Raw genomic sequence first — 57,671 nt, forward strand, 5'->3', positions numbered from 1 at the left:
CGCACCCGCCGAGGCCGACCATGATGATCGGAAACAGCGCTTTGGACGACAGCACCTGAACAGTGGCGCGCCAGGAAATGCGCGCAACGGCGGGCACAGGCGAGGGCGCTTTTTTCAACTGAGCATCGAGCCGCCAGAACAGCAACACGCCGATCAGACTGGCCAACGCCGCAAGGTAAAACGCTGCAGTTATCGGATAGCCCAGCGCAGCAGCCGCGCGGCCCAACAACGGACCGCTGCCGATCCCGGTCATCATGCTGCCCGACAGCAGCGCGAAGTACTTTGCGCGTTGGGCGGGCGTTACCAGGCTCGCGACGATAATCGGGCCCAAGGTGTAAAACACGCCCCAGCCCAGTCCCAGCAACAGTCCGAAAAACAGCAACAGATTGCCGAATCCAGGCGTCATCGCGAAGCCCAGACTGGCTGCCACCAACAGCATGCCAAATAGCGCAATCGAACGCGCCGCGCCGAGCAGATCCGACAGGTGACCGGAGACAATCACCGCCGCAAACGTACTGAGCATCGCCGCCGAAATCACACTGCCGGCATCGTGTTCGTTGCCGCCCCGTGAACCGATCAACAGAGACAACAAAAACGTCGAGCCGTAGGACAACGACAGCAAATAACTGGCGAGACAAAACAGGCTGAACAGCCTGCTTGAGACGTGGGACGTAGCGGTAGACATGAGGCAGTTCCTTGACCCGGTAACGGTGCTATTCCTCTGTCTATCACGCGCATCGACATTGTTAGTTGCGAGGTTATCGATGCCAGGGTAAGCGCGGGGCGGAGTAATGCGCTCAGGGGAGGCCGATTTCTTCTTTGAACAGCTCCATGAAACCCTTCAAACGCTCATGTCGGATGCGCGCGAGGCGCTGGCCGGTGGTCGTCTGGAAACCGTCCGCCAGGTGCAGCAACTTGGTCTGGAAGTGATCGAGGCAAAAACGTTTGTCATCGTAATCACGCGCTTTTGCTTCTGGGTCCTGCGGGTCGTACAACGCGCTGCCCATGCGTCCGGCGATGTAAAAGGTGCGGGCCACGCCGAGCATGCCGAGGGAGTCGAGGCGGTCGGCGTCCTGCATGATCTTCGCTTCCAGGGTGAGGGGGGCGATGTCGGCGGAAAAGCTGTGTGCGTGAATGGCGTGGGCGACAGCGCTGATTTTCATGCTAGGCCACGCCAGGGTGACCAACACGGCAGACGCTTTCTCGGCGGCCAAACGTGACGCCTGTGAACGCAACGGCGAGTTCTTCTCCACCGCTACGCAATCATGCAAAAGCACCGCCGCCAGCAACACGTCAAGGTCGCCACCTTCTTCAGCATGAAGCGTGCGCACGTTGTGCCACACCCGTTGCAGATGAGACAGATCGTGCGCGCCGTCTTCGGAAGGTTCCAGCGCATGGGGCAGCAGTTGTACCGCCAGCAGCTGCAACGGTGCAAAGGCATCAATGGTCATAGACATCCTGTTCAGTGAAAACATTTTTTGGCAGCGACTCTACCTTGTAGCAGCTGGCGCAGCCTGCGTTCGGCTGCGCAGCAGTCGTGAAAAACCTGCGTACACGGTTCACCTGTAACACCGCAACGCCTGATTTCACGACTGCTGCACAGCCGAACGCAGGCTTCGCCAGCTGCTACAGATACTCCACCAGCTGCTACACATGCTCCTTGGGCCCGGCTGTGAATTTCCAGTGTGACGAGTGGCGTGTGCCGACTTAGTATGGCGTTTTCAACTTATCGAACAAGGCATGTCCATGACCATCGAAATCCGCCCGGCGACTCCCAGCGATGCGCCGCAGATCCTCGGGTTCATTACCGAACTGGCCGACTACGAACGTGCCCGTCACGAAGTCATCGCCAGCGTCGCCGACATCGAGCGCAGCCTCTTCAGCGAAGGCGCCACCGCCCACGGTCTGATCTGCCTGCGCGACGGCCAGCCCATCGGCTTCGCCGTATTCTTCTTCAGTTATTCCACCTGGCTCGGCAGCAATTGCCTGTACCTCGAAGACCTCTACATCACCCCCGAACAACGCGGAGGCGGTGCAGGCAAGACCCTGTTGCGCCACCTAGCAAAAATCGCCTGCGCCAACGACTGCGGCCGTTTCGAATGGAGCGTGCTGGACTGGAACAAACCGGCGATCGACTTCTACGAATCCATCGGCGCACGCCCGCAGGAAGAGTGGGTGCGGTATCGGATGGATGGCAAGGTTTTGCGCGAGTTCGCCCAGGGCCAATGATGAATTATGGCAAGCAAATGTTTATTTGATTGTCGGCAAGGCGCTGGCTCGGCACTATAGGCGCGCACTTTTCGCGCGCTCATGGATGACACCTGCAATGCCTCTGGCAAAAATTCTCCATGCCCGTGGAGCCTTCGCCCCGTTACCGATTGATCGGCGATGAGCGGATTACGGGCGACAATGCGTCTCTACGGGCTGGTAAAAAACCTAGGCTCGAGCGACAACCCGCACCGCCAGGCGGTAGACATTCTCTGCATCACAAACCGCATGGGCGGCAAAGCCATTCGCGCTTTTGTTTCGCGGCTGGACGCCGAGTTGATGGCGCGCGGCGCGGGGTTTGAGGCCTACCGCGTAATACCCCTGTGCACCTTCGATCCGAATCCGTTTCTGGCAGCGCATCAAGGCTGGCTGGCGTTGCACGTGTGCTGCGGCTTTGTCGCCCCGGCCGGTCAATCGTTAATGCACAAAGGTACGCTGTCGCCGATGGGCTGGTACGTCTACTCCCAGATTGGCCATTGGACGTCTGAGCATCATCTGGATCTCGGCCCGCAGATGGCCGACCTGTTGCAAACCGCCTACGAGCGTCATCAGTTGATCAGCTACAACACTTGGCTCAACCAACTCGACGATGTCTCGCCCGCGGAATTGGCCTGGCATGCCGACCAAGCCTGGGGACAACTGCAATCCACCCCGCAAGGAAAAAGTCGCGAGCATCGCCATGCGCTGTTCGACCCCGTCGACAACCGCTGGCGCTTCTGCGCGACCGACATCGACATCTGCCTACCGCCCCCGGAACCTCTGAAGCAAGGAGCTTTAAATTGAGTGGAAAACCCGCTGCCCGCGTCACTGACCCGACAGCATGCCCATTGCCAGGCCATGGCACTAACCCGATTGTCTCTGGCTCGCCCGACGTCTTCTTCGACGGCCTCGCCGCCGCCCGCATGACCGATACATCGGCCTGCGGCAGCCCTATCACGGGCGCCGTCTCCGGCACCGTATTTATCAACGGCCTGAATGCCGCGATGCTTGATAGCACCGGAGGGCACGGCAATGTCGTGGTCGGTGGGTCGGGGACGGTTATTATTGGGCAGAGTGGTGGAGGGGCAACGTTTAGTGGGCTGTTGCCGATGCCGGTGCATTTTACCGACAGATTGCAAGTGACGAATGAGGCGACTGGAGACCCTGTACCCTATCACGCCTACACCATTATACGAGGTGATGGCAGTGAGGAACACGGTGTAACCGATGCGTTTGGATTTACGCATACGGTCAGTTCGCACCTGGCTGAAACCATCAAATTGTTTGTGGAGTGATGGAATTGACCGAAGTCAGTGCGCCGACTGAAACTCCTCATACCAAGAGAGAAGCGAGGACCCACACACTCACGTGCAAGACGGATCAGTCTAATAAACAAGTGGCAATTGCTCTTCGAGATTTTGTAGTCTTTTTTATTGGTGGTGCGGGGGATCAGCAAAGCTATTACTTTAGTGGTCCTAATAATAATGTCGATGATATTCGTCAGATTTTCATGGACGATGCGAGAGTTTTGAAGTTTCCAGTGGGTAAGTTTGAGTCGTGGCCCCTCAGCTATAATGACTTTGTCAGCGAAAAAGACTTGAACGAAAAAGTGCTAAGGAAGATACCAGGCTGTTCAACAGCGGTATACATTATCGGACATAGCCTTGGGGCTTGGAATGGCGCTCATCTCTCGGCTGTTTTAACGGATAAAGGTTATACCGTACGAATGCTGTTGACCATTGATCCCGTTGGCGAAGGTGCGATCGTTTGGGGGATTTCAAATATATACAGATTGCAACCTAAGCCGAAGGCAAAGTACTGGGTAAATATCCGCGCCGCGCCACTAAAACCCAATGCATCGGATGGTGTTGCGGAATTTGGTGAGCAGTGGGAAATTACCACGGGGCCCGATGTGATGGGGCGAGTAGATGTGAATCATGCGGATGCTAATATCATGTATCTTCGACCTTTAAATAATGGAAAAACAGCTCGCCAGATTTTGAATGAATCTATATTGAATTTGTTTAGGGGTAATGCTTGATGTTACGATTTTCTTTATTTGGGTTAATCGTGCTGTGTACTTCCTGTTCTTTGAACCATGGCAAACCAATTGCAACATTGACGTATTCTGATATTGCGGAGTTGGAGGGTACAGGCATATATCAAGTTCGTTTTACTTCGGATGTAGAAATTCTGGAGTTATTCAAGTCGCACATCGGGCAGGGGTTGATCTGCTCTGTAGGAAAAGATCTCGACTTTTCGGTAGCCCACCAAATAAAGCGCTCTGGGTATGGTTTCGTCGAGCGCATTGAAGATGCTTCTGAAAAAAAATATCAGGCTCGTGTCATTTTCAGGGAATCAACTGGAGAAAAAGGGGCGGAGATTTTTCCTGAAGGCGAGGCGCTGAAGCATTGGATCGCAAGTGATAAGTATATTTCCTGCATCTTTCGGTCTCACTCCACTACCTACAAGACCTATTTTTCGAACGTTATGCGTGTTCCCACTGGCGATTTAGTTCGCGCAATCGAAAGATAACCACGCGTTCACACTCGGGGTTCGGATATCGGTTTTGTGCAGTGCCCGTTCCCATAGCGGCCTGGTTCAGGGCTGGAGCAAACGCCCGCTCCGGGCGGCGTACACCATCATCAGAGGTCATGGACTCCTGAGCCCGGTTAGCGGATCAAGACAGTAATAGCTATGGGGTAGGAGCCCGCCCGAATGGAGGACTGCGCGTCATCTTCATTAAAGACTTGCAACCCGGATAAGCACTAGGTAGGCATGCATTGAATCTATCCCATATTATGAGACGCCAAATTACATATTGAGATTTTGTACCTCCCAGGTTTATAGTCCAGCTCACTCACTGTCCAAAAAACAAAACAGGTGAACGATGCTGGCGCAATTGATCGCGCTCGATTGGGGGACGACCTCATTACGTGCTTACAAACTCGCCGAGGGTGGCCAGGTGCTCGAACAGCGTTCGCTGTCTTCGGGGATCATGCAGCTACCAGAGACGGCGCGAGTCATCAACGGTCAGCTGTGCGCTGACGGTTTTGAACTGGCGTTCGATGAAGCGTGCGGTGACTGGCTCGACGCGCAGCCGGAGCTGCCGGTGATTGCCTGCGGCATGGTCGGCAGCGCTCAAGGCTGGCGCGAAGCCGCCTACTGCGACACGCCGGCGAACGTCGCCAATCTCGGAAACTCCCTACAAACAGTTCGCAGTCTGCGCGGTGTCGATGTGCACATCGTGCCGGGTGTGATTCAGCGTTCGACGCTGCCGAATGTGATGCGCGGCGAAGAGACTCAGGTGCTCGGAGTTCTGCAGAATTTGCCGGCCGAGGCGGGCGCCGATCTGTTGATCGGCCTGCCAGGCAGTCATTCGAAATGGGTCGAAGTGATTGATGGCCGCATCGTGCATTTCGATACCTTCATGACCGGCGAAATCTTCGCCGTCCTCAGCGAACACAGCATCCTCGGGCGCACCCAGCAGCGCGGTGCCTCTTTCGACGGCGACGCATTCGATCGCGGTGTGCAAACAGCCTTGTCGGCGGACGGTGAAATCGGTCCGCTATCGACGGTGTTCAGCGCTCGCAGCCTTGGTTTGACCGGTGAACTCAGTGCTGGTGCGCAACCGGATTACCTGTCCGGCCTGCTGATCGGTCATGAGCTGGCGGCGTTGGCCAACGTTCAGCGTCGGCGCCGCAAAACCGTGCACCTGCCTTCGATCATTCTGATCGGCAACGCCCAATTGTGCAGTCGTTACAGCCGGGCGCTCGACGCCTGCGGTTTCGCTCGCGTGACGCTGGCCGAGCAAGCCACCGAACGCGGGTTGTGGCAGTTGGCGCTGGCCGCCGGACTGGTCGCAGCACATCCATCCCGTTAAACCTGAATGGAGGTCTGACATGCTTAAACAAGCACTGGCGCAAAACGGTCTGATCGCGATCCTGCGCGGCCTGCGGCCACAAGAAGCCGCGGCTATCGGAGAAGTCCTGTATGCCGCCGGATTTCGCGTCATCGAGGTGCCGCTCAATTCCCCTGAGCCGTACGAAAGTATCCGCATCCTGCGCAGTACGTTGCCTGCCGATTGCCTGATCGGCGCGGGCACGGTCCTGACCCCGGAACACGTCGAGCAAGTGAAAGCAGCGGGGGGCCAGGTGATCGTCATGCCCCACAGCGATGCCAAGGTTTTACGCGCAGCGAAAGCGGCAGGGCTCTACCTGTCGCCAGGTGTCGCGACGCCGACCGAAGCCTTCGCCGCGTTGGCCGAAGGCGCGGACATCCTGAAGCTGTTTCCTGCCGAGCAGATGAGCCCGGCCGTCGTCAAAGCCTGGCTCGCGGTACTGCCGGCCGGAACGATTCTGGCGCCGGTCGGCGGCATCACCCCGGACAACATGCAGGTGTTCATCGACGCGGGCGTCAAAGGCTTTGGCCTTGGATCCGGCCTGTTCAAACCCGGCATGACGCCTGAGCAAGTGGCGACCAATGCCGAAGCCTACGTGGCGGCCTGGAAAGCGCTTCGTTAAGAATCTTCAAGCGCTGCTAGCGCTGTATCTAACAAGAACTGCATTTATAAGAGGCACGAGATGAAAATCACCAAACTGACCACCTTCATCGTTCCACCGCGCTGGTGCTTCCTCAAGGTCGAAACCGACGAGGGCGTGACCGGTTGGGGCGAGCCCGTGGTTGAAGGCCGCGCGCACACTGTCGCCGCAGCCGTTGAGGAATTGTCCGACTACCTGATCGGCAAAGACCCACGCAACATCGAAGACATCTGGACCGTGCTTTACCGCGGCGGCTTCTACCGAGGCGGCGCGATTCACATGAGCGCGCTGGCCGGTATCGACCAAGCGTTGTGGGACATCAAGGGCAAGGCCTTGGGTGTGTCGGTCAGTGATCTGCTAGGTGGCCAGGTGCGTGACAAGATTCGCGTGTATTCGTGGATCGGCGGCGACCGCCCGGCGGACACCGCACGCGCCGCGAAAGAGGCCGTCGAACGCGGTTTCACCGCGGTAAAGATGAACGGCACCGAAGAGCTGCAGTTCCTTGATTCTTTCGAAAAAGTCGACCTTGCACTGGCCAACGTTGCTGCCGTTCGTGATGCGGTCGGGCCGAATGTCGGTATCGGTGTGGACTTCCATGGTCGCGTGCACAAGCCGATGGCTAAGGTGCTGATGAAGGAACTCGACCCGTACAAACTGATGTTTATCGAAGAACCGGTGCTCAGCGAAAACTACGAAGCGTTGAAAGAACTTGCACCGTTGACCAGCACACCGATTGCCCTCGGCGAACGCTTGTTCTCGCGCTGGGATTTCAAGCGCGTGCTCAGCGAAGGTTACGTCGACATCATTCAGCCGGATGCCTCCCACGCTGGCGGTATTACCGAGACGCGCAAGATTGCCAACATGGCCGAAGCCTACGACGTGGCGCTGGCGCTGCACTGCCCGCTGGGCCCGATTGCGTTGGCTGCGTGCCTGCAACTGGATGCGGTTTGCTACAACGCGTTTATTCAGGAACAGAGCCTGGGCATTCACTACAACGAGAGCAACGACCTGCTGGATTACGTCAAGGATCCGCGGGTGTTCGATTACGACAAAGGCTTCGTGAAGATTCCGAACGGCCCAGGGCTGGGAATCGAGATCAACGAGGAATATGTGATCGAACGCGCGGCCGTCGGCCACCGCTGGCGCAACCCGATCTGGCGCCATGCCGATGGCAGTTTTGCCGAGTGGTGAGTCCTTTCTGACTCCACACAAACCCCTGTGGGAGCCAGCCTGCTGGCGATTTCGTCGACACATCCAGCGCTTACGGTGACTGACACACCGCCATCGCCAGCAGGCTGGCTCCCACAGTTTGATCTTCATGGACAAGGAGATCGGCAGCATTCCATTTTTAATCCGACCTCAATAAACATAAAAAGAGGCACACCCCATGCAACCGCAAACCCTCACCGGGCAGGCGTCGTTGGTGGCGCCCAGCCGCAAGCGATTTTTCATCATGGTGCTGTTGTTCATCACCGTGGTCATCAACTACCTGGACCGCAGCAACCTGTCGATTGCCGCCCCGGCGCTGACCAGCGAACTGGGAATCGACCCGATCCACGTCGGCCTGATCTTCTCCGCGTTCGGCTGGACCTACGCCGCCATGCAGATCCCCGGCGGCTGGCTGGTGGACCGCGTGCCGCCACGTATTCTCTACAGCGTCGCGCTGCTGCTGTGGTCGATCGCCACGGTGATGCTCGGCTTCGCCGCCAGTTTCATCGCGTTGTTCGTGCTGCGCATGGCCGTTGGTGCGCTCGAAGCGCCGGCGTACCCGATCAACAGCCGCGTGGTCACCACCTGGTTTCCGGAGCGCGAACGCGCCACGGCGATCGGTTTCTACACCTCGGGACAATTTGTCGGTCTGGCATTTCTGACGCCGGTGCTGGCCTGGCTGCAGCATCAGTATGGCTGGCACATGGTGTTCGTCAGCACCGGTGCGGTGGGCATTCTCTGGGCGGTGATCTGGTACGCGGTGTATCGCGAGCCACGGGATTTCAAGGGTGTCAATGACGCCGAAATCGAGCTGATCCGCGAAGGTGGCGGGTTAGTGGACATCCAGGCCGAACAGGCCAAGGTCAAAGCCAAGTTCAGCTGGACCGATCTCGGCATTGTGCTGACCAAACGCAAACTCTGGGGCATCTACCTCGGCCAGTTCTGCCTCAATTCGACCTTGTGGTTTTTCCTGACGTGGTTCCCGACCTACCTGGTGAAATACCGTGGCATGGATTTCATCAAGTCCGGCCTGCTGGCGTCGCTGCCGTTTCTCGCGGCCTTCGTCGGTGTGCTGTGCTCGGGTTTCTTTTCCGATTTTTTGATCCGGCGCGGCTACACCGTGGGTTTCGCGCGCAAACTGCCGATCATCGGCGGCCTGCTGATTTCGACCTCGATCATCGGCGCCAACTTTGTTGACTCGACGCCGCTGGTGATTGCATTCCTGGCGTTGGCATTTTTCGGCAACGGCCTGGCATCGATCACCTGGTCGCTGGTGTCCACCTTGGCACCGGCGCGGTTGCTGGGGCTGACCGGTGGCGTGTTCAACTTCATCGGTAACCTGTCAGCGATCACCACGCCAATCGTCATCGGTTTTCTCGCCACCGGAGACTCGTTCGCGCCGGCGATCACCTACATCTCGGTTCTCGCATTGATCGGTGCACTTTCCTACGTGTTACTGGTGGGCAAGGTCGAGCGGATCAAGTTGTAGTCGCAGCCGTCGGGCGACCATAATGCCGCCCGTTCACTTGCTCAACGGTAAAGGCTGGATATGCAGGAAGACGCCCCAAAAATCGCCAAGGACGCCGCTCCGACTGGCACCCAGACATTGCTTCGCGGTCTCGGTGTGGTTCAGGCCGTGGCCAGTGGCGCCCGCGATCTCAAGGAAATCGCCCGGCTGATCGGCACCACGCGCAGCACTACCCATCGTCTGGCCAGTTGCCTGGTGGACGAACGCTATTTACGCGTGGTGCCGCAGGTCGGCTATCTGCTGGGGCCGAAGCTGATCGAGTTGGGTTTTCAGGCGCGTGAAGAATTGCCGCTGGTTACCCTCGCTGCTCCGTATCTGGATGAGCTGTCGGCGTTGACCGGCGACACCATTCACTTGGCGATTCGTGAAGGCGACGAGGTGCTTTACCTGCACAAAAATCCGGGGCGCAATGGCCCGGAAATGCGCTCGCGGGTCGGCCATCGCATGCCGCTGGCGCGCACCGGGATCGGCAAAGCGTTAATGCTGGATGACACCCGGCAAGAGTGGCAGCGACTGTACGAAGTCAGCCTGCCGGCGGGTGGGAAAAATCAGTTCTGGCCGCTGCACCCTGAACAATCCTGGGAGCAGTTTCAGCAGCGCATGGTCGAGTATGTCGCGGGTGGTTACGCCTTTGACCTGGAAGACAACGAGCCGTCGATCCGCTGTGTGGCGGCGCCGATTCGCGATGCCAGCAAACGCATCGTCGCCGGCATCAGCATCGCCAGCACCGTACCGTACATGCCGCTGGAAAAAATGGCCGAGCTGATTCCCCTGATCAAAGGGGTCACAGCCCGGCTCTCGGCGGAGCTGGGGCTGAAGATAGCTTGAAGGATCAGGCTTTCAGGGTCGCCATGTCGATCACGAAGCGGTACTTCACGTCACCGGCAATCATGCGGGTGTAGGCTTCGTTGATCTGACGGATGTCGAGCATTTCGATGTCGCAGGTGATGTCGTGCTCGGCGCAGAAATCCAGCACTTCCTGGGTTTCCGCGATTCCGCCGATCAGCGAGCCGGCCAATACGCGACGGCTCATCACCAGCTTGCCGGCATGTACCGGTGGCTCAACCGGTTCAATCAGGCCGACCAGGATGTGCACGCCGTCGAAACGCAGCGTATCCAGGTAGGGATTGAGGTCGTGTTGCACCGGAATGGTGTCGAGCAGGAAATCGAAATGTCCGGCGGCGGCTTTCATCTGTTCAGCATCGGTGGACACGATGACGTGATCCGCACCTTGGCGACGGCCTTCCTCAGCCTTGCTTGCCGAGCGAGTGAACAACGTCACTTCCGCGCCCATGGCTTTGGCGAACTTGATGCCCATGTGGCCGAGGCCGCCCATGCCGAGGATGCCGACCTTGTCACCGGCCTTGACGCCGTAATGCTTGAGCGGCGAATAGGTGGTGATACCGGCGCAGAGAATCGGCGCGGCGCTGGCCAGGTCAAGCTTCTCCGGGATGCGTACGACAAAATGCTCGCTGACCACGATGCTGTCGGAATACCCGCCCATGGTGTTGCTGCCGTCCACGCGGTCCGGGGTGGCGTAGGTCATGGTCGGACCTTCGAGGCAGTATTGCTCGAGGTTTGACTGGCAGGCTTCGCAGCTGCGGCACGAGTCGACCATGCAGCCCACACCGACCAGGTCGCCGATTTTGTGTTGGGTGACGTTCGCACCGACTGCGGTAACTTTGCCTACGATCTCGTGACCCGGCATCAGCGGATAAACAGCAATGCCCCACTCGTTGCGGGCCTGGTGGATGTCGGAATGGCAAACGCCACAGTAAAGAATGTCGATCGCCACGTCGTCGGCGCGCGGGCTGCGACGTTCGAATTTCATCGGGGCGAGGGGAGTGGTTGCTGACTGGGCGGCGTAGCCGATGGCGGTGTACATAGTGAACCTCGCAAATGCAGTGACAAGTGAGGCTGTGAAGTCTGGGCGCCCAGCCCCGGTGTCGGCCATGACGATTCCTACGGCAGTCATGCCTAATCCTCCGGGATGTGCCTTCGATTGGTCGCATTGAGCGTCAGACCTGCGATGATGCTTTCATGCCTTTTTCCTTGATTTTTTCCGTGCAGGGTTTTCCATGTTGTTGACCCGTCATCTCGACGCCAACGCCACGTTGGTGTCATTGGTCCAGCCGCTGACCACGCGCGACGGCTTCGCACCGACCGCGTTGCCAGGCGTGCAGGTACTGCGTGCCAGTTGCGATGTTGCGCGGGGGCCGCAGATCTACGAGCCAAGCCTGGTGATCATCGCCCAAGGCAGCAAACTGGCGTATCTGGGCCCGCGGACGCTGGAATACGGTGCCGGGCATTATCTGATTCAGGCGCTGCCGGTGCCTTTCGAGTGCGAAACGTTTGCCGCGCCAGATGGCCCTATGTTGGGCGTTTCCATCGCGATCGATCGCGTGCTGCTCGGTGAGCTGGTATTGGCCATGGGCCTGGCGCCGGGTAGAAATATCCAGGCGCAAACCCCCGAGTCGATGACCTCGGCCGTGCTCGATGATGCGATGCGCGGTTGCGTCGAGAGGCTCTTGCGCTGTCTGCACGATCCACTGGAATGCCAGATCATGGGGCAGGCTCGTTTGCGCGAATTGCTGTTCGTGGCGTTACGCGGGCCGCAAGCCGATGTGTTACGGGCGCTGGTGGAGCAGCAAGGGCAGTTCGCGCGAATCGCTGCGTCACTGAATCATCTGCACGCGCATTACACCGAACCGTTGAACGTCGAAACCCTGGCCAGTTGCGCCAACATGAGTGCCTCGACCTTTCATGAGCATTTCAAGCGCAGTACGTTGTTGTCACCGGTGCAGTATTTGAAACGATTGCGCTTGCTCAAGGCGCAGACCTTGCTGGTCGCGGAGGGGCTGGGTGTGGCGCAGGTTGCTCATCGGGTCGGGTATCAAAGTACGTCGCAGTTCAGCCGCGAGTACAAGCGTTACTTCGAGCGCAGCCCGGGGGGTGAGCGCGCGGCCTGATTCACGGTAATTACTTGTAGGAGCCGGCTTGCTGGCGATTGCGTTAGGTCAGTCGACATCTGATTATCTGGGCGGACGCTATCGCCAGCAAGCCGGCTCCTACAAAGAGTGTGTCGTCTGAATCCCGGGCAACAAAAAGGCCCCCGTTTCGGGAGCCTTGATGTTCAGGCGTTCAAGTTACATGTTCGGGTAAGTCGGGCCGCCAGCACCTTCCGGTGCCACCCAGGTGATGTTCTGTGCAGGGTCCTTGATGTCGCAGGTCTTGCAGTGAACGCAGTTCTGGGCGTTGATCTGGAAGCGCTTCTCGCCGTCCTCCTTGGTGATCACTTCGTACACGCCGGCCGGGCAATAGCGCTGCGCAGGCTCATCGTAGAGTGGCAGGTTTTTGCCGATCGGGATGCTCGGGTCGGTCAGCTTCAGGTGGCAGGGTTGTTCTTCTTCATGGTTGGTACCGGAGATGAACACCGAGCTGAGTTTGTCGAAGCTGATCTTGCCATCCGGTTTCGGGTAGTCGATCTTCTTGCAGTCCGCCGCGAGTTTCAGGCACGCATAATCCGGCTTGTTGTCGTGCAAGGTGAACGGCAGCTTGCCGCCGAAGATGTTCTGGTCGAGCCAGTTGAAACCGCCGCCGACAATGGCGCCATATTTGTGGATCGCCGGCCCGAAGTTGCGGCTGGCGAACAATTCGTCGTAGAGCCAGCTCTTCTTGAACGCGTCGACGTAAGTGGTCAGTTCTTCGGTGCCGTCTTTCTCGGCGAACAGTGCCTCGGCCACGGATTCAGCGGCGAGCATGCCGGACTTCATCGCCGTGTGGCTGCCTTTGATCTTGGCGAAGTTCAGGGTACCGAGGTCGCAGCCGATCAACGCGCCGCCCTTGAAGACCATTTTCGGCAGCGAATTCAGGCCACCTTTGCAGATCGCGCGGGCGCCGTAGCTGACGCGTTTGCCGCCTTCCAGGTACTGCTTGAGCACCGGGTGATGCTTGAGGCGCTGGAATTCGTCGAACGGCGACAGGAAGGTGTTGCTGTAGGAAAGATCGATGATCAGGCCAACCACGACCTGATTGTTTTCCAGGTGATAGAGGAACGAGCCGCCGGTGTTTTCGCTGCCCATGATGTCCATCGGCCAACCGGCGGTGTGCACAACCAGGCCTGGCTGATGCTTGGCCGGGTCGATGTCCCAGATCTCTTTCAGGCCGATGCCGTAGTGCTGGGCGTCGGCGTCGCTGTCGAGGTTGAAGCGCTTGATCAATTGCTTGCCGATGTGTCCGCGGCAGCCCTCGGCGAACAGCGTGTACTTGCCGCGCAATTCCATGCCTGGCGTGTACAGGCCTTCTTTCGGATGACCTTCGCGGTCAACCCCGAGATCGCCGGTGATGATCCCGCGGACCACGCCGTTCTCGTCGAACAGCGCTTCCTGAGCGGCGAAGCCCGGGTAGATTTCAACGCCGAGGTTTTCCGCCTGTTGTGCCAGCCAGCGGCACAGGTTGCCCAGCGAAATGATGTAGTTGCCTTCGTTGTGCATGGTCTTGGGCACAAAGAAGTCAGGAATTTTTTGCGCGCTCTCGGCGTTTTTCAACACGAAGATATCGTCGCGGGTGACGGGCGTATGCAACGGCGCGCCGAGTTCTTTCCAATCCGGGAACAGTTCGTTCAGGGCGCGGGGTTCGAATACCGCACCGGAAAGAATGTGAGCACCGACTTCGGAGCCTTTTTCGACCACGCAGACGCTGATTTCCTTACCGGCTTCGGCGGCCTTCTGCTTCAAGCGGCAGGCGGCTGACAAACCAGCGGGGCCGGCACCGACGATGACCACGTCGAATTCCATGTATTCGCGTTCCACAGGCTATCTCCTACTCAAGGCTCAACAGTTTTTTTTCTAATTGGAGGTTTGGTGTCGCATCCATGAATTCCCGCGCAGGGCGCAGAACAGGACAATCGATAGACCACCTTTCTCTCTGGGTGGCGCATTATATCTACACCACTTGCAGCGTCCAATACAAACGTTTGTTTGAATCGGCTCCAGGCCAGAGAAATCAAAGTCACCGTGGCTTATGAACGGCTATTTTGCCGTATTGACCGGAATAGGCGTTCCGGTCAAGATACGGTCGGTTTTGCGCTCGCCGTAGGCTGACTGCAGGTTTCAGGAGCACCTCTAAAGGCAGGGCGATGGCGGTACAGGTGATGCGCAGCGCAGGTTCGGCTCGCAGTTTACACGCCACGATCGGTAATGACTTGTCGGTCACCACTGACGGACGGTCATTAACCGCGTGAGCTGCATTCACCTGCTCAGTTGCCAGCGTTTTTAGAGGTGCCCTTGCGCCGATGAGTATCAACCGCCAGGTTCGCCTAGGCGGCTTTCTTTTCACCGGAGAGTAACGAGGAATCCATGAAGGTTCTTGTAGCTGTCAAACGCGTTGTTGATTACAACGTCAAGGTTCGCGTCAAGGCGGACAATTCCGGCGTCGACCTCGCCAACGTCAAGATGTCGATGAACCCGTTCTGCGAAATCGCAGTGGAAGAAGCCGTACGCCTGAAAGAAAAAGGTGTTGCGACTGAAATCGTCGTCGTCTCCATCGGCCCGACCACCGCTCAGGAGCAACTGCGCACCGCGCTGGCTCTGGGTGCCGATCGCGCCATCCTCGTCGAATCCGCTGAAGACCTGACTTCGCTGGCCGTTGCCAAGCTGCTCAAGGCTGTAGTCGATAAGGAACAGCCTCAGCTGGTGATCCTTGGCAAACAGGCCATCGATAGCGACAACAACCAGACTGGCCAGATGCTCGCTGCATTGAGCGGTTATGGTCAGGGCACTTTCGCTTCGAAAGTCGAAGTGTCCGGCGACAGCGTTGCCGTGACCCGCGAAATCGACGGTGGCGCGCAGACAGTTTCCCTGAAACTGCCGGCCATCGTCACCACCGACCTGCGTTTGAACGAGCCGCGTTACGCGTCCTTGCCAAACATCATGAAAGCCAAGAAGAAGCCTCTCGAAGTGCTGACTCCGGACGCTTTGGGCGTTTCCACCGCCTCCACCAACAAGACCGTAAAAGTCGAAGCGCCGGCTGCACGCAGCGCAGGCATCAAGGTCAAGTCCGTGGCTGAACTGGTTGAAAAACTCAAGAACGAAGCGAAGGTAATCTAAATGACTATCTTGGTTATTGCTGAACACGACAACAAAGTGCTGGCCCCGGCCACGCTGAACACCGTGGCTGCTGCTGCCAAAATCGGCGGCGACATCCACGTTCTGGTTGCAGGTCAGGGCGCTGGCGCCGTGGCTGAAGCCGCTGCGAAAATCGCTGGCGTGGCAAAAGTGCTGGTGGCTGACAACGCCGCTTACGAGCATCAATTGCCGGAAAACGTTGCTCCACTCGTGGCCGAGCTGGGCGCTGGCTACAGCCACATCCTGGCCGCCGCGACCTCCAACGGCAAAAACATTCTGCCGCGCGTTGCCGCTCAGCTGGACGTTGACCAGATCTCCGAGATCATCTCGGTTGAAAGCGCCGATACCTTCAAGCGCCCGATCTACGCCGGTAACGCGATCGCCACCGTTCAGTCGAACGCGGCGATCAAAGTGATCACCGTGCGTGCCACCGGTTTCGATCCGGTTGCTGCGGAAGGTGGTTCGGCTGCCGTTGAAGCCGTGGCTGCTGCGCACAACGCTGGCACTTCGAGCTTTGTTGGCGAAGAGCTGGCAAAGTCCGATCGTCCGGAACTGACCGCTGCCAAGATCGTCGTTTCCGGCGGCCGCGGCATGCAGAACGGCGACAACTTCAAGCACCTGTACGCCCTGGCCGACAAGCTGGGCGCTGCCGTAGGTGCTTCCCGCGCCGCGGTCGACGCAGGTTTCGTACCCAACGACATGCAGGTCGGTCAGACCGGCAAGATCGTTGCGCCACAGCTGTACATCGCGGTCGGTATCTCCGGCGCGATTCAGCATTTGGCCGGCATGAAAGACTCCAAGGTGATCGTTGCGATCAACAAGGACGAAGAAGCGCCGATCTTCCAGGTGGCCGATTACGGCCTGGTCGCGGACTTGTTCGAAGCCATCCCCGAGTTGGAGAAGCTGGTCTAATCCAGCCGCTTCACTTATAAAGAGCCCGGCCTTTTGGTCGGGTTTTTTTTGCCTTCTGAAACAGAGTTGGATAGGAGAGCGTCGTGCGGCAAGTATTTGGTTGGTCAACGCTGCTGGGGTTGGCGCTATTGCCAGGGCTGTCGTTGGCCGCAGGCAAGTGCGAACGCTTGGTCGTCACCGGCAGCCCGGACGCGCCGCCGTACCTCTGGCAAGATCCGGAAAATCCAAAAAAACTGATCGGCGCCAGTGCCGATCTGTTGCAGCACGTGGCGGGGCAGATGGGGATCAAGGTCGACCTGCTCTACGCCGGCAAGCGGTCGCAGGCACTCGACGAAGTTCGCAGCGGGCGCATGGACATGCTCGCCGATGCGCCGTTGACTGTGACTGAGCTCGAGTCCCTCGATTACATCCACCCGCCGTTACTGGAAAATGATTATCTGGTCTGGACCAGAAAAGACTCCGCTCTGGTGTATAACCAGGCCGCCGACCTGCACGGCCATTCCGGTGCCGTGTCGGAAAAGTCTCGAATGACCTCGGAATTTGCATCGTTCGCCGAGCAGCAATTGACCCTCGTGCGCACGCCAAACCTGACGCAGGCCTTGCAGAAACTGCTCTTGGGCGAAGTGGAGTTTGTTCTTGCTGGGCGCTATTCCGGTCTGGCAGCGGCGCAGTCGTTGAGCATGGCCAATGACCTGATCGCACGCGATCAACCCATAGACAAACCGGGCCTGTTCCTCGCGGTTTCGCATAACTCGGCCTGCAACGATCCGTGGTTGCGCGGACAGCTGACGAAAAAGATGACAGAATTGCCCGCGTCCGGACTGGCAGAGGCTGCCTTGCAGCGCAATATCGAGCGCTGGAAGTCGCAGCAGCAACAACCTGTCAGTACCCCAAAACAGTAGGGATTTTTAGTGAGTATTCGACCTCTTTTCGCTGCCCTGGCCGTTGTGGCTCTGGCGGGTTGTGCAGCCGATCCGGCGCCGAATGAACAAATCCGCCTGACGGAACAGGCACTCATACAGGCCAAGGCCGTGGGTGCCACCGCCGACGATGTGCCCGAAATGAAGCTGGCGGAACAAAAGTTCAACCGCGCCCAGGGCGACATGACCGACGAATCCTACAAGCATGCCCGCATGCGCGCCGAACAGGCCGAACTGGATGCACGTCTGGCCGAGGCAAAGGTCCTGACTCTGAAAAGCCAGGAAAAGCTGAACGTGCTCGACACTCGCATCGCTCGCCTGCGCAAGCAGCTGGGAGATGCCCAATGAACCTTAAGTCAAAAGCCCTCGGCGGTTTGCTTCTGGCTGGGTGTGTCAGTCTCTATGGCTGCGCCGGTCAGCACAGCGAAGATGCGTTGCAGGAGGCTGGTGCCGACTTTCAGAAGGTCAAGGAAGATTCCAACGTGCTGCGTATCGCGCCGAAAGACGTGATTCGCGCTGGTGAGTCACTGGCACGTGCCGATCGTCTGTCCACCTATTGGGGCAGTGGCTCCGACGTGCAGCATTACGCTTACCTGAGCCGGCGCTACAGCGAAATCGCCCGGGAACACACCAATCAGGCGCTCAATGACGAGCGCGCGGCGAAGCTCGAACTGGAGCGTCAGCGCCTGCAACTGGCCCTGCGCGAATCCAAGCTGCTGAGCGTGCAGCAGCAGGGCAAGTGGCTCGAGGAACAGATCCTCGCGATGACCACTACCCAGACCGATCGCGGCCTGGTGATGACACTGGGCGATATGTTGTTCGACACCGGCGAAGCAGAACTGAAAAACTCGGCCAACCGCGTGGTGCTGAAGATTGTGCAGTTCCTGCAGCTCAACCCCAAGCGCGTCGTGCGCATCGAGGGTTATGCAGACAGTACCGGCGGCAAGCAGGAAAACCTCAAGCTGTCCCGTGATCGGGCGCAATCGGTTGCCGACGTACTGATTGACCTGGGCGTCGACGACAAACGCATCCAGGTCGAGGGTTACGGCGACGAGTACCCGGTGGACGCAAACGCTTCCGAACGCGGCCGGGCGCAGAATCGTCGCGTGGAAATCGTGTTCTCCGACGAAAAAGGCCAGCTCGGCGCCACCCGCTAGGCGCCGCCGAACCCGCTGGATCCGCAGGACCGTAGGAGCTGTCGAGTGCAACGAGGCTGCGATCTTTTGATCTTCCGCCTTGGACCGAGGTGCAGCTGAAAGATCGCAGCCTCGCTGCACTCGACAGCTCCTACAGATTTGCATCAGACGCAGCAAATGCAGCAGACGTACCCGGTGCAGCCAATGCAACAGATCTCACATCAACCCGGCGCCTGCCAAACAGCACCGGGTTTTTTCGTGCCTGCGAATTGCTCCACAAAGCAGTACAGTTTTTGCTGACACTGCACTGTACGGTCGACTATTGTGGCAACTGTCCCAGTACACTTCTAAACTGTTCCGGTATTGTTTCACACAAGAATAAAATGCCCGTGAAATCGAGTGCTGCGTCATGACCAATCTTTTGCTCTACCAACGTATTGCTCAGCAACTGGCTGAAGACATCCGTCGTGGCGTCTATCAACCGGGCGAGCGCGTGCCCTCGGTGCGCAAGATGAGTTCGCAGCTCAATGTCAGCCATGCGACCGTGTTGCAGGCGTATGCCAACCTCGAGGATCAGGGCCTGATCCGCGCGCGACCGCAGTCTGGCTATTACGTGCACCAGACGCCGGCCCTGACCGCGCCGACGCCGGACATTGCCCGTGTCGAGCGTCCCGGTCTGGTAACGCGCAGCAGCATCATTCAGCAAGTGCTGGTCGAATCCCGCCGCGAAGGTGTCTTTCCGCTGGGCGCTGCGGTGCCCAGTGTTGACTATCTGCCGGTGCGCGCACTGCATCAGCAATTGGCCAAAGTGACCCGATTCCACAGCCCTCGTGCATTCAGCTACATGTTCAGCCCCGGTTTTGAGCCGCTGCGTCGGCAAGTGGCGATTCGCATGCGCGACGCTGGCGTAGTGGTTGACCCCTCGGAAGTCGTGATCACCCACGGTTGCGTGGACGCGCTGCAAATGTCGCTGCGTGTGCTGACCCGCCCGGGCGACCTGATCGCAGCCGAGTCACCGACCTATTATGGTCTGCTGCAGCTGGCCGATCTGCTCGGCCTCAAGGTCATAGAAATCCCTAGCGATCCCGCCACCGGCATGAGCCTGGAAGCCCTGCAACTGGCAGCCAACCAATGGTCGATCAAGGCTTTGGTGCTGACCACCCGGCTGAGCAATCCTCTGGGCGGCACCATGCCCGAGGAGCGGCAGAAACAGTTGCTGCGGCTGGCTTCGGATTTCGATATTCAGATTGTTGAAGACGATATCTATGGCGAGCTGATGTTTGAGCAGGGGCGCACAAAATCACTCAAGGCGTATGACCGGCTGGATCGGGTGATCTATTGCTCGAGCTTCTCCAAGACCTTGTCGCCGGGGGTGCGGATCGGCTGGATGATTGCCGGCAAATACCAGCAGGAAATCCAGCGCTTGCAGACATTCAGCACGCACTCTGCCTGCAGCGTCACGCAGATGGGCATTGCCGCCTATCTGGAAAATGGCGGCTACGACCGACATTTGCGCTACATCCGTCAGGAATACCGGAAGAATCTCAGCGCGTTTCAGCTGGCGGTACAGCAGTATTTTCCGGAAGGCACGCAGATGACCCGGCCAACCGGCGGCTTTATTTTGTGGGTCAGTTTGCCGGGACGGGTCAACACTCAGGAACTGCATGTGCGGGCCCTGCAGCAGGGCATCAGTATCGCGCCGGGATTGATTTTCAGTAACACCGAGCAATTCAATCACTGCATTCGGCTCAACTGCGGGACCCCCTGGAACCGTGAAGCCGAGCGCGCCCTGATGACTCTGGGCATGCTGGCGACCCAGCTGTGCCAGGAGATGGCTGGCGGATTTTGACGGGGCGGGCAGGTATTGCTCGTCCGCGCTTGTCTTGTCGCGTGCAACAGGCGAGCATAAGGCTATCTGCCGCTCACGTCGTTGGGTCCATGAAACCGATATTTCCTGCCGTCTGGCTATCGATTTGTCTGCTGGTCACCTTCCAGGCGAGTAGCGTCATTGCGGCTCCCGCTCAGGAAAAACCTGCCGCCAGTGCGGCGCCGGACAAACCGGCAACGGCCAGGAAAGTCGCGCCCGCCAAGAAGGCTACACCCGCCAAGAAGCCAGCGGCCAAGGTGAAAAAACGCGCGCCGATTTCCTCCAAATCGAAATCCGCTCGCGAAATTGCCAAGACCAAATTACCGCCGGTCCCGATCGATCTCAGTTTGCCTGAGGACATGGCCGAAGAACTCAAACCCGAGGGTACGGTGACGTTGCCCAAGCGCGAGCCCCTCTTGCCGCAAATGTTCGGTGACAAACCAGGCAGCGAAGCCTTTCAACTCAACGGGCGTTTGATCAGCAACGAAATGCAACTGCAACTGCGCAATGACGAGCGTCGCGATGTCGATGGCGCAGCGCTCGAATTCGAATTCAAGCGCTGAACACCATCTGTGTAAGCCTCTGGCCAGACGCTTTGTCGGTGACTGGTCAGTCACAGCCGCTGAACAGCAAAAACTCTTCCTCAGCAATTTGAAACAACCGTTGTAGCGGTTACCCTGTGCCCCGTCCTTTATACACATCGCCCATCGCGAGGAGCTCGTCGTCATGAAATGCCGCGAAGGCTGTGGCGCCTGTTGCATTGCCCCTTCCATCAGCTCACCCATTCCTGGCATGCCGCTCGGCAAGGCTGCGGGCGAACGCTGCGTGCAACTGTCAGTTGACAATCTGTGCCGGATTTTTGGCCGCCCGGAACGTCCTGCCGTGTGTTCGGCATTCGAAGCCGACGTCGAGGTGTGCGGAAGCAGCAATGGCGAAGCGATCAGGTTGTTGGGCTGGTGGGAGCAGATGACGGCGGCGTGATGTGTTCACCGAACGGAATTCAACAATAAGGAAATAACATTATGGGTTCGCTGCATCGTATGGCTGTGCTGTGTGGTTTCACGGTTTTGCTGGCCTCCACGGCTCAGGCCGAAGAATGGAAAACCGCCAAGGAAGAGGACGGCATCAAAGTGTCGCTGTCAGAGGTGGCCGGTTCGCAATACAAAGCGTACCGCGGCGTTACCGTGATGAAGACGACCATGGCCAAACTGCGTGCCTTGCAGGAAGACGTCGCCGCTGCGTGTGCCTGGATTCATGAGTGCAAGAGCCAGAAACTGATTAAACACGAAGGCAACGAAGGCTGGACCTACAGTCAGTTCAACACGCCTTGGCCGGTCACCCCGCGCGATTCGGTCACCCATATCACGACGGTTGAGGGCGCCGATGGCAGCCTGACGCGCAAACTCCAAGGCGTGCCCAAGTATCTGCCGGAAGAGAAAGGTTTCGTGCGGGTCACCCAGGTTGAGGGCTTCTGGAAGTTCGTGCCAAAAGGTGATCAAGTTGAAGTGACCTATCAGGTGCACACGGAACCGGGCGGCAGCGTGCCATCGTGGCTGGCCAACAAGTTTGTGGTAGATGCGCCATTCAATACCCTGAAAGCCTTGAAAGAACGCGCCGAAAAATAATCGCGCTGCCCTTCAACAAACGCCCCGACTGGTTCGGGGCGTTTCGCATTGAGCGGGGCAGGGCGCTTTATTTTGTTTCGGGATATGCGTTGCACGAAATTTTCACAAAGGCTCCAAGACAATTCGCCCCCGCCGGCAAACCGGTGAGTAATCAATGGTAATGCCGCAGGTGATCGTGCAACATTTGCGCACCGCGTAAGCCCCGGGGCCGAGAACTGGTCAACAGAGGGCAAGGCGCCGCTGTATTTTTTGCAACTTCAACTTCCAATGGGTCCTAAAACGACATGGCAAACCCGGACGCCCTGAATCAGCAGCGAGCTTCAAGTCGCCTGCTGCAACCGACCGTCAAATCGCATCTGGCCTACACGCTGCTGTGCGCCCTGATCATGATGGTGATGTTCAGCCTGCTGCGCCTTGCGCTGCTGGTTTATAACAGCGAAATGATCCTCGACACCCCAGCCTCGACCTTCGTCGAAGCCTTTATCAACGGCCTGCGTTTTGACCTGCGCCTGGTGGTGTACCTGAGCATTCCATTGGTACTGGCGCTGTTCAGTGCCCGCGCGATGGCCGCCCGTGGTTTCTTCCGGTTGTGGCTGACGATCGCTTCGAGCATTGCGCTGTTCCTCGGCCTGATGGAAATGGACTTTTACCGCGAATTCCACCAGCGCCTCAACGGCCTGGTCTTCCAGTATGTGCAGGAAGACCCGAAAACCGTGATGAGCATGCTCTGGTACGGTTTCCCGGTGGTTCGTTACCTGTTGGCGTGGGCCTTTGGCACGTTGATTCTGACCCTGGCGTTCAAGGGCGCCGACCGCGCCACTCGTCCGCGTGGCCCGTTCAGCGGCGGCAGCATCAGCACGCGTCAGGTTGCGCCATGGTATTCGCGCATCGCGGTGTTCGTGGTCTGCCTGTTGATTTGCGTGGTTGCCGCTCGTGGCACCTTGCGCCAGGGCCCACCGCTGCGCTGGGGTGATGTCTACACCACCGATTCGAACTTCGCCAACCAGTTAGGTCTCAACGGCACGCTGTCACTGGTCGCCGCGGCGAAGAGCCGCTTCTCGGAACATCGCGACAATGTCTGGAAATCGACAATGCCGCAGCCGTTGGCGCAGCAGACCGTTCGCGAGAGTCTGTTGACCCCGAGCGACAAACTGGTCGATGCCGAAACGGCCGCCGTTCGCCGCAATTTCACCCCGAATGCCGACAAGACGTTGCCGATCAAAAACGTCGTGGTGATCCTGATGGAAAGCTTCGCCGGACACTCGGTCGGTGCTTTCGGACGTCCGGGCAACATTACTCCATACTTTGACAAACTGGCGAAAGAAGGCCTGCTGTTCGACCGCTTCTTCTCCAACGGCACCCACACCCACCAGGGCATGTTCGCCACCATGGCGTGCTTCCCCAACCTGCCGGGTTTTGAATACCTGATGCAGACGCCGGAAGGCAGCCACAAACTGTCCGGCCTGCCGCAGTTGCTCAGCGCCCGTGACTATGACGACGTGTATGTCTACAACGGCGACTTCGCCTGGGACAACCAGTCGGGCTTCTTCAGCAACCAGGGCATGACCAATTTCATCGGCCGTAACGATTTTGTTAACCCGGTGTTCTCTGATTCGACGTGGGGCGTGTCAGACCAGGACATGTTCGACCGTGGTCTGGAAGAGCTGAAAGCCCGCGATGGCAAGGACAAAAAGCCGTTCTACGCATTGCTGCAGACCCTGTCCAACCACACGCCGTATGCCTTGCCGACGCCACTGCCGGTGGAGCGCGTGACCGATCGCGGCAGCCTCAACGAACACATGACCGCCATGCGCTACTCCGACTGGGCGCTGGGTCAATTCTTCGAGAAGGCGCGTAAAGAGCCGTACTTCAATGAAACGCTGTTCGTCGTCGTCGGCGACCACGGTTTCGGCAACGAGCAACAAATCACCGAAATGGACCTGGGGCGCTTCAATGTTCCGATGCTGCTGATCGGGCCGGGCGTGCAGGAAAAATTCGGTCAGCTGGATCACACCGTCGGTACTCAGGTCGACGTGGTGCCGACCATCATGGGCCGCATCGGTGGCGAGGTGATCCATCAATGCTGGGGTCGCGACCTGCTGAACCTGCCGGAAGGCGACAAGGGTTTCGGCGTGATCAAACCTTCCGGTAGTGATCAGACCGTGGCTTATCTGACAGCAGACCGCGTGCTGGTGTTGCCGAAGGACATGCCGCCCAAGCTGTACCAGTACGAACTGGGCGCCAACCCGAAAGGCATGGTTATCCCGGCATCACCGGATGAAGATGAACTGAAGCAGAAACTCGAGTCGTTCATCCAGACCGCGACCAAGAGTCTGATCGACAACACGGCCGGTGTAGTCGACGGCACTCCCGACTAAGTTTCACCGCGCAATAAAAAAGAGGCCCCTGAGGGCCTCTTTTTTTTGCTTCTTAAATCTTTATATCTTGCCGAGTAACAGCAGGATCAACAGCACTACCAACACCACACCGATGATACCCGACGGACCATAACCCCAACTTCTCGAGTGAGGGAAGACCGGCAAGCCACCTACCAGCAGGAGGATCAGAATAATGATTAGAATTGTGCCCATGTCTATTTCCTTGTTGGAAGTGTTCTGGAATTGCCTGGTGTCTACTGTCAGCTGGAATACAAATAACCCGAGCTGCTTACAACGTCCGACTGGCCTGCACGTGAAAAAATTCCATGTTTTTTTAATGTTTTTCGAAGAAAGCGTTATTTCTTTTTAATCGCACTAGTTACCGCGCAAGCGACTACGGTTTGCTCGGGCCATTCAGCAATCTGATGGAGCGTGGGTCGGGCACGCTCCTTCGCTACACTCGACGCATCTTCCCCGGAACAACAAGGCTGTCTGCTATGCAAAACCGCATGATGATCACTGGCGCAGGCTCGGGCCTGGGTCGCGAAATCGCGCTGCGCTGGGCGCGCGAGGGCTGGCAGCTTGCCTTGTCGGACGTCAGCGAGCCAGGCCTGCAGGAAACCCTCAAAATGGTCCGTGAAGTGGGCGGCGACGGATTTATCCAGCGCTGCGACGTGCGTGACTATAGCCAGCTGACTGCTTTTGCGCAGGCCTGCGAAGAAAAACTGGGCGGCATCGATGTGATCGTCAACAACGCCGGTGTGGCATCCGGCGGGTTCTTCAGTGAATTGTCGCTGGAGGACTGGGACTGGCAGATCGCGATCAACCTGATGGGGGTGGTCAAGGGGTGCAAGGCCTTCCTGCCGCTACTGGAAAAAAGCCAAGGCAAGATCATCAATATCGCTTCAATGGCTGCGCTGATGCAAGGTCCGGCCATGAGTAATTACAACGTGGCCAAGGCCGGCGTAGTGGCATTGTCGGAGAGTTTGCTGGTTGAACTGAAACAGCAGGAAATCGGCGTTCACGTGGTGTGCCCGTCATTCTTCCAGACCAACCTGCTGGATTCGTTCCGTGGCCCGACACCGGCCATGAAAGCCCAGGTCGGCAAGTTGCTGGAGAGTTCACCGATCACGGCGGCGGACATTGCTGACTACATCTACCAGCACGTCGCCGCTGGCGAATTCATGATTCTGCCTCACGAACAGGGGCGTATGGCCTGGGCGATCAAGCAAAAGAACCCGCAATTGCTCTACGACGAAATGACCAGCATGGCGGAAAAGATGCGCGCCAAGGCCAAACAAACCGCAGGCTGAACTTGCCGGTACGCCATGCCCTCGTTAGGGTGGCCGGCATCGGTCACTCTTGCGAGATGTGCGCATGCTCAATTATCTGTGGTTTTTCCTCGCGGCACTGTTCGAGATCGCCGGGTGCTTTGCTTTCTGGATGTGGCTGCGGCAGGGCAAAAGTGCCTGGTGGGTTTTGCCGGCACTGCTCAGCCTGACCTTGTTCGCGCTGCTGCTCACCCGCATTGAAGCCACGTACGCCGGTCGTGCTTATGCGGCCTACGGCGGGATCTATATCGTGGCATCAATTGGCTGGCTGATGGTGGTCGAGCGGGTCCGTCCGTTGGGTTCAGACTGGATCGGCGTGGCGCTATGCGTAATCGGTGCGAGCGTTATTCTGCTGGGACCGAGGTTTTCCGCCGCTTGAAAGTGTGATTTGTAGGACGTTTCTTTCGGCGCGCTCCCTCGGCTTTGTAGGGGAAGACTGATTTGCATTGGGCGCATTGAAGCGTGTCCATCAGGCGGGCATCTTCAGGGTTCAATAACCCTGAAGGACGGATAACCATGCTTGTACTCAGCCGAATGGCGGGTGAAAAGATTTCCATCGGTGACACCATTTCCGTGCGCGTCGTCGCGGTCACCGGCAACAATGTGCGCTTCGGTATTGACGCGCCAGAGGACGTCAGCGTGCACCGCGCCGAGGTCTATGAACGCATCAAGGCCAAAACACCACGGCTTAAAAAACGCTGAGGCGTCAGTCGAACAAATGCTTGGGTACATCGTGTTTGAGCATCAGCTGGCATTGCTCGCTGTCTGGATCGAAGACGATCAGTGCCTGGCCCTTGGTCAAGGCCTGGCGAACGCGTAATACCCGGGTTTCCAGCGGCGTGTCATCACCATTGTCGGTGCCATCGCGGGTAACGAAGTCTTCGATCAAACGGGTGAGGGTGTCGACTTCAAGTTGGTCGTGGGGAATCAGCATTGGGCACCTCGGCTAAACAATGGCGCGATGCTACGGCGAATGAACGGTTGCGGCTAGCCTTGCTCTTGCGGTCTCCTGCACGGACGCCTTCGCGAGCAAGCCCGCTCCCACAGTTTGATCGCATGTCTCCAGGGAGAACCGGTCAATGTGGGAGCGGGCTTGCTCGCGAAGGTGTCAGCGTCGGATGCGGGGGCAAGCGATGCGGCAGTTCGACTTGCCCGCGAAGACGTCAGCCCAGTCGACGCAGAACGTCAGCTATCCGAGCGCTGCCCCACCAGGCTGTCCACCGACGGCACCCGCGTGTCGCTTTCCATCTGCGTATCGTGCTCGATCTGGTGACTGAAACGATCCAGCGAACCCTTCGCCGGTTGCGCATCGCTGGCGAAAACCGGCGGGCTCAGGATGTATGCGCCGAGCAAACGGCTGAGCGCGGCGAGGCTGTCGATGTGCGTACGTTCGTAGCCATGCGTGGCATCGCAGCCGAAGGCCAGCAGGGCGGTACGAATGTCGTGGCCGGCCGTGACCGCCGAATGCGCATCGCTGAAGTAGTACCGAAACAGATCGCGGCGCACCGGTAAATCATTGTCACCGGCGAGGCGCAGCAGATGCCGGGACAAGTGATAGTCGTAAGGCCCACCGGAATCCTGCATTGCCACGCTCACCGCGTGCTCGCTCGAATGCTGACCGGGCGCGACTGGCGCAATGTCGATGCCGACAAACTCACTGACATCCCAAGGCAACGCCGCTGCGGCGCCACTGCCGGTTTCTTCGGTGATGGTGAACAGCGGATGACAATCGATCATCAGCTCTTCGCCGCTGTCGATGATCGCTTTCAGCGCCGCCAACAATGCAGCCACGCCAGCCTTGTCATCAAGGTGGCGGGCGCTGATGTGGCCACTTTCAGTGAATTCCGGCAGCGGGTCGAAGGCGACGAAATCGCCGACGCTGATGCCCAGCGAATCGCAATCGGCGCGGGTCGCGCAATAAGCGTCCAGGCGCAATTCAACGTGGTCCCAGCTGATCGGCATTTCATCCACAGCGGTATTGAATGCGTGCCCGGAAGCCATCAGCGGCAATACGCTGCCACGGATCACGCCGTGGTCGGTGAACAGGCTGACGCGGCTGCCCTCGGCAAATCGGCTCGACCAGCAGCCCACCGGGGCCAGCGTCAGTCGGCCATTGTCCTTGATCGCGCGAACCGCGGCGCCAATGGTGTCGAGGTGCGCGGAGACGGCACGGTCCGGACTGTTTTTCTTGCCTTTGAGCGTGGCACGGATCGTCCCGCGCCGGGTCATTTCGAAGGGGATACCCAGCTCTTCGAGGCGTTCAGCAACGTAACGCACGATGGTGTCGGTAAACCCGGTCGGGCTGGGAATGGCGAGCATTTCCAGCAGGACTTTTTGCAGGTAAGCGAGATCGGGTTCGGGGATTTTGTGGGTCATGGAAACTCCAGATGAGTAAAGAACATCGATGGTTTCGATGAGTAAAGGTGAGCAGTGTTGTGTAGCAGCTGCCGAGGTACGAGGCTGCGTCGGGCAGCGTCGCGGCCCTCAAGGGCGGCCCTGCGGACACGCAATGCAGCCTTCGTTCCTCGGTAGCTGCTACAGGGGTTTGCTTTACGATGCGGCCGCCTGGCTGTGCGGGAACAGCAGATCCACAAAGCGTTCAGCCGTCGGCTGCGGATCGTGGTTCGCCAGGCCGGCACGTTCATTGGCTTCGATAAACACGTATTCCGGTTGATCGGCGGCCGGTACCATCAGGTCGAGACCGACCATCGGGATGTCCAGTGCCCGCGCCGCCCGCACGGCCGCATCGACCAGGGTCGGGTGCAGAATCGAGGTGACATCCTCAAGAATGCCGCCGGTGTGAAGGTTCGCCGTACGTCGTACGAAAAGGTGCTCGCCCGCCGGCAAAATGCTGTCGTAGTCATAGCCCGCCGCCGCGAGGGTGCGCTCGGTCTCATGATCCATTGGGATTTTGCTTTCACCGCCGGTTGCCGCCTGACGACGCCGACTTTGCGCTTCGATCAATGCACGAATCGAATGTTGACCGTCGCCAATCACCTCGGCCGGCCTGCGAATGGCCGCAGCAACCACTTCAAATCCGATCACCACGATGCGCAGGTCGAGGCCTTCATGAAAACTTTCCAGCAGCACTCGGCTGTCGAACTCATGGGCGGCTTCGATGGCTTGCTGCACCTCTTCGATCGTGCGCAGATCCACGGCGACGCCACGGCCCTGTTCGCCGTCCAGCGGTTTAACCACCACCCGTTCGTGCTCATCGAGGAACGCCAGGTTGTCGTCGCCGTTGCCTGCCAGCTGCTGCGCGGGCAGTTTGAGGCCGGCGTTGCGCAGCACTTTATGGGTCAGGCTTTTGTCCTGGCACAACGTCATGCTGATCGCACTGGTCAGGTCGCTCAGGGATTCGCGGCAGCGAACACGACGGCTGCCATGGATCAGCGTGAACAGACCGGCTTCAGCGTCATCAACCTGCACTTCGATACCACGCCGATGCGCCTCATCCACGATGATTCGCGCATACGGGTTGAATTCGGCTTCGGGCCCCGGGCCAAGGAACAGTGGCTGATTGATGCCGTTCTTGCGTTTGATGGCGAAGGTCGACAGGTTGCGAAAACCCAGCTTGGCGTAAAGACTTTTCGCTTGGCGGTTGTTGTGCAGAACCGACAGGTCCAGGTAGCTCAGGCTGCGACTCATGAAGTGCTCGATCAAATGCCGCACCAGCACTTCACCGACCCCTGGCCGTGAGCATTGCGGATCGACTGCCAGGCACCAAAGGCTGCTGCCGTTTTCCGGATCGTTAAACGCTTTGCTGTGATTGAGGCCCATGACGCTGCCGATGATTGTGCCGCTGTCTTCATCTTCTGCCAGCCAGTACACCGGGCCACCGAGATGGCGCGGGGTGAGCAGGCTGGCGTCGATCGGCAACATGCCTCGCGCCTGATACAGCTGATTGATCGCCTGCCAATCTGCATCACTCTGTGCCCGTCGGATGCGAAATCCGCGAAACACTCGGGTGGACTGACGGTAGTCGGTGAACCACAGGCGCAGCGTGTCGGATGGATCGAGGAACAGCTGCGCCGGTTCCAGACCGAGGATCTGCTGCGGGGCCGCGACGTACAGCGCGATGTCGCGCTCACCGGGCTGCTCGTTGAGCAACTCTTGGGCGAGGCTTGCCGGATCAGGGAAGGTGTGGCCGATCAGCAACCGGCCCCAGCCGCAATGCACCACTTTCGGTGTCGCGTTCAATTCACTGCCGTCTTCGGCCAGTCGCGCCTGCAAACGTTCGTAGGAGGGTGTCTGACCGCGCAGCAAGCGTTGGCTGTAAGCCGTGGCGTGGGGTTTCATCGATCAGATTCCTTGTTCGCTGAGCCACAGGTTCAGCGCAGCCAGTTGCCACAGCTTGGAACCGCGCAGCGGCGTCAACTGGCCTTGTGGATCAGTCAGCAGACGGTCGAGCATGGCCGGCTGGAACAGACCGCGATCCTGACTTGGATCGAGCAGCAGCTCGCGCACCCAGTTCAGCGTATCGCCCTGCAAATGCTTGAGACCCGGCACCGGAAAGTAACCTTTTTTTCGGTCGATCACTTCGCTCGGTATCACCAGCCGAGCGGCTTCTTTGAGCACTTGCTTGCCACCGTCCGGCAGTTTGAATTTGCCCGGCACCCGCGCCGACAATTCCACCAGGCGATAGTCGAGGAACGGTGTGCGCGCTTCCAGGCCCCAGGCCATGGTCATGTTGTCGACACGTTTGACCGGGTCATCGACCAGCATCACCGTGCTGTCCAGGCGCAACGCCTTGTCCACCGCCGCATCGGCACCGGGCTGGGCGAAATGTTCTTTGACGAAGTCGCCGGCGGCGTCATTGGCGGTCAGCCATTTTGGCTGCACGGTGGCGGCGTAGTCGTCGTAGCTGCGGTCGAAGAACGCATCGCGATACGCGGCATAAGGATCAGCAGCGCCATCGACTTGCGGGTACCAGTGGTAACCGGCAAACAGTTCGTCGGCGCCCTGGCCGCTTTGCACCACTTTGCAGTGCTTGGCGACTTCCCGCGACAGCAGGTAAAACGCGATGCAATCGTGGCTGACCATCGGCTCGCTCATCGCGCGGAAGGCCGCTGGCAATTGCTCGATGATCTCTTTTTCGTCGATGCGCAATTGGTGGTGCTGGGTGTTGTAATGCTTGGCAATCAAGTCCGAATACTGGAATTCGTCACCGCGCTCGCCGCCGGCATCCTGGAAACCGATGGAAAAGGTCGACAGGTTTTCCACGCCGACTTCACGCAGCAGACCAACCAACATGCTCGAATCCACACCACCCGACAGCAGCACGCCGACATCAACGGCTGCACGCTGACGAATCGCCACCGCGTCGCGCGTGCTGTCGAGCACACGGTCACGCCAGTCTTCGAGCGTCAGGTTCATCTCGTCGGCGTTCGGGCCGTAGGGCAGGGTCCACCAGGTTTTCTGCTCGGTGGTGCCATCGGCGTCTACACGCATCCAGGTTGCAGGGGGCAGCTTTTCGATGCCCGCTAGCAGGGTGCGCGGCGCAGGGACCACAGCGTGAAAATTCAGGTAATGGTTGAGCGCGACCGGATCGAGGATCGGGTTGATGTCGCCACCCTTGAGCAGCGCTGGCAGTGCCGAGGCGAAGCGAAGTCGCTGGTCGGTGCGCGACAGGTACAGCGGTTTGACACCAAGACGGTCGCGGGCAATGAACAGACGCTTGGCATCGCGATCCCAGATTGCGAACGCAAACATACCGTTCAGCTTTGGCAACAAGGCTTCGCCCCAGGCGTGATAACCCTTGAGCAGCACTTCGGTGTCGCCACCGGAATAGAAGGCATAACCGAGGCTTTCCAGCTCGGTGCGCAACTCGGGGAAGTTATAGATCGCGCCGTTGAAAGCCAGAGACAAACCCGATTGGTTGTCGACCATCGGTTGAGCGGAGCCATCCGACAGGTCCATGATTTTCAGGCGGCGATGGCCCAGGGCAATCGGCCCTTGGGCATGAAAGCCCCACGCGTCAGGGCCGCGCGGTGCCAGGTGATGGGTGATTCGTTCAACGGCTGCAAGGTCCGCAGGTTGATGATCAAAGCGTAACTCGCCAGCTAATCCACACATAAAGTCCTTACCGGTTTTTCCGTTGGGGAGGGTCGTTCAATTCGGCGTCAAAAAACGCAGGTACTCAGAAACTGACCCGGTGTGGGCGTGGGAGTTTTAGATCGATAAGTAATAAGCGTACTGCATAGCGCGGCCAGCACTGGGAGCACACACCACATTTTCGAGTGCGGTAAATAATGATTTGATCTATGCGGGTTATAGGTCAATCGGCCCCGATCACGACCCGATATTCGAATTATCAATCATTTTTCAGTCGCCATAGACTGACCACTCCCCAATGCAATAAGGATATTGCAGATGAGCTCTACCCCTAAGAAACCGGCTGTGGATGTGCCAGTCACCGCCGTTTCAAATGCTGATATTTACCTGGAGCACACAGCCGATCTGGATAAAGCTGAAGTGCTGCAGAAATCGATGCCCGCGTGGCTGACTGATGGGGACCTGAAGACCGTTCAGGCACTCAAGTCCGCCGCGACGCAGAGTGCGGTTACTTACTCTAAAGCTGTAGCAGTGCTCAACCGGCTCAAGCCACTGGATCAGTTCTGCAAAGAGAAACTGACCAAGCTGCTCAAAGAAAAATGGAAGCTGGACGTCGACGTCGAACGGGACTCACTGAACTTCATAAAAAAGACGATTTCAACGACGGGCCTGTTTCCGGTCGGCTACGTAACAAAAGAGGAGACCGTGTCGCGAAGTCTGCTGCATGCTGCCATGGATAACTTCACCGATGCGCAGGCCAAAAGCGGCGGGATGCCCAAGGAGTCAACGTTAGTGATTGCTGCGGTCGCCCAGACCGGCGCAGAGCTGAGCCCGGTGAAATTTGCCGCGTTGTGCCGTGAGCTTGATCTGGGTTCCGGCTACCAGCGTCATATCGACCAGATTTTTGCGCTACCGGCCAAGCCCGCACCCGATGCCCCGGTGGATGAGCGTGCCACTGCCGCTGACATTCGCAGCCTGAAGTTGCTGGACATGCAGGTCGATGTTCACGTTGCCTACCTGAAGAAAGACATCAGCGCTGACGCCTACAAGACCCTGCTAAGCATCATCGAACAGGATGTTCCGGCCGCCGATCTCAAGGAGACGGTTTTCGATGGCGGGCCGGTGATCTGGCAAGGCTTGATGATCCACGATGCGTGCATCTGTGGCGCGCTGGTGTTCAGCAAGGTTTCCATCGACAGTGAGCCGAAGGCCAAATGCATCGTTTACATGCCGAACGAACCGCGCCGACCGGTTTATGAATACGCCTCGCTGGAAGATTTCAAGGTCTATTTGACGCTCAAGCTGCAAGTCGCCAGCTATCGAAAAAACTTCACGGAGCAATACCTGCCGGGTCACGATAAAACTGACTTTTTCACAGCGTTTGATGAAGACAAGACATTAGGCGTACTCACCGCCACGCCCAGCACGTGCCCCTCGGACTTTTTCTTCAGCGCCTTTATCAGCAGAGCTCAGAAGGATGCCCAAGTACTTGCAGTTTCGACTGCAGATGTCGACGAAGCACAACGGGAAAAGACCCTGAAGCAGCTGCTGGATGGCGGGCTCTCGTTATTGAATGCGGCGTCATTTTTCGTGCCTGTGCTCGGCCAGGTGCTGGCTGCAGTAGCTGTCGTCCAGATCGCCGGTGAAGTCTATGAAGGGGTTGAGGACTGGACGCATGGCGAGCGGCACAAGGCGCTGTCGCATCTGTTGAACGTGGTGGAGAGCGTTGCGCAAATGGCGGCGTTTGCGGCCGCCGGAACTGCAGTGACCGGTGCCTGGAACCGCTTCGGCAAAGAGCAGACCGCGTTTTTCGACGGTTTCGAAGCGGTCAAAAAGGCAGACGGCTCGTCACGATTATGGAAGCCTGACCCGCAGCCGTACGCGCAATTATCGCCCTCAGGCGCCGCGCATGCAGATGCACAAGGCATTCACATCGACGGCGTGCGCACCTCAATCCTCATGGACGGTGCCACTTACAATGTTGTGAAGGATGCGGCCAGTCAACACTGGCGAATCAAGCATCCTTTGCGTCCTGACGCGTTCCAGCCCCCACTGGAACGCAACGTCGAAGGCGGCTGGCGCCATATACATGAGCATTCCCTCGAATGGCTGGACAGCGCGTATGCCTTGAAACGCACGGCGCCGCGTCTGCGCGACATTCCGACCAGCCGGTTGACTCAGCTTGCGCACATCAGCGGGATGACGCCGACTGATCTTTACCGACTGCACGACAGCAACCTCAAACTGCCGTCGCGATTTAATGACTGTGTCGAGCGCTACCGACTCAATGAAAAAATCAACGGGCTGATTAAAGCGATGGAAGCCGGGGAGACCTCCAGCACGGATTTCATCCCTGAACAGCTGCACACATTGCCACGATTGCCCAACTGGCCTACCGACCGCTTCATTGAAATTCGCGATGACAAAGGGTTGGTCAAGGCCCGCTATCCGCAGACAGCGACCGAGGATAACGTCAACGGCGTCGCCGTTTCCCAGGCACAACTGGACGCGGGTCAGCTGCTTGATACGGTGATCAGTGGTCTCTCCTCGAAAGAAGTCAAAGGCCTGATTGGCGCCACAACCAAGGAATCAAAATCGCTGCTTCTGGGGCAGAAAATAGCCACCACCCTCAAGGCCGATCGCCAACCACTGCATGACTGGCTGTACAAACAACATGATGGCGTGGCTACCGGAGATGTTGCGACATTACGCGAGCACGCGGCGGACCTTCCCACTCGTGTGGCGCAAGAGCTGCTGGAAAATGCCTCGGTCCGTGATCGCCTGTTCCTCAGGGATCGCAAGCTGTTGGGTTTTGACTTGTTTGGGCAGGTCAGCGCAGCGCAAGCCGGGTTGCGACTCGACCGCGCGCTGACTGGCTTGCAGCTGCCAGAGCTGGCTAATGCCGACACCGACACTCTGGCGCTGCGGCTGTTGGATCGAGTGCAGGGTTGGGACGATGGATTGCGCCTCGAGGTTCGGCAGGATGTACCGACCGGGACGTTGCTCGACAGCGTCGGCAAAACCGGTGCACCACAGAGTGCGGTGATCGTCAAAACGTCCAGCGGTTACCAGGTCACTCAGCTCGCTGGCACATTGGTTACCACCAAAAACAGCAAAACTCTCTTGGAAGCGATTCCCCACCTCCTGTCCGGGAGCCAGCGCACCCGAATGGGTTTATCCGGTGCCGATCACTTCGACACCGTTCTGCTGCGCGAACGGCTGGTCGCCGTGGCAGCTGCCGACCCGGCGCGCACCACGAGGGTATTGCGCGGGGAGCACAGCGAAGCGCCGGAGCATTTGTCTCGCTGCATTCAAGCTGATTCACCCGTTGCCAACACCTATGCAAAGGGCCTGACCCGCAAGGTCCGCAAACTCTACCCGCTGTACTCCGACGCTGAGGTTTCGGCTTTTCTGGATGCCGCCGGCACCACCGACCGGTTGCGCGCGAATCGCATTAAGGAGTTGCAGCTGCAGTGGAAGACATTGCGTGGGGCGCTGCACGCCTGGCGCGACGATGAGGCGCAAATGAAGAAACTCCCCGGGACGCTTAATGATCTGCGCGTCAGCCGGCGTCAGGTGGCGAACGCCATCGAGAACTGCTGGCGCCGGGTCAAGCCTCCGCGCTGGCCACAGGATCAGGCCTACACCACCCTCAGGCTGGAGCGTAATCCTTGCGGCGCTCTCCCGACATTAAGCGAACAGGACGTTGCTCATGTGCGCACCCTCTCAATCAAAAATATGAACGCTGGCGACGAGCTGGCGTATTTCCTCAAGCCGTTCAAAGGGCTGGTCAGGCTTGAACTCGATAACAATCAGCTAACCCGCCTGCCCGAAGCGCTGTCACACATGTCTGATCTTGAACACTTGAGACTGGATGGAAACAAGATTGCATTGACCGAACACACGCTGCGCAAGCTGTCTGACATGCGCAATCTGAAAACCCTGGGGCTCACTGGTAACCGCTTGGGGGCGACTGTAGATGTCAGTAGGATGCTCGATTTGCAGTTGCTGTATCTGGCAGATACGCACGCTACCGAACTGCCGGTCGGCCTTGCGCGATTACCGTATCTGGACGTCGTTAACCTGGAGCGTAACGAGATCCGCGAGTTACCCGACTGGTTGTTTAATGCATCGGCAGATTTCACCGACAAACTCAATCTGCGGCATAACCCTTTGTCCGCGGCGAGTCAGGCAAAGCTCGTGGCCTACCGAAGCAGGACAGGGATTGGAATGGGGTTTGCGGTCAATGACATTACGGTTCTCACCGAGCAAAAGGCTCGAGATCTCTGGATGCCTGACTCGCGTGAGGAAAACTACGCCAAGCGTGACGCAACCTGGACGGCGTTGAAAAACGAACCCGGCTCCGACGGTTTGTTCCGGACACTGTCCGAAGTGGGCAGTACCGCGGACAACCGTTACGGCCATGAAGACATGAAGCGCCGGGTATGGAGCGTGATTGATGCGGCCCAGGCTGACGCGGCTTTGCGTGACGAATTGCTGCCGATGGCGGTGAAAGCCAATTGCGATGATTCCGCTGCGCTAATTTTCAGCAATCTGGAAATGAGGGTGTACAGAGAGGCCGCGGTTCGGGAATCTGCCAATGTTCATGATGAAGCGGCCCGTCTGTTGAGTCTCGGCCGAAGTCTGTTTCGCCTGGATTATCTCGACGAGCTCGCGGCAGCGAAAGCCAAGGCAGACCCCAAGCTGGATCCAGTGGAAGTGACGTTGGCCTATCGCACCGGTCTCGCGGAAAAACTCGAGCTGGTCGGCCAACCCCGGCATATGCGCTTCGCCTCGTTGGGTGGGGTGAAATCAACCGACCTCGACACTGCCTACAACAAAGTCCTCAACGCAGAACTGACCTCCGATTTTGTGAAGTCGATCAGCAAGCGCGATTTCTGGGAGGAGTTTTTACGCAAGCGTCACACCACGCAGTTCTCCAGGATGGACGAACCTTTCCACGAAGAGATGGAGACAGCCCTGGAGAAGGAAATGCCGGCGGGCGGCGAAAATCCGGCCGTCACCGCCGTCAGGCAAAAGCACCAGAAGGCCGCTGATGCTTTAGTGAAACGCCTGACCGATGAAGCCTTGAAAGCCAACGACGCGAAAACCTGCTTCGCCTTCGATTGAAGGCTTCAGGCCTTGCCGCGAATCAAGCGGCGCAAGGCAAAGCGGTTCGGATGACACGCTTCGGCCACGGCTCTTGGCAATGGCAAGGGTTCATCATCCAGCCAGGCGGCGAGCAATTCGCCTGACAAGGGAGCGGTGATCAAACCGCGCGAGCCGTGGCCACTGTTGACGTACATCCCCTCAAGCCAGGGGCAGGGAATGTCCGGAATCTGTCGGGCATCCTTGTTCAGGGCACTGTAGGCCTCGGCAAAGGCCGGGGTGTCTGCCAGTGGGCCGACAATCGGCAAGTAGTCCGGGCTGGTGCAACGGAACGCGGCGCGGCCCTCCAGCGTTTCAACGTGCAGCTTGTCTGCACCGAGTCGGGTTACCAGGTCGGCGGAAATCTCTTCGAGCATCTGCAGGTTGCCGGCATGCTCGGCGGCCGTGGGGGTGAGGTCATCGTTGTTGAAATCAAAACTGGCGCCGAGGGTATGTTCGCCCAGGCGCGCCGGTGCGACGTAGCCTTCGGCGCAGACCACGGTGCTCAACGCCTGGCTTTGAGTGGTCTGCGGCAACCGGGTGATCTGTCCGCGAATGCGCTTGAGCGGCAACTCGCTGCTGCAAGGGAAGCGTTTGATCTCGGCAGCGCCGGCCAGGACCACGACCGGCGCCTCGGCCAACACTGTGTCGCCAGCCAGTGCTTGCCACTGCCCATCGATGCGTTGCAAGTGCAGCACGTCGTGGTGCGTCAGAATGCGAATGTTTGGCTGGCTGGCCTGCAACTGGCAGAGCGCGGGCGGGTGCACCCAACCGCCTTCCGGATAGAACAGGCCGCCCGAGGCCAGGCCGATACCGGCATGGGTTTCGGCCTGCTCTCGATCGACGACGTGCAGCAGATCCGCCGCAAACGCCACCGCCAGTTGCGCCTGCCGCTCGGCTTCCTTGCCATTGAACGCCAGTTGCAGCACGCCGCAACCCTCCCAGTCGACCCCTCGGTGCAACTGCTCGAGCAGCCGACGCGTATAACCAAAGCCGCTGACGATCAACTGCGACAACGCCGTGCCATGCGCGGACAGCTTGAGGTACAACACGCCCTGCGGATTGCCCGACGCTTCTTGTGCCAGCGCCGTGTGCCTCTCCAGCAGGCTGACCTGCCAACCGCGCGCAGCCAGGCTCGCGGCCGTGGCGCAACCGGCCAGCCCCGCGCCGATGACCAGCGCACGACGTTCGCCGGTGAAAGCAGGCGGACGCGCGAACCACGGTTTTACGGTCGCCGCTGGCGCAGCGTCTTCGGGCCAGCCGAGGAACGTGCCGCGCAGGATTTCCCACTTGTGACCGATGCCCGGGGTGCGTTTCATCTTGAAGCCGGCTGCATTCAGCAGGCGTCGTACCCAACCGGTGCTGGTGAACGTGCTGATGGTCGAGCCGGGCCCCGCCAGACGCGCGAGTTCGGCAAACAAGTCGGCAGTCCACATGTCGGGGTTTTTCGCCGGCGCAAAACCGTCGAGAAACCACGCGTCAATGTGCGCATCGAGTTGTGGCAACTGCTCCAGCGCATCGCCGATCAACAGGGTCAGCGTGACTCGACCGTTGGCCAGTGTCAGCCGCTGGAAGCCTTGATGGACGGCCACGTAAATCGCCAGCAATTGATCGGCAAAAGCCTGCAGTTCCGGCCACAGCGCCAAAGCGCGTTGCAGGTCCGGCAGGCTCAGCGGGTACTTCTCGACACTGACAAAATGCAACCGCGCACCCGCCACCGCGTGCTGCTCGAACAACTGCCAGGCGCAGAGAAAATTCAATCCGGTGCCGAACCCGGTTTCGCCGATCACCAGCCGTCCGCCCTCCGGCAATGCCGCAAAGCGTTCACGCAGATTGTTCTGTTCCAGGAACACGTAGCGGGTTTCATCAAGGCCCGACTTGTCCGAAAAATACACATCGTCGAACACTCGCGAACGCGGCAGACCTTGGTCGTCCCAGTCGAGCTGGGCGTGGGGCAATACAGGTTTCATGGCAGGCTCGGCAACGGCAAGGCGGCTATTCTAGCCGATCGCTCCTGGCCTGAGCGCCAACCTTGTAGCAGCTGCCGAAGGCTGCGTCCGACCGCGCAGCGGTCGCTCTTCTCGGTTCGCGTATTTTGATAAGGCTGATATGGCGGGCGCTGCGCACCCGGACGCAGCCTTCGGCAGCTGCTACGGGGGTGGGTGTTGAAGTGGAAGGGATTACTCTCCCGCGTCATGGTCTGATCCGCTAGTCTTGCTGAATCCGGGAAAGGAGCCGTCCATGTTCGAATCTGCTGAAATCGGTCACGTCATCGATAAAGAAACCTACGAAGCCGAAGTGCCGGCGCTGCGCGAAGCCTTGCTGGATGCGCAGTTCGAGCTGCAACAGCAAAAACGTTTTCCGGTGATCATTTTGATCAACGGCATCGAGGGCGCGGGCAAGGGCGAAACGGTCAAGCTGCTTAACGAGTGGATGGACCCGCGCCTGATCGAAGTACGCACCTTCGATCAGCAAACCGACGAAGAACTGGCGCGCCCACCGGCCTGGCGTTACTGGCGGATGCTCCCGGCCAAGGGGCGCATGGGTGTGTTCTTCGGCAACTGGTACAGCCAGATGCTGCAGGCGCGGGTTCACGGTGAGATCAAGGACCCGCGGCTGGATCAGGCCATTAACGGCGCCGAGCGTCTGGAAAAGATGCTCTGCGATGAAGGCGCACTGATCTTCAAGTTCTGGTTTCATCTCTCGAAGAAGCAGATGAAGGCACGGCTCAAATCCCTCGCCGACGACCCACTGCACAGCTGGCGCATCAGCCCGCTGGACTGGCAGCAGTCGCAGACTTACGACAAGTTCGTGAAATACGGGGAACGCATCCTGCGCCGCACCAGCCGCGACTACGCGCCGTGGCATGTCATCGCCGGGATGGACCCGCGTTATCGCAGCCTCGCGGTCGGCAAGATCCTGCTCGATGGCCTGCAAGCCGCTTTGAAACGGCCGAAAATTCATCCGGAAAAAGTCAGCGCGGCGCCCGTGGGCATCGCAGTGGACCAGGTCAATTTGCTCGACAGCCTCGACCTGAACCTGCGTCTGGACAAGAGCGATTACGAAGAGCAGCTGGTGACCGAACAGGCTCGACTTTCCGGCTTGATGCGCGACAAACGCATGCGACGCCACGCCTTGATCGCCGTGTTCGAAGGCAATGACGCGGCGGGCAAGGGCGGGGCAATTCGTCGGGTTGCTGCAGCGCTCGATCCTCGGCAATACAGCATCATCCCGATCGCCGCGCCGACCGAAGAAGAGCGGGCGCATCCGTACATGTGGCGCTTCTGGCGACACCTGCCGGCGCGGCAGAAATTCACCGTGTTCGACCGCTCCTGGTATGGCCGGGTACTGGTCGAACGTATCGAAGGTTTTTGCAGCCCGGCCGACTGGTTGCGCGCCTACAGCGAGATCAACGACTTCGAAGAGCAGATCACCGACGCCGGGGTGATCGTGGTCAAGTTCTGGCTGTCCATCGACAAACAAACGCAGCTGGACCGGTTCGAGGAGCGCAAAGAGATCCCCTTCAAACGCTTCAAGATCACTGAAGACGACTGGCGCAATCGCGAAAAATGGGACGCCTACCGGGCCGCCGTCGGTGACATGGTGGATCGCACCAGCACCGAAATCTCCCCGTGGACACTGGTGGAAGCGAATGACAAACGATGGGCGCGAGTCAAAGTGTTGCGCACCATTAACCTTGCCTTGGAAGAAGCGTTCGAGAAATCCGACAAAGAGGCGAAGAAGCACAAGAAGTGAAACGATGGTCACGCATACGCGAAGTGAATGATCGTCGCGGTCGGTAATGGGGTGAGCATATGCTCGGTCACCCCCAACCGATAACAACACTGAGGTATGCCATGCGTGAAGTGGTGATCGTCGACAGCGTACGGACCGGCCTGGCCAAATCCTTTCGCGGCAAATTCAACATGACCCGTCCGGACGACATGGCGGCGCATTGCGTCAATGCCTTGCTGGCGCGCACTGGGATCGACCCCGCCAGCGTCGAGGACTGCATTGTCGGCGCCGGTTCCAACGAAGGTGCTCAGGGCTACAACATCGGTCGCAACGTCGCGGTGCTGTCGCAGCTGGGCATCGGCACCGCCGGCATGACCCTCAACCGCTTCTGTTCATCGGGCCTGCAGGCGATTGCGATTGCCGCCAACCAGATTGCTTCGGGCTGCAGCGACATCATTGTCGCCGGCGGCGTTGAGTCCATCAGCCTGACCATGAAAAGCGTCAACACTGACAACCTGATCAACCCCTTGCTGAAAGAACAGGTGCCCGGCATCTACTTTCCGATGGGGCAGACGGCCGAAATCGTAGCGCGCCGCTATAACGTCAGCCGCCAAGAGCAGGACGCGTATGCGCTGCAAAGTCAGCAACGCACCGCGCGGGCCCAGGCCGACGGTTTGTTCGATGATGAAATCGTGCCAATGACGGTGAAGTATCGCGTGGAGGACAAGGCCACCGGCCAAGTGCAAATCCTCGACGGCATTGTTGAGCGTGACGACTGCAATCGTCCCGACACCACGCTGGAAAGCCTGGCCGGTTTGAAACCGGTGTTTGCCGAAGACGGCTCGGTAACCGCTGGCAATTCATCGCAACTGTCCGATGGCGCGTCGATGACCCTGGTGATGAGCCTGGAAAAAGCGCTGGAGCTGGGCCTCAAGCCGAAGGCGTTTTTCCGTGGTTTCACCGTGGCCGGTTGCGAGCCGGATGAAATGGGCATCGGCCCGGTATTTTCGGTGCCAAAACTGCTCAAGGCAAAAGGTCTGCAAGTTGCCGACATCGACCTGTGGGAACTCAACGAAGCGTTTGCCTCGCAGTGCCAGTACAGCCGTGACCGGCTGCAGATCGACAACGAAAGATACAACGTCAACGGCGGCTCGATTTCCATCGGCCACCCGTTCGGTATGACCGGGTCGCGTCAGGTTGGGCATCTCGTCCGGGAGCTGCAGCGGCGTAACTTGCGTTACGGCATCGTGACCATGTGCGTCGGCGGCGGGATGGGCGCTACCGGGTTGTTTGAGGCCGTGCGCTAGGTTCTGCAGTTTCTGCAGGTTTTATCGCTGTCTTCGTCGGATTTTGCGGGTGGCCTTCCGACGAAGGCTGCGCCGCGTTCGACGAATCGGCACTCAACTTCTGCATGCGCTCGATGTAAGCCTGAATCTCCCGCGCCGCCACCTCGGCGTTTGCGTATGGCCCCTCCAACGTATTTTCCCGTGTGCAGAAGTACAACTCTCCGTTCACACGACACATCCGCTCACTGCGAAAGTACGTGGCGGGGGCATTATCCTGGGCTCGCATGCCATACATGGCGGTCTCCTTGAAGGTGTTCCTGTCGGTGGATCAAATGAGCTTATGCACAAAAGAATTCCCTTGCCCGCGTACCAGATCGACGGCACATCGCCACCTCACCCTTGCGACCTGCACAGTTTTATCCGCGCCCGGTCGCCAACTGTCCCTGTGTGTCGCGATGCTGTGCGCCTAGAATGACGACTTTCGCAACGGGTTCGGGGTACGCATGCACATTTCATCAGGTCGCTGGGTTTACGGTCTGTTCCTGGCCTTGCTGACCGCATTGCTATGGGGAATCCTGCCGATCAAGCTCAAGCAAGTCCTGCAAGTGATGGACCCGGTGACGGTGACATGGTTTCGTTTAATGGTGTCCGGCCTGTGCCTTTTCGTTTATCTGGCGGCAACCAGGCGCCTGCCCAGTCGCAAAGTGCTCGGCCCTCGCGGAGGCTGGCTGGTGCTGATGGCCGTGCTCGGCCTGGTTGGCAACTACGTGTTGTACCTGATGGGCTTGAACCTGCTGAGCCCCGGCACCGCGCAACTCGTGGTGCAGATGGGCCCGATCATGTTGCTGATCGCCAGTCTGTTCGTGTTCAAGGAACGCTTCAGCGTGGGGCAGGGCGTAGGGCTGCTGGTGTTGCTGATCGGCTTCGGGTTGTTCTTCAATCAGCGCCTCGCCGAACTGCTGACCTCGCTGACCGATTACACCGCCGGCGTGCTGCTGGTGTTGCTGGCGTCCACCGTCTGGACGTTCTACGCCTTGGGCCAGAAGCAGTTGCTGACGGTGTGGAATTCGCTGCAGGTGATGATGGTGATCTACCTGTTCTGCGGCTTGTTGCTGACGCCGTGGGTGCATCCACTGGAAGCGCTGCAATTGAGCCCGTTGCAAGGCTGGCTGTTGCTGGCGTGCTGCATGAATACGCTGATCGCTTATGGCGCCTTTGCCGAAGCGTTGGCACACTGGGAAGCATCGCGAGTGAGTGCGACGCTGGCGATTACGCCGCTGGTGACGTTTGCGGCGGTGGCCGTGGCTGCCTGGTTGTGGCCCGAGTTTGTCCACGCCGAGACGATCAATGCGCTGGGCTACGGCGGTGCGGTGCTGGTGGTATTGGGGTCGGCGCTGGTGGCGTTGGGGCCGTCGCTGATTGCGGGGCTGCGGTCTCGGAAGGCGCGGATGGCGGCGGGTTAGACCGCGTCGTCGTTTATCGCGAGCAGGTTCACTCCCACATTAGATCCGAGTGAACCATTCATTGTGGGAGTGAGCCTGCTCGCGATGACTGACTATTGGTCGCTACAAACCTTAACCCTTGGCACCCGCCTCAATCATGTTCTCCGGGCGCACCCACTGATCGAACTCTGCGTCGGTCAGGTACCCCAGCTGCAACGCGGCTTCGCGCAATGTCAGCCCCTCGGCATAAGCCTTCTTGGCAATCTCCGCCGACTTGTCGTAACCGATGTGCGGATTCAGCGCGGTCACCAGCATCAACCCACGTTCCAGGTGTTCCGCCATTTTCTGCGCGTCCGGCTCCAGGCCGGCGATGCAATGCTGGTGGAAGTTACTGCAGCCGTCGCCCAGCAGGCGGATCGATTGCAGCAGGTTGTAGATGATCACCGGTTTGAACACGTTCAACTGCAAGTGACCCTGACTCGCCGCAAAACCGATTGCCACGTCGTTGCCCAATACCTGGCAAGCGAGCATTGACAGCGCTTCGCATTGAGTCGGATTGACCTTGCCGGGCATGATCGAACTGCCCGGTTCGTTGGCCGGCAGTTTCACCTCGGCGAAACCTGCGCGAGGCCCGGAGCCGAGCAAACGCAGGTCGTTGGCAATTTTCATCAGGGTCACAGCCAGGGTTTTCAGCGCGCCGGATAACGTGGTCAACGGCTCGTGCCCGGCCAGCGCGGCAAACTTGTTTGGTGCAGTCACAAAGGGCAGACCGGAGAGGGCGGCCAGCTCGGCGGCAATCGCTTCGCCAAAACCGTGTGGCGAATTCAGGCCGGTGCCGACAGCGGTGCCGCCCTGTGCCAGTTCGCAGACCGCTGGCAAGGCGCTGCGGATCGCCCGCTCGGCGTAATCCAGTTGCGCTATAAAAGCCGAGAGCTCCTGGCCGAAGGTGATCGGCGTCGCGTCCATCATGTGCGTGCGGCCGGTCTTGACCAGCTTCATATGGCGCGCCGAGAGCTCGGCGAGCCCGCCGGACAATTCGTTGATCGCCGGCAGCAGATGCTGCTGAATCGCCTGGGCGGTCGCGATGTGCATGGCAGTAGGGAAGCAGTCGTTGGAACTCTGCGAACGGTTGACGTGATCGTTGGGATGCACCGGCACCTTACCGCCGCGCGGGCTGCCGGCCAGTTCGTTGGCGCGGCCGGCGATCACTTCGTTGACGTTCATGTTGCTCTGGGTGCCGCTGCCGGTCTGCCAGACCACCAGCGGAAACTGGTCGTCGTGACTGCCTGCGAGCACCTCGTCAGCGGCCTGTTCGATCAGCCGGGCGATATCGGCGGGGAGGTCGCCGTTGCGGTCGTTGACGCGCGCTGCGGCTTTTTTGATCAGCGCCAGCGCATGCAGCACCGGCAGCGGCATGCGCTCTTCGCCGATGGCGAAATTGACCAGCGAGCGTTGCGTCTGAGCGCCCCAATAGGCTTCATCCGAGACTTCCACCTGGCCAAGGCTGTCGGTTTCAATACGGCTCATCGTGCACACTCCTGTAGGTCTGATTGCGCAGTTTAGGCCGTGATCACCGGCCGTGGTTCCATCGGTCTGGATTCTGACCATTCAACCCCTCTAATTCAGGTGCGACAAGGCTTGGGGTTGAGTGACACTCTTTTTTAGGCGCAGAATGGGCGCCCTTGGGGTCTTACCTCGCCTGCTAGAAAAGGAAACTCGATGACTCGTCTTCGTGCCATCTGTACCGCGGTTGCACTGGTTTGCGCCAGCGGCCCTGTTTTTGCCGATACCGCCAGCCACAACGCCAGTGCCGAGGCTTTCCTGACCCTGGCTCACGCTGACAAACTGGGCACGCCGGTGTACATGCAAGTGCAGCAAATGTTCGCTCAGCGCTTTGAACAAACCAAAGCTCCGGAGTCGAAAAAGGCTCTGCTGGAAACCTACCAGGCCAAGGCTAACGCCGCTCTGGACCAGGCCATCGGCTGGAAAAAACTGAAGCCGGACATGGTCAAGCTCTACACCACCAACTTCAGCGAATCCGAGCTCAAGGATCTGGTTGCGTTCTACCAGTCGCCCCTGGGCAAGAAAGTCCTGGAAAAAATGCCGCAGCTGACGCAGCAATCGGCCCAGATGACCCAGGCCAAACTGGAAAGTGCGGTACCTGTGGTCAACAAACTGCTGGCCGACATGACAGCCGAGCTGGAGCCTAAAGGCGCCGCTCCTGCCAAGAAAAAGCCGTAAGCGGAGTCTGGTATGACCATGCAACAACGCATCGAATCTACGCTGGGCCTGTTACAGCCCGAGCACCTGCAAGTGCTGGATGAAAGCCACATGCACAGTCGTGGGTTGCAGACCCACTACAAGGCTGTGGTGGTCAGCCGGCAGTTTGAAGGGCTCAATCGTGTCAAGCGGCACCAGAAAGTATATGGCACGCTCGGCGAGCTGATGGGCGAGTTCCATGCGTTGGCGTTGCATACCTACACGCCAGAGGAATGGGCACAGATCGAAACGGCCCCGGCCTCGCCGACCTGTGCTGGCGGTAGCAAGCATTGATGTGATGGATAAAGGCTGTTTGTGGCGAGTGGGCTGTTGTGGCGAGGGGGCTTGCCCCCGTTCGGCTGCGCAGCAGTCGTAAACTCGATAATCGGCTTCCCCGTCACTCCACGGCGAAGCTGATATTTTAAGGGCCGCTTCGCAGCCCAACGGGGGCAAGCCCCCTCACCACAGTCGATAGTGCCAAGCTTTAAGATCGGCAGTCCTAATCCCACACGATTTTTGCTAGAATCCGCAACGCGCCGCTTACCCGGCGCGTTTTTTTTCGCATCCGGTTCACCCCTTACGAGGGTAGCCACCTGGAGAATCACCCATGACACAACAGATTGTCGTGGCGGCACTGTATAAGTTCGTCACTCTGGAAAACTACGTCGAAATGCGCGAGCCGCTGTTGCAGGCGATGGTCGACAACGGCATCAAAGGCACTTTGCTGATTGCCGAAGAAGGCATCAACGGCACCGTTTCCGGCAGCCGTGAAGGCATCGACGGGCTGATGGCCTGGCTCAAGAACGATCCTCGCATGGACGACATCGACCATAAAGAGTCGTACTGTGACGACCAGCCGTTCTATCGCACCAAGGTCAAACTGAAAAAAGAAATCGTCACCCTCGGCGTCGAAGGCGTAGACCCTAACAAAACGGTCGGCACCTACGTCGATCCGCAGAACTGGAACGCGCTGATCAGCGATCCTGAAGTACTGCTGATCGACACCCGCAACGACTACGAAGTTTCGATCGGCACCTTCGAGGGCGCCGTCGATCCGAAGACGACCAGTTTTCGCGAATTCCCTGACTACATCAAAGCCAACTTCGACCCGGCCGTGCACAAGAAAGTCGCGATGTTCTGCACCGGTGGCATTCGCTGTGAAAAAGCCTCGAGCTATATGCTCAGTCAGGGTTTCGATGAGGTGTATCACCTCAAGGGCGGCATTCTGAAATACCTCGAAGAGGTGCCGCAGGAAGAAACCAAGTGGCAGGGCGACTGCTTTGTCTTCGATAACCGCGTCACCGTGCGCCACGACCTCAGCGAAGGCGACTACGATCAATGTCATGCCTGTCGCACACCGGTGAGCGTTGAAGACCGCACGTCCGAGCATTACGTCGCCGGCATCAGTTGCCCGCATTGCTGGGATACGCTGAGCGAGAAAACCCGCCGCAGTGCCATCGACCGGCAAAAGCAGATCGAGCTGGCCAAGGCACGCAACCTGCCTCACCCGATCGGCTACAACTACAAGCAAACTCCTACCGAGGCTTGAACCATGTCTGCTCGCCGCTTGCTCTATGTGATGGACCCGATGTGTTCCTGGTGCTGGGGCTTTGCGCCGGTGGCCAACGCGCTGGTCGAACAGGCGCACGCGGCGGGGGTGGAATTGCATCTGGTGGTCGGGGGGTTGCGCACCGGCAGTGGCGCGGCGCTGGAGCCGACCACTCGGCGCTACATTCTCGAACACTGGCTGGCGGTGAACGAAGCCACCGGTCAACCGTTCAAGCGTGAAGGGGCGTTGCCCGAGGGTTTTGTCTACGACACTGAGCCGGCCTGCCGTGCGCTGGTCACGGCGCGCAGCCTGGCGCCGGATTGCGCGTGGAAACTGCTCGGGTTGATCCAGCATGCGTTCTACGCAGAAGGTCGCGATGTTACCCAAGCCAGTGTGCTGGTGGAGCTCGCGGAACAGGCCGGTCTGCCCCGCATCGAATTTGCCGCGGCGTTTGACCGTGTAGATCAGCACGCGGCAACCGCTGCCGATTTCACCTGGGTGCAGGATCTGGGCATCGCCGGTTTTCCAACCCTGCTCGCCGAGCGTGACGGCCAGTTGGCGCTGTTGACCAATGGCTACCAGCCGCTGAGTGTGTTGTCGCCGTTGCTCGGCCGTTGGCTGGAGCGTGCCGCCTGTGCCTGACTCGCTGGCAGACGCAGCAGCGCCCGAGCGTGTTGATCGATTGAGCTGGGCCGAAATTCGTCGTCTGGCCCTGCAGCATAAAAAATCCCTCTGGATCGCCAACGGCGTCGCTGTGCTGGCGACGCTGTGCAGCGTGCCGATTCCCTTGCTGCTGCCGTTGCTGGTCGACGAAGTGCTACTGGGGCACGGCGATTCCGCCCTGAAAATCATGAACCATGCACTGCCGGACGCCTGGCAGAAAGCAGCCGGCTACATCGGCCTGATGCTGCTGGTGACGCTCTGTCTGCGTTGTGCCGCGTTGCTCTTCAACGTGGTGCAGGCGCGGTTGTTTGCGGCCCTGGCCAAGGACATCGTCTACCGCATTCGTGTGCGGCTGATCGAACGGCTCAAGCGTATTTCCCTAGGTGAATACGAAAGCCTGGGCAGCGGCACGGTGACCACGCACCTGGTCACCGACCTCGACACCCTGGACAAATTTGTCGGCGAGACCCTCAGCCGCTTCCTGGTGGCCATGCTGACCCTGGTCGGCACCTCGGGCATTCTGATGTGGATGCACTGGAAGCTCGCGCTGCTGATTCTGCTGTTCAACCCGCTGGTGATTTACGCCACGGTGCAGTTGGGCAAACGGGTCAAACACCTGAAAAAACTCGAGAACGACAGCACCTCGCGCTTCACGCAGGCCTTGACCGAAACCCTCGACTCGATCCAGGAAGTGCGCGCCGGCAATCGCCAGGGGTTTTTTCTCGGGCGGCTCGGGCACCGCGCTCGGGAAGTGCGCGATTACGCGGTGAATTCGCAGTGGAAAACCGATGCGTCGAACCGGGCGAGCGGCTTGTTGTTCCAGTTCGGTATAGACATTTTTCGTGCTGCCGCCATGCTCACGGTGCTGTTTTCCGACCTGTCGATCGGCCAGATGCTCGCGGTGTTCAGCTACCTGTGGTTCATGATCGGTCCGGTCGAACAGCTGTTGAACCTGCAATACGCTTACTACGCTGCCGGTGGCGCGCTGTCGCGGATCAACGAGCTGCTGGCCCGCGCCGATGAGCCGGAATACGCCGGTGGCGTCGACCCGTTCAAGGGCCGTGAAACCGTGGGCATTGAAGTGCAGGGCTTGAGCTTCGGTTATGGCGAGGAGTTGGTGCTGAACCAGATGAACCTCTCGATCGCCCCCGGCGAAAAGGTCGCCGTGGTCGGTGCCAGCGGTGGCGGCAAGAGCACGCTGGTGCAATTGCTGCTGGGCCTGTACACGCCGCTCGCGGGGACGATTCGCTTTGGCGGATCAACCCAGCAGGAGATCGGCTTGCCCACTGTTCGCGAAAACGTCGCCGTGGTTCTGCAACATCCGGCACTGTTCAACGACACCATTCGCGCCAACCTGACCATGGGCCGCGAGCGGACCGACGATGCCTGCTGGCAAGCGCTTGAAATCGCTCAGTTGCACGCCACGGTGCGGGAACTGCCCAATGGCCTCGACAGCATCGTCGGTCGCTCCGGGGTGCGTTTGTCCGGGGGCCAGCGCCAGCGGCTGGCGATCGCGCGCATGGTGCTGGCCGAACCGAAAGTGGTGATTCTCGACGAGGCAACCTCGGCGCTGGATGCCGCCACCGAATACAACCTGCACCAGGCCTTGGCGCGGTTCCTCAGCAACCGCACGACTCTGATCATTGCGCACCGCTTGTCTGCGGTGAAGCAGGCCGACCGCGTGCTGGTCTTTGACGGCGGGCAAATCGCCGAGGATGGCGACCATCAGCAACTGATTGCCGATGGCGGCTTGTACGCCAAACTCTATGGGCATCTGCAGCAGCATTGAGCCGCACTTCAGGGCGAGTGAACGGAGGAACTGTTTGCCAGTGCGTGGGTCAGCACTTCACTGAAAACAGTTATTTACATGCGCTTGTTCACAGCTCGAGGCTTCTCGCTTGCCGGGATCGAGAACGCCCCCTAGTCTAGCTGTAGCGATCACGTTGGATGCTGATCTGGCAGTGCTAAAACAAGGGACCTCATGAAACAAACGCGGACACTCGGAACGCCCCGGTTGCTCGGTATTGTCTGGCCATTTATCGCCGTAGTGCTGTTTCAGGCCCTGCTGGGTGGTGTCAGCCTGTACGTTCTTTCCGCGGTGCGCGGTTACGTTGCTGGTGAAAGTCTTTGGTCCAAGGGCCAGAAAGACGCCATCTATTACCTGAATCTCTACGCCGACAGTCGCGACGAGAGCATCTTCAACAAATACCGTAATGCGATAGCCGTGCCGCAAGGTGGTCACGAGTTGCGCGTTGCACTGGACCAGCAGCCGCCAGACATCGAAGCGGCGCGCCAGGCCGTCCTCAAGGGCGGCAACCACCCGGACGACGTTTCCAGCGTGATCTGGCTATACCTCAACTTCCGTCATTTCAGTTACCTCGAAAAAGCCATCGACCTGTGGACGGTGGGTGACAGCTATCTGGTTCGGCTGGATGATGTGGCCGCAGAAATGCACCGCAGCATCGCCGCAAGCGCTGCCACCGATCGCGATATCAAGCGCTGGAAAGACCAGATTTTTGTCATCAATGATGGCGTGACGCCGGCGGCCAAAGCTTTCAGTGATGCGCTGGGCGAAGGTTCGCGGATGATCCTGCGCTTGCTGCTGGTGACCAACCTGGCCACAGCGCTGGGCCTGATTGTTTTGGCCCTGATGCGCACGCATAAGCTGCTCAGGCAGCGGCATGCCTTCGCGGAGGCGTTGCAGCTGGAAAAAGACCGTGCGCAAATCACTCTGCAATCCATCGGCGATGGGGTGATCACCACGGATGTCGAAGGCGCCATTGCTTACATGAACCCGGCGGCCGAGGCGCTCACCCACTGGAAGGCCGAACAGGCCGCAGGATTGCCCTTGGCGTCGTTGTTCAATCTGCTGGACGAAAATGCGCAGGCTGAAGGCTTCACCCTGATCGAACACATTTTGAGTGGGCAATTGAGCGGCGCCAGTGAACATTCCAAATTGATTCAACGGCTGGACGGCAGCACGGTGTCGGTCACGCTGGTGGGTGCGCCGATCCGCAACGCGGGCAAGGTCAGCGGTACCGTACTGGTGTTGCACGACATGACCCAGGAGCGACAGTACATTGCCAACCTTTCCTGGCAGGCAACGCATGACGCGTTGACCGGTTTGGCCAACCGTCGCGAATTCGAATATCGCCTCGAACAGGCGCTGCACAATCTGTCACGACAGGGCGGGCGCCATGCGCTGATGTTCCTCGACCTTGATCAATTTAAACTGGTCAATGACACCTGTGGTCATGCGGCGGGCGATGAATTGCTGCGCCATATTTGCGCGTTGCTGCAGTCGGGCCTGCGCGAGGGCGATACCCTGGCCCGTTTGGGTGGCGACGAGTTCGGCATCCTCCTGGAAAACTGTGCACCGGAAGCGGCCGAGAAAATCGCCGAGAGTCTGCGCCAGACCGTGCAAAACCTGCATTTTGTCTGGAAAGGCCGACCTTTCGTCACCACCGTCAGCGTCGGGCTGGTGCACGTCAATCAGCAGCCAACCACCCTCGAAACTTCGTTGCGGGCGGCCGACATGGCGTGCTACATGGCCAAGGAGAAAGGCCGCAACCGGGTGCAGGTCTACCACGCAGACGACTCGGAGTTGTCTTTGCGCTTTGGCGAGATGGCCTGGGTGCAGCGATTGCACATGGCGCTGGAAGAAGATCGATTCTGCCTGTATGCGCAGGAAATCGCGCCACTCGGGAATGTCGAACAGGGCTCGGGGCACATCGAAATTCTCCTGCGTTTGCACGACGAATCCGGGCGTATGATCCTGCCCGACAGCTTCATCCCAGCGGCAGAACGTTATGGTTTGATGACCTCGCTGGATCGATGGGTCGTGCAGAACGTGTTCAAGATCATCGCCCAATGCATTGCCGAAAAACACCAGGGTCCACTGGCAATGTGTGCGATCAATCTGTCAGGCACCACTATTGGAGACGAGGCATTTCTCGACTTCTTGCGTGAACAATTTGTAGCTCACTCGATACCGCCTGAAATGATTTGTTTTGAAATCACGGAAACCAGTGCGATTTCAAATCTTGGCAGTGCAATTAAATTTATCAATGAACTCAAAGGTTTAGGGTGTCATTTTTCACTGGATGACTTTTGTGCCGGGATGTCCTCATTCGCCTACTTGAAACATTTGCCTGTAGACTTCTTGAAGATTGACGGGAGTTTCGTTAAGGATATGTTGGACGACCCTATTAACCGTGCCATGGTCGAGGTGATCAATCACATCGGTCATGTCATGGGTAAGCGTACGATTGCGGAGTTTGTCGAGACACCCCAGATTGAGCAGGCGCTGCTGGAGATCGGGGTGGATTATGCTCAAGGATATGTGATCGAACGTCCGCATCTGTTTACCTGCGACAGTTTGCAAAGTCGTCCCGCCAGGCCGCAGCCTTTGTTGTTCAAGGCACCTGGTACGTTCCGTTGAAATCTCTTGCTGATCCTTACAATCACAATCAAAAGGAACCCGACAGTGATCGACACATTCAACCGAACCGGACCACTCATGGAAGCTGCAAGTTATCCCGCCTGGGCTCAACAGCTCATCCAGGATTGCAGCGAGAGTAAGCGCCGGGTTGTCGAACATGAATTGTACAAGCGCATGCGCGATAACAAGCTCAGCGCCAAGACCATGCGCCACTACCTTATTGGTGGTTGGCCAGTGGTCGAACAGTTCGCGTTATATATGGCACAAAATCTGACCAAGACCCGTTTTGCCCGCCATCCCGGCGAGGACATGGCGCGTCGCTGGTTGATGCGAAATATCCGTGTGGAACTCAACCACGCTGATTACTGGGTGCACTGGAGCCGTGCTCATGGTGTGAGCCTGGAGGATCTGCAAGCGCAGGATGTTGCCCCGGAACTGCACGCACTGAGTCATTGGTGTTGGCACACCAGTTCTTCAGACTCGCTGATTGTCGCGATTGCCGCGACCAACTACGCGATTGAGGGGGCGACGGGCGAGTGGTCGGCGGTAGTCTGCTCAAGTGGCGTCTATGCGGCGGCCTTTCCCGAGGAAGATCGCAAGCGGGCGATGAAGTGGTTGAAGATGCATGCCCAGTACGACGATGCCCATCCGTGGGAAGCACTGGAAATCATCTGTACGCTGGCAGGGATGAACCCGACCAAGGCGTTGCAGGTTGAGCTGCGTCAGGCCGTGTGCAAGAGCTACGACTACATGTTCCTGTTCCTGGAGCGTTGCATGCAACTTGAACAGGCGGAGAAAGCGCCGGCCACACGCGAACGCGTGGAGCTGGCCGAAAGCTGACCCGTGTAACGCTCGGAAAAAAAGCCCGCCGCTCTGCGCTGACAGAACGGCGGGCTTTTTTGTTACCCAATGCTGATCAAGTGCTGATCTTCAGGCCGATCAGGCCACACAGGATCAAGGCAACACTGGCCAGTCTGAAAAACGCCATGGATTCACCGAACAGAATGATCCCGGCAATCACCGTACCGATTGCGCCGACGCCAGTCCAGATGGCGTAAGCAGTGCCGAGCGGTAATTCCTTCATGGCAAGACCGAGCAAACCAAGGCTGATCACCATGGCGCCAACGGTCAATGCAGTGGGGAGAGGGCGGCTGAAACCGTCGGTATATTTCAGTCCGACAGCCCAGCCCACTTCGAACAGGCCGGCAAAAAACAGAATGATCCAGGACATGGAAGACCTCCATCGATTGACGGGGTCGTCCCCGGATAATGACTCGATCGAGTCGCGAGGTCGTCCTCGCGTTGCGCAATATAGTGCCCATCATTAGCCCGGGGATCAAGCTCCCGATTCAGTCTGCCGTTTGCCGAGCGAGTAAATCGCGGTCTTGCTTTTCACTCATCCGCCGGAACCAGGTTGAGAGCAGGGCGCCGGAGATGTTGTGCCAGACACTGAACAATGCGCTGGGCACGGCCGCCAGCGGCGAGAAATGCGCACTGGCCAGTGCGGCACCGAGGCCGGAGTTCTGCATGCCGACTTCCAGCGCGAGGGTCTTGCGCTGCGCCAGTGGCAATTTGAACAGGTGGCCGGTGAGGTAACCCAGCAGGTAACCGAAGCTGTTATGCAGCATCACCACCGCCATGATCAGCAGGCCGGATTCGGCAATTTTCGCCTGACTGGCCGCCACGACGGCGGCGACGATGATCACGATGCTCACCACCGACACCAGGGGCAGCACTTCCACCGCATAGCGTGCGTGCGCGCCCAGCACGCGTTGAGTGATCAGGCCCAGCACGATCGGCAGCAGAACGATCTGCAGAATCGACCAGAACAAGTCGAGGAACGAGACCGGCAACCAGGCCGACGCCAGCAGCCAGATCAGCGCCGGGGTCAACAGAGGCGCCAGCAGCGTAGTGATGGCGGAGATCGCCACGGCCAGTGCGAGGTCGCCTCGGGCCAGCCAGGTCATCACGTTGGAGGAAGTGCCGCTCGGGCAGCAGCCGACCAGAATGACCCCGACGGCAATCTCCGGTGGCAGCTTGAACACCTGGCACAGCAACCATGCCATGCCGGGCATGATCACGAATTGAGCGATGACCCCGAGGGCCACGCGCCACGGGTGGCGTGCGACTTCCGCGAAATCTTCGAGTTTGAGGGTCAGGCCCATGCCGAACATCACCAGGCCCAGCAGCGGCACGATGGCGACTTTCAGGCTGACGAACCACTCGGGTTTGAGGAACGCCAGAACGGCGAAGAGCAGCACCCAGTAAGCGAAAGTGTTGCCGACGAAGCGACTCAGTGCAGCCAGTGCGCGCATGGTCTGATCCCTGTTTTTATAATGATGACGGAATTCTTGTTGGTGCTACCCGGGCGATGCAGGATCAGACAATCGGTGTTGACTGACCCAGCATCGCGAGCAAGCTTGCTCCTATAACGAGATCATTTGCGTTCAGATCCCTTGCGGCATCTCTTCGCCACCCAGCGCCTCGACCAGTGCCGGCAGGAAATCGCCGAAGGTCAGCATCATCAGAGTGAAGCTGGCATCGAGCTGGCCCAGGGCTTCTTCGCCGCCGTCCTGCTCTGCCTGATCCTGCAGCAAGTCTTCGAACTTGAGGCGTTTGACCACCATCTTGTCATCGAGCACGAACGACAACTTGTCCTGCCAGGCCAGTGACAGCTGAGTTACCACCTTGCCGGTACTCAGGTGCAACTGGATTTCTTCGCTGGTAAGGTCCTGACGCTTGCAGCGCACAATGCCTCCATCTTCATGAGTGTCGCGCAGCTCGCACTCATCGAGCACGAAGAAATCATCCGCTGCTTTCTGCGTGGTGACCCACTCGGTCATGGTGGCGGTAGGCGACATTTTTACCGTCAGTGGGCGGACCGGCAGCGTGCCGATTACTTCACGCAGGGTCGACAGCAGGTCTTCGGCACGTTTCGGGCTGGCCGAGTTGACCAGGATCAGACCCTGTTTCGGTGCAATCGCGGCGAAGGTCGACGAGCGGCGGATAAACGCGCGGGGCAGGAAGGCCTGGATGATTTCATCCTTGATCTGATCGCGTTCCTTTTTATAGACCTTGCGCATTTGCTCGGCTTCGATCTCGTCGATCTTTTCCTTCACCGCGTCACGCACGACGCTGCCAGGCAGGATGCGTTCTTCCTTGCGTGCGGAAATCAGCAGGAAGTCACCACTGACGTGAACGAGCGGGGCATCTTCGCCCTTGCCGAACGGCGCGACGAAACCGTAAGTGGTCAACTCCTGGCTTGCACAAGGACGCGCAACTTTGGTCGCCAGTGCAGTTTCCAACGCCTCGGCATCAAAAGGCAGATCTTGGGTCAGGCGATAGATAAGCAGGTTTTTGAACCACATGGGGCGGGTCTCTCCTTTAACAAAGGGGGGCATTATTCTCTTCGTGGCGCCATAGGCCAACCCTTCTCTAAGCCTTTGGAAGGCCTGAGAAAATTATTTTAGAAAGTGCTTGCCAGAGCAGAGGTCGCTCCGTAGAATGCGCGCCACACCGAAAGTGAAGGGTGATTAGCTCAGCTGGGAGAGCGTCTGCCTTACAAGCAGAATGTCGGCGGTTCGATCCCGTCATCACCCACCATTCGCTTCCAGTGTTACGCGCAGCGGTAGTTCAGTCGGTTAGAATACCGGCCTGTCACGCCGGGGGTCGCGGGTTCGAGTCCCGTCCGCTGCGCCATATTCGATGATCTGGCACGCTGAACGCCGGGTCGTCAAGGAAAAGCCCGCTCACTGCGGGTTTTTTTCTGTCTGAAGTTCCTGCAGGATGTGTCGTGTTATCAGTTTTCAGATTTTTTGAATTATTTTTCAATTAAATCAACATGTTATGAAAATCTGTGGCACAATGCGCCCCGCAACGAAGGTAAAGGGTGATTAGCTCAGCTGGGAGAGCGTCTGCCTTACAAGCAGAATGTCGGCGGTTCGATCCCGTCATCACCCACCACTACTTTCAACGCTACGCGCAGCGGTAGTTCAGTCGGTTAGAATACCGGCCTGTCACGCCGGGGGTCGCGGGTTCGAGTCCCGTCCGCTGCGCCATATTCGGTAACCTGGAACGCTGAACGCCAGGTCACCACACAGAAAGCCCGCTTTATGCGGGCTTTTTGCCGTCTGCGATTTGGCTTTTTCCGGTGTTTGAACCCATCCTGAAGTCTGCGGGCGATCCATATCGGAAGAAGATGACAGAAGCTTCATCGTCTCAATCCGCCAATGAACCTGAACACCTGAACTAATCAGAAATTTCCTGCTCTCATGCCGGTAGCCATTGGTCGTGGCCGCCTGATAAGCTCGCGGCTTTACTCGATTGCCCTTTTGGCGCATGAACAAGGAAATAGCATGAAACAGCATCGGTTGGCGGCGGCGGTGGCCCTGGTTAGCCTGGTACTTGCGGGTTGTGATTCGCAGACCAGCGTAGAGCTGAAAACCCCGGCGCAAAAAGCTTCCTACGGGATTGGCCTGAACATGGGCAAAAGCCTGGCTCAGGAAGGCATGGATGACCTGGACTCCAAAGCCGTTGCCCAGGGCATCGAAGATGCCGTTGGCAAGAAAGAACAGAAGCTGAAAGATGAAGAATTGGTCGAAGCCTTCGCTGCACTGCAAAAACGTGCCGAAGAGCGCATGACCAAGATGAGCGAAGAGTCGGCATCCGCCGGCAAGAAATTCCTCGAAGACAATGCCAAGAAAACCGGTGTGACCACCACAGCTTCCGGCTTGCAGTATGAAGTGGTCAAGAAGGCCGATGGCGCCCAGCCAAAGCCTACTGACGTCGTGACTGTCCACTACACCGGCACTCTGACCAACGGCACCGTTTTCGACAGCTCTGTCGAGCGCGGCAGCCCGATCGATCTGCCGGTCAGCGGCGTGATTCCGGGCTGGGTCGAAGGCCTGCAATTGATGCACGTCGGCGAGAAGTACAAGCTGTACATTCCGAGCGAACTGGCTTACGGCGCGCAAAGCCCAAGCCCGGCAATCCCGGCCAATTCGGTGCTGGTATTCGACCTGGAACTGCTGGCGATCAAGGATCCGGCAAAACAGGACGACGCTGCCAAGTAATCGGCGTCCGCTCCGCTAACAACGCCTCGCTTATGCGGGGCGTTGTTGCATCTGGTGATTGACAGAAATAAACAAAGCGAACAGAAGTCATACATTGGAGTCATAGCCATTGAAGGTGCCCGCGCTAGCCGCGCCTGCACGCCAAGTCAATGAAATATTGGGTTTTTTTATGTGAGTAAAAAACGCCCGATCTGAGCGAAGCC

50 protein-coding genes, 4 tRNA genes and 1 pseudogene are annotated in these 57,671 nt (G+C 58.7%); 40 read left to right on the forward strand and 15 right to left on the reverse strand.

Annotated elements, in window-relative coordinates; all coding sequences use genetic code 11:
• Positions 1–685: MFS transporter (locus tag DU29_RS0104365; RefSeq protein ID WP_033050292.1), on the reverse strand; the 685-nt coding region annotated here is incomplete at its 3' end.
• A 112-nt stretch (positions 686–797) separates the two neighbouring features.
• A complete protein-coding gene (locus tag DU29_RS0104370; protein WP_028620614.1) occupies positions 798–1,451 on the reverse strand; it encodes an HD domain-containing protein in 654 nt (217 codons plus the stop codon).
• Positions 1,452–1,746: 295 nt separating this feature from the next.
• Here DU29_RS0104370 and DU29_RS0104375 point away from each other — a divergent pair, with 295 nt between their 5' ends.
• The 10 genes from DU29_RS0104375 (at position 1,747) to DU29_RS0104420 (ending at position 10,353) form a co-directional block, all read left to right on the forward strand.
• Positions 1,747–2,229 (forward strand): GNAT family N-acetyltransferase, encoded by a 483-nt coding sequence (locus DU29_RS0104375; protein WP_028620615.1) that lies wholly within the window; start codon positions 1,747–1,749, stop codon positions 2,227–2,229.
• 159 nt (positions 2,230–2,388) lie between these two features.
• Entirely contained in the window at positions 2,389–3,051 is a 663-nt protein-coding gene (locus DU29_RS0104380; RefSeq protein ID WP_028620616.1) for a hypothetical protein, read from the forward strand.
• Positions 3,048–3,542: a PAAR domain-containing protein gene (locus DU29_RS0104385; RefSeq protein ID WP_028620617.1), complete on the forward strand. Its 495-nt coding sequence runs from the start codon at positions 3,048–3,050 to the stop codon at positions 3,540–3,542. The genes DU29_RS0104380 and DU29_RS0104385 overlap by 4 nt, the downstream gene beginning before the upstream one ends.
• A gap of 5 nt (positions 3,543–3,547) precedes the next feature.
• Entirely contained in the window at positions 3,548–4,288 is a 741-nt protein-coding gene (locus tag DU29_RS0104390; RefSeq protein ID WP_236645573.1) for an alpha/beta hydrolase, read from the forward strand.
• A complete protein-coding gene (locus DU29_RS1000000132965; protein WP_028620619.1) occupies positions 4,288–4,782 on the forward strand; it encodes a hypothetical protein in 495 nt (164 codons plus the stop codon). The genes DU29_RS0104390 and DU29_RS1000000132965 overlap by 1 nt, the downstream gene beginning before the upstream one ends.
• A gap of 355 nt (positions 4,783–5,137) precedes the next feature.
• Positions 5,138–6,130 carry a 2-dehydro-3-deoxygalactonokinase gene (locus DU29_RS0104400; RefSeq protein WP_028620620.1) on the forward strand — a complete coding sequence of 331 codons (993 nt, stop codon included), beginning with the start codon at positions 5,138–5,140 and terminating at the stop codon, positions 6,128–6,130.
• A 19-nt stretch (positions 6,131–6,149) separates the two neighbouring features.
• Positions 6,150–6,770: a 2-dehydro-3-deoxy-6-phosphogalactonate aldolase gene (locus DU29_RS0104405; RefSeq protein WP_028620621.1), complete on the forward strand. Its 621-nt coding sequence runs from the start codon at positions 6,150–6,152 to the stop codon at positions 6,768–6,770.
• 60 nt (positions 6,771–6,830) lie between these two features.
• The gene (dgoD, locus tag DU29_RS0104410) at positions 6,831–7,979 is read left to right on the forward strand and encodes a galactonate dehydratase (RefSeq protein WP_008152275.1); all 1,149 of its coding nucleotides are present in this window, start codon (positions 6,831–6,833) and stop codon (positions 7,977–7,979) included.
• A 196-nt stretch (positions 7,980–8,175) separates the two neighbouring features.
• Complete coding sequence (locus DU29_RS0104415) at positions 8,176–9,486, forward strand: MFS transporter (protein WP_028620622.1); 1,311 nt, start codon at positions 8,176–8,178, stop codon at positions 9,484–9,486.
• A gap of 60 nt (positions 9,487–9,546) precedes the next feature.
• A complete protein-coding gene (locus tag DU29_RS0104420; protein WP_028620623.1) occupies positions 9,547–10,353 on the forward strand; it encodes an IclR family transcriptional regulator in 807 nt (268 codons plus the stop codon).
• A gap of 4 nt (positions 10,354–10,357) precedes the next feature.
• Here DU29_RS0104420 and DU29_RS0104425 read toward each other — a convergent pair whose 3' ends face one another.
• Complete coding sequence (locus tag DU29_RS0104425) at positions 10,358–11,410, reverse strand: NAD(P)-dependent alcohol dehydrogenase (RefSeq protein WP_028620624.1); 1,053 nt, start codon at positions 11,408–11,410, stop codon at positions 10,358–10,360.
• Positions 11,411–11,603: 193 nt separating this feature from the next.
• Here DU29_RS0104425 and DU29_RS0104430 point away from each other — a divergent pair, with 193 nt between their 5' ends.
• On the forward strand, positions 11,604–12,494 hold the full coding sequence (locus DU29_RS0104430; RefSeq protein WP_028620625.1) for an AraC family transcriptional regulator: 891 nt from the start codon (positions 11,604–11,606) through the stop codon (positions 12,492–12,494).
• Between the two features lie 177 nt (positions 12,495–12,671).
• Here DU29_RS0104430 and DU29_RS0104435 read toward each other — a convergent pair whose 3' ends face one another.
• Positions 12,672–14,336: an electron transfer flavoprotein-ubiquinone oxidoreductase gene (locus tag DU29_RS0104435; protein ID WP_028620626.1), complete on the reverse strand. Its 1,665-nt coding sequence runs from the start codon at positions 14,334–14,336 to the stop codon at positions 12,672–12,674.
• Between the two features lie 546 nt (positions 14,337–14,882).
• Between DU29_RS0104435 and DU29_RS0104440 the strand changes: the two genes are divergently transcribed.
• From DU29_RS0104440 to DU29_RS0104485, 10 genes are all read left to right on the forward strand, one after another.
• A complete protein-coding gene (locus tag DU29_RS0104440) occupies positions 14,883–15,632 on the forward strand; it encodes an electron transfer flavoprotein subunit beta/FixA family protein (protein WP_028620627.1) in 750 nt (249 codons plus the stop codon).
• Complete coding sequence (locus tag DU29_RS0104445; RefSeq protein WP_028620628.1) at positions 15,633–16,562, forward strand: electron transfer flavoprotein subunit alpha/FixB family protein; 930 nt, start codon at positions 15,633–15,635, stop codon at positions 16,560–16,562. It begins immediately after the preceding gene.
• Positions 16,563–16,645: 83 nt separating this feature from the next.
• Complete coding sequence (locus tag DU29_RS0104450; protein WP_033050294.1) at positions 16,646–17,464, forward strand: substrate-binding periplasmic protein; 819 nt, start codon at positions 16,646–16,648, stop codon at positions 17,462–17,464.
• Between the two features lie 9 nt (positions 17,465–17,473).
• On the forward strand, positions 17,474–17,830 hold the full coding sequence (locus DU29_RS0104455) for a DUF4398 domain-containing protein (RefSeq protein WP_028620630.1): 357 nt from the start codon (positions 17,474–17,476) through the stop codon (positions 17,828–17,830).
• Positions 17,827–18,639, forward strand: coding sequence for an OmpA family protein (locus DU29_RS0104460; protein WP_028620631.1), 813 nt, complete (start codon positions 17,827–17,829; stop codon positions 18,637–18,639). The genes DU29_RS0104455 and DU29_RS0104460 overlap by 4 nt, the downstream gene beginning before the upstream one ends.
• A 388-nt stretch (positions 18,640–19,027) precedes the next feature.
• A complete protein-coding gene (locus DU29_RS0104465; protein ID WP_028620632.1) occupies positions 19,028–20,467 on the forward strand; it encodes an aminotransferase-like domain-containing protein in 1,440 nt (479 codons plus the stop codon).
• Positions 20,468–20,556: 89 nt separating this feature from the next.
• On the forward strand, positions 20,557–21,048 hold the full coding sequence (locus tag DU29_RS0104470) for a hypothetical protein (RefSeq protein ID WP_028620633.1): 492 nt from the start codon (positions 20,557–20,559) through the stop codon (positions 21,046–21,048).
• A gap of 163 nt (positions 21,049–21,211) precedes the next feature.
• Entirely contained in the window at positions 21,212–21,466 is a 255-nt protein-coding gene (locus DU29_RS0104475; RefSeq protein ID WP_028620634.1) for a YkgJ family cysteine cluster protein, read from the forward strand.
• A gap of 41 nt (positions 21,467–21,507) precedes the next feature.
• Positions 21,508–22,110, forward strand: coding sequence for an START domain-containing protein (locus tag DU29_RS0104480; protein WP_028620635.1), 603 nt, complete (start codon positions 21,508–21,510; stop codon positions 22,108–22,110).
• A gap of 284 nt (positions 22,111–22,394) precedes the next feature.
• The gene (locus tag DU29_RS0104485) at positions 22,395–24,488 is read left to right on the forward strand and encodes an LTA synthase family protein (RefSeq protein ID WP_028620636.1); all 2,094 of its coding nucleotides are present in this window, start codon (positions 22,395–22,397) and stop codon (positions 24,486–24,488) included.
• A gap of 60 nt (positions 24,489–24,548) precedes the next feature.
• Here the strand turns inward: DU29_RS0104485 and DU29_RS1000000131135 are convergent, their stop codons facing one another.
• Positions 24,549–24,707, reverse strand: coding sequence for a DUF3309 family protein (locus tag DU29_RS1000000131135; RefSeq protein WP_174602692.1), 159 nt, complete (start codon positions 24,705–24,707; stop codon positions 24,549–24,551).
• A 278-nt stretch (positions 24,708–24,985) separates the two neighbouring features.
• Between DU29_RS1000000131135 and DU29_RS0104495 the strand changes: the two genes are divergently transcribed.
• The 3 genes from DU29_RS0104495 to csrA all read left to right on the forward strand — a co-directional run bounded on the left by DU29_RS0104495 (position 24,986) and on the right by csrA (position 26,521).
• The gene (locus DU29_RS0104495) at positions 24,986–25,801 is read left to right on the forward strand and encodes an SDR family oxidoreductase (protein WP_028620637.1); all 816 of its coding nucleotides are present in this window, start codon (positions 24,986–24,988) and stop codon (positions 25,799–25,801) included.
• 64 nt (positions 25,802–25,865) lie between these two features.
• Positions 25,866–26,198, forward strand: coding sequence for a YnfA family protein (locus DU29_RS0104500; protein ID WP_028620638.1), 333 nt, complete (start codon positions 25,866–25,868; stop codon positions 26,196–26,198).
• A 137-nt stretch (positions 26,199–26,335) separates the two neighbouring features.
• Positions 26,336–26,521: a carbon storage regulator CsrA gene (gene csrA / locus DU29_RS0104505; protein ID WP_028620639.1), complete on the forward strand. Its 186-nt coding sequence runs from the start codon at positions 26,336–26,338 to the stop codon at positions 26,519–26,521.
• Between the two features lie 4 nt (positions 26,522–26,525).
• On the opposite strand, the gene DU29_RS0104510 is transcribed toward csrA, so the two are convergent.
• The 4 genes from DU29_RS0104510 to DU29_RS0104525 all read right to left on the reverse strand — a co-directional run bounded on the left by DU29_RS0104510 (position 26,526) and on the right by DU29_RS0104525 (position 31,894).
• Positions 26,526–26,753, reverse strand: coding sequence for a YheU family protein (locus tag DU29_RS0104510; protein ID WP_025212539.1), 228 nt, complete (start codon positions 26,751–26,753; stop codon positions 26,526–26,528).
• Positions 26,754–27,004: 251 nt separating this feature from the next.
• Entirely contained in the window at positions 27,005–28,195 is a 1,191-nt protein-coding gene (locus tag DU29_RS0104515) for an osmoprotectant NAGGN system M42 family peptidase (RefSeq protein ID WP_028620640.1), read from the reverse strand.
• A 174-nt stretch (positions 28,196–28,369) separates the two neighbouring features.
• Positions 28,370–30,118, reverse strand: a complete 1,749-nt coding sequence (ngg, locus tag DU29_RS0104520) for an N-acetylglutaminylglutamine synthetase (protein ID WP_028620641.1) — start codon at positions 30,116–30,118, stop codon at positions 28,370–28,372.
• A 3-nt stretch (positions 30,119–30,121) separates the two neighbouring features.
• A complete protein-coding gene (locus DU29_RS0104525) occupies positions 30,122–31,894 on the reverse strand; it encodes an N-acetylglutaminylglutamine amidotransferase (RefSeq protein ID WP_028620642.1) in 1,773 nt (590 codons plus the stop codon).
• A 297-nt stretch (positions 31,895–32,191) separates the two neighbouring features.
• On the opposite strand from DU29_RS0104525, the gene DU29_RS0104530 reads away from it, so the two are divergent.
• Positions 32,192–37,003 (forward strand): NEL-type E3 ubiquitin ligase domain-containing protein, encoded by a 4,812-nt coding sequence (locus DU29_RS0104530; RefSeq protein ID WP_028620643.1) that lies wholly within the window; start codon positions 32,192–32,194, stop codon positions 37,001–37,003.
• Between the two features lie 5 nt (positions 37,004–37,008).
• On the opposite strand, the gene mnmC is transcribed toward DU29_RS0104530, so the two are convergent.
• Entirely contained in the window at positions 37,009–38,991 is a 1,983-nt protein-coding gene (gene mnmC / locus DU29_RS0104535) for a bifunctional tRNA (5-methylaminomethyl-2-thiouridine)(34)-methyltransferase MnmD/FAD-dependent 5-carboxymethylaminomethyl-2-thiouridine(34) oxidoreductase MnmC (protein ID WP_028620644.1), read from the reverse strand.
• A gap of 271 nt (positions 38,992–39,262) precedes the next feature.
• Between mnmC and pap the strand changes: the two genes are divergently transcribed.
• Positions 39,263–40,777, forward strand: a complete 1,515-nt coding sequence (pap, locus tag DU29_RS0104540) for a polyphosphate:AMP phosphotransferase (RefSeq protein ID WP_028620645.1) — start codon at positions 39,263–39,265, stop codon at positions 40,775–40,777.
• A 101-nt stretch (positions 40,778–40,878) separates the two neighbouring features.
• Positions 40,879–42,063: a thiolase family protein gene (locus DU29_RS0104545; protein WP_028620646.1), complete on the forward strand. Its 1,185-nt coding sequence runs from the start codon at positions 40,879–40,881 to the stop codon at positions 42,061–42,063.
• Positions 42,064–42,151: 88 nt separating this feature from the next.
• On the opposite strand, the pseudogene DU29_RS1000000133135 reads toward DU29_RS0104545, so the two are convergent.
• Positions 42,152–42,337: pseudogene (locus tag DU29_RS1000000133135) on the reverse strand (DUF6316 family protein); the annotation flags it as partial.
• Between the two features lie 208 nt (positions 42,338–42,545).
• Here DU29_RS1000000133135 and DU29_RS0104555 point away from each other — a divergent pair.
• A complete protein-coding gene (locus tag DU29_RS0104555; RefSeq protein ID WP_028620647.1) occupies positions 42,546–43,505 on the forward strand; it encodes a DMT family transporter in 960 nt (319 codons plus the stop codon).
• A gap of 111 nt (positions 43,506–43,616) precedes the next feature.
• Here DU29_RS0104555 and DU29_RS0104560 read toward each other — a convergent pair whose 3' ends face one another.
• Entirely contained in the window at positions 43,617–45,011 is a 1,395-nt protein-coding gene (locus tag DU29_RS0104560) for a class II fumarate hydratase (protein ID WP_028620648.1), read from the reverse strand.
• Positions 45,012–45,203: 192 nt separating this feature from the next.
• On the opposite strand from DU29_RS0104560, the gene DU29_RS0104565 reads away from it, so the two are divergent.
• The 7 genes from DU29_RS0104565 to DU29_RS0104595 all read left to right on the forward strand — a co-directional run bounded on the left by DU29_RS0104565 (position 45,204) and on the right by DU29_RS0104595 (position 53,236).
• Complete coding sequence (locus tag DU29_RS0104565; RefSeq protein ID WP_028620649.1) at positions 45,204–45,725, forward strand: DUF2059 domain-containing protein; 522 nt, start codon at positions 45,204–45,206, stop codon at positions 45,723–45,725.
• A 12-nt stretch (positions 45,726–45,737) separates the two neighbouring features.
• The gene (locus DU29_RS0104570) at positions 45,738–46,037 is read left to right on the forward strand and encodes a BolA family protein (RefSeq protein WP_028620650.1); all 300 of its coding nucleotides are present in this window, start codon (positions 45,738–45,740) and stop codon (positions 46,035–46,037) included.
• 313 nt (positions 46,038–46,350) lie between these two features.
• Positions 46,351–47,292: an oxygen-dependent tRNA uridine(34) hydroxylase TrhO gene (gene trhO / locus DU29_RS0104575; protein WP_028620651.1), complete on the forward strand. Its 942-nt coding sequence runs from the start codon at positions 46,351–46,353 to the stop codon at positions 47,290–47,292.
• Between the two features lie 39 nt (positions 47,293–47,331).
• A complete protein-coding gene (locus tag DU29_RS0104580; RefSeq protein WP_177326940.1) occupies positions 47,332–47,934 on the forward strand; it encodes a DsbA family protein in 603 nt (200 codons plus the stop codon).
• Between the two features lie 4 nt (positions 47,935–47,938).
• Positions 47,939–49,744, forward strand: coding sequence for an ABC transporter ATP-binding protein (locus DU29_RS0104585; protein ID WP_161781273.1), 1,806 nt, complete (start codon positions 47,939–47,941; stop codon positions 49,742–49,744).
• Between the two features lie 192 nt (positions 49,745–49,936).
• A complete protein-coding gene (locus DU29_RS0104590) occupies positions 49,937–52,396 on the forward strand; it encodes an EAL domain-containing protein (RefSeq protein WP_028620654.1) in 2,460 nt (819 codons plus the stop codon).
• A 78-nt stretch (positions 52,397–52,474) separates the two neighbouring features.
• Positions 52,475–53,236 (forward strand): TenA family transcriptional regulator, encoded by a 762-nt coding sequence (locus tag DU29_RS0104595; RefSeq protein ID WP_442961278.1) that lies wholly within the window; start codon positions 52,475–52,477, stop codon positions 53,234–53,236.
• A 76-nt stretch (positions 53,237–53,312) separates the two neighbouring features.
• Here the strand turns inward: DU29_RS0104595 and sugE are convergent, their stop codons facing one another.
• The 3 genes from sugE to rdgC form a co-directional block, all read right to left on the reverse strand.
• Positions 53,313–53,627, reverse strand: coding sequence for a quaternary ammonium compound efflux SMR transporter SugE (gene sugE, locus DU29_RS0104600; RefSeq protein WP_028620656.1), 315 nt, complete (start codon positions 53,625–53,627; stop codon positions 53,313–53,315).
• A 118-nt stretch (positions 53,628–53,745) separates the two neighbouring features.
• Positions 53,746–54,711 (reverse strand): bile acid:sodium symporter family protein, encoded by a 966-nt coding sequence (locus tag DU29_RS0104605; RefSeq protein ID WP_028620657.1) that lies wholly within the window; start codon positions 54,709–54,711, stop codon positions 53,746–53,748.
• Positions 54,712–54,843: 132 nt separating this feature from the next.
• Entirely contained in the window at positions 54,844–55,764 is a 921-nt protein-coding gene (rdgC, locus tag DU29_RS0104610; protein WP_028620658.1) for a recombination-associated protein RdgC, read from the reverse strand.
• Between the two features lie 159 nt (positions 55,765–55,923).
• Between rdgC and DU29_RS0104615 the strand changes: the two genes are divergently transcribed.
• The 5 genes from DU29_RS0104615 (at position 55,924) to DU29_RS0104635 (ending at position 57,468) form a co-directional block, all read left to right on the forward strand.
• A tRNA-Val gene (locus DU29_RS0104615) sits at positions 55,924–55,999 on the forward strand.
• A 19-nt stretch (positions 56,000–56,018) separates the two neighbouring features.
• Positions 56,019–56,095: transfer RNA gene (locus tag DU29_RS0104620), tRNA-Asp, on the forward strand.
• 188 nt (positions 56,096–56,283) lie between these two features.
• Positions 56,284–56,359 (forward strand) — tRNA-Val (locus tag DU29_RS0104625).
• Positions 56,360–56,377: 18 nt separating this feature from the next.
• A tRNA-Asp gene (locus DU29_RS0104630) sits at positions 56,378–56,454 on the forward strand.
• Positions 56,455–56,751: 297 nt separating this feature from the next.
• Complete coding sequence (locus tag DU29_RS0104635) at positions 56,752–57,468, forward strand: FKBP-type peptidyl-prolyl cis-trans isomerase (protein WP_028620659.1); 717 nt, start codon at positions 56,752–56,754, stop codon at positions 57,466–57,468.
• Positions 57,469–57,671 lie beyond the last annotated feature (203 nt).

This window comes from Pseudomonas sp. Ant30-3, from assembly GCF_000690905.1.
Lineage (GTDB): Bacteria > Pseudomonadota > Gammaproteobacteria > Pseudomonadales > Pseudomonadaceae > Aquipseudomonas.

Excerpts from the sequence above, each read along its gene's own strand:
- DU29_RS0104495 (WP_028620637.1), top strand. The coding sequence starts at position 24,986 with ATGCAAAACCGCATGATGATCACTGGCGCAGGCTCGGGCCTGGGTCGC.
- DU29_RS0104565 (WP_028620649.1), top strand. The coding sequence starts at position 45,204 with ATGACTCGTCTTCGTGCCATCTGTACCGCGGTTGCACTGGTTTGCGCC.
- DU29_RS0104545 (WP_028620646.1), top strand. The coding sequence starts at position 40,879 with ATGCGTGAAGTGGTGATCGTCGACAGCGTACGGACCGGCCTGGCCAAA.
- DU29_RS0104605 (WP_028620657.1), bottom strand. The coding sequence starts at position 54,711 with ATGCGCGCACTGGCTGCACTGAGTCGCTTCGTCGGCAACACTTTCGCT.
- DU29_RS0104580 (WP_177326940.1), top strand. The coding sequence starts at position 47,332 with ATGTGTTCCTGGTGCTGGGGCTTTGCGCCGGTGGCCAACGCGCTGGTC.
- dgoD (WP_008152275.1), top strand. The coding sequence starts at position 6,831 with ATGAAAATCACCAAACTGACCACCTTCATCGTTCCACCGCGCTGGTGC.
- DU29_RS0104485 (WP_028620636.1), top strand. The coding sequence starts at position 22,395 with ATGGCAAACCCGGACGCCCTGAATCAGCAGCGAGCTTCAAGTCGCCTG.
- DU29_RS0104375 (WP_028620615.1), top strand. The coding sequence starts at position 1,747 with ATGACCATCGAAATCCGCCCGGCGACTCCCAGCGATGCGCCGCAGATC.
- DU29_RS0104400 (WP_028620620.1), top strand. The coding sequence starts at position 5,138 with ATGCTGGCGCAATTGATCGCGCTCGATTGGGGGACGACCTCATTACGT.
- DU29_RS0104525 (WP_028620642.1), bottom strand. The coding sequence starts at position 31,894 with ATGTGTGGATTAGCTGGCGAGTTACGCTTTGATCATCAACCTGCGGAC.
- DU29_RS0104555 (WP_028620647.1), top strand. The coding sequence starts at position 42,546 with ATGCACATTTCATCAGGTCGCTGGGTTTACGGTCTGTTCCTGGCCTTG.
- DU29_RS0104475 (WP_028620634.1), top strand. The coding sequence starts at position 21,212 with ATGAAATGCCGCGAAGGCTGTGGCGCCTGTTGCATTGCCCCTTCCATC.
- csrA (WP_028620639.1), top strand. The coding sequence starts at position 26,336 with ATGCTTGTACTCAGCCGAATGGCGGGTGAAAAGATTTCCATCGGTGAC.
- DU29_RS0104480 (WP_028620635.1), top strand. The coding sequence starts at position 21,508 with ATGGGTTCGCTGCATCGTATGGCTGTGCTGTGTGGTTTCACGGTTTTG.
- DU29_RS0104440 (WP_028620627.1), top strand. The coding sequence starts at position 14,883 with ATGAAGGTTCTTGTAGCTGTCAAACGCGTTGTTGATTACAACGTCAAG.
- DU29_RS0104570 (WP_028620650.1), top strand. The coding sequence starts at position 45,738 with ATGACCATGCAACAACGCATCGAATCTACGCTGGGCCTGTTACAGCCC.
- sugE (WP_028620656.1), bottom strand. The coding sequence starts at position 53,627 with ATGTCCTGGATCATTCTGTTTTTTGCCGGCCTGTTCGAAGTGGGCTGG.
- ngg (WP_028620641.1), bottom strand. The coding sequence starts at position 30,118 with ATGAAACCCCACGCCACGGCTTACAGCCAACGCTTGCTGCGCGGTCAG.
- DU29_RS0104635 (WP_028620659.1), top strand. The coding sequence starts at position 56,752 with ATGAAACAGCATCGGTTGGCGGCGGCGGTGGCCCTGGTTAGCCTGGTA.
- trhO (WP_028620651.1), top strand. The coding sequence starts at position 46,351 with ATGACACAACAGATTGTCGTGGCGGCACTGTATAAGTTCGTCACTCTG.
- rdgC (WP_028620658.1), bottom strand. The coding sequence starts at position 55,764 with ATGTGGTTCAAAAACCTGCTTATCTATCGCCTGACCCAAGATCTGCCT.
- DU29_RS0104595 (WP_442961278.1), top strand. The coding sequence starts at position 52,475 with ATGGAAGCTGCAAGTTATCCCGCCTGGGCTCAACAGCTCATCCAGGAT.
- DU29_RS0104420 (WP_028620623.1), top strand. The coding sequence starts at position 9,547 with ATGCAGGAAGACGCCCCAAAAATCGCCAAGGACGCCGCTCCGACTGGC.
- DU29_RS0104425 (WP_028620624.1), bottom strand. The coding sequence starts at position 11,410 with ATGTACACCGCCATCGGCTACGCCGCCCAGTCAGCAACCACTCCCCTC.
- mnmC (WP_028620644.1), bottom strand. The coding sequence starts at position 38,991 with ATGAAACCTGTATTGCCCCACGCCCAGCTCGACTGGGACGACCAAGGT.
- DU29_RS0104415 (WP_028620622.1), top strand. The coding sequence starts at position 8,176 with ATGCAACCGCAAACCCTCACCGGGCAGGCGTCGTTGGTGGCGCCCAGC.
- DU29_RS0104445 (WP_028620628.1), top strand. The coding sequence starts at position 15,633 with ATGACTATCTTGGTTATTGCTGAACACGACAACAAAGTGCTGGCCCCG.
- DU29_RS0104430 (WP_028620625.1), top strand. The coding sequence starts at position 11,604 with ATGTTGTTGACCCGTCATCTCGACGCCAACGCCACGTTGGTGTCATTG.
- DU29_RS0104530 (WP_028620643.1), top strand. The coding sequence starts at position 32,192 with ATGAGCTCTACCCCTAAGAAACCGGCTGTGGATGTGCCAGTCACCGCC.
- DU29_RS0104370 (WP_028620614.1), bottom strand. The coding sequence starts at position 1,451 with ATGACCATTGATGCCTTTGCACCGTTGCAGCTGCTGGCGGTACAACTG.
- DU29_RS0104590 (WP_028620654.1), top strand. The coding sequence starts at position 49,937 with ATGAAACAAACGCGGACACTCGGAACGCCCCGGTTGCTCGGTATTGTC.
- DU29_RS0104470 (WP_028620633.1), top strand. The coding sequence starts at position 20,557 with ATGAAACCGATATTTCCTGCCGTCTGGCTATCGATTTGTCTGCTGGTC.
- DU29_RS0104510 (WP_025212539.1), bottom strand. The coding sequence starts at position 26,753 with ATGCTGATTCCCCACGACCAACTTGAAGTCGACACCCTCACCCGTTTG.
- DU29_RS0104560 (WP_028620648.1), bottom strand. The coding sequence starts at position 45,011 with ATGAGCCGTATTGAAACCGACAGCCTTGGCCAGGTGGAAGTCTCGGAT.
- DU29_RS0104380 (WP_028620616.1), top strand. The coding sequence starts at position 2,389 with ATGAGCGGATTACGGGCGACAATGCGTCTCTACGGGCTGGTAAAAAAC.
- DU29_RS0104405 (WP_028620621.1), top strand. The coding sequence starts at position 6,150 with ATGCTTAAACAAGCACTGGCGCAAAACGGTCTGATCGCGATCCTGCGC.
- DU29_RS0104500 (WP_028620638.1), top strand. The coding sequence starts at position 25,866 with ATGCTCAATTATCTGTGGTTTTTCCTCGCGGCACTGTTCGAGATCGCC.
- DU29_RS1000000132965 (WP_028620619.1), top strand. The coding sequence starts at position 4,288 with ATGTTACGATTTTCTTTATTTGGGTTAATCGTGCTGTGTACTTCCTGT.
- DU29_RS0104465 (WP_028620632.1), top strand. The coding sequence starts at position 19,028 with ATGACCAATCTTTTGCTCTACCAACGTATTGCTCAGCAACTGGCTGAA.
- DU29_RS0104515 (WP_028620640.1), bottom strand. The coding sequence starts at position 28,195 with ATGACCCACAAAATCCCCGAACCCGATCTCGCTTACCTGCAAAAAGTC.
- pap (WP_028620645.1), top strand. The coding sequence starts at position 39,263 with ATGTTCGAATCTGCTGAAATCGGTCACGTCATCGATAAAGAAACCTAC.
- DU29_RS0104460 (WP_028620631.1), top strand. The coding sequence starts at position 17,827 with ATGAACCTTAAGTCAAAAGCCCTCGGCGGTTTGCTTCTGGCTGGGTGT.